The 47,895-nt window shown below is 60.6% G+C and carries 45 protein-coding genes (1 of these 45 cut by a window edge); 12 read left to right on the plus strand and 33 right to left on the minus strand.

Going from position 1 to position 47,895, the window contains the following annotated elements; all coding sequences use genetic code 11:
- The 4 genes from PV407_RS29070 to PV407_RS29085 form a co-directional block, all read left to right on the plus strand.
- A protein-coding gene (locus PV407_RS29070; RefSeq protein ID WP_332093516.1) for a glycosyltransferase family 61 protein crosses the window boundary here: on the plus strand, nucleotides 1–887 show its 3' portion. It extends 238 nt beyond the left edge of the window; 887 of the gene's 1,125 nt are visible here — the last part of the coding sequence; its start codon lies beyond the left edge, outside the window; the stop codon is at nucleotides 885–887.
- A 63-nt stretch (nucleotides 888–950) separates the two neighbouring features.
- The gene (locus PV407_RS29075; RefSeq protein WP_332093517.1) at nucleotides 951–1,658 is read left to right on the plus strand and encodes a hypothetical protein; all 708 of its coding nucleotides are present in this window, start codon (nucleotides 951–953) and stop codon (nucleotides 1,656–1,658) included.
- A gap of 35 nt (nucleotides 1,659–1,693) precedes the next feature.
- Nucleotides 1,694–2,395, plus strand: a complete 702-nt coding sequence (locus tag PV407_RS29080; RefSeq protein WP_332093518.1) for a hypothetical protein — start codon at nucleotides 1,694–1,696, stop codon at nucleotides 2,393–2,395.
- Nucleotides 2,396–2,458: 63 nt separating this feature from the next.
- Complete coding sequence (locus PV407_RS29085) at nucleotides 2,459–3,580, plus strand: glycosyltransferase family 61 protein (protein WP_332093519.1); 1,122 nt, start codon at nucleotides 2,459–2,461, stop codon at nucleotides 3,578–3,580.
- A gap of 781 nt (nucleotides 3,581–4,361) precedes the next feature.
- Here the strand turns inward: PV407_RS29085 and PV407_RS29090 are convergent.
- The 7 genes from PV407_RS29090 to PV407_RS29120 form a co-directional block, all read right to left on the minus strand.
- Complete coding sequence (locus tag PV407_RS29090) at nucleotides 4,362–5,750, minus strand: UDP-glucose dehydrogenase family protein (protein ID WP_332093520.1); 1,389 nt, start codon at nucleotides 5,748–5,750, stop codon at nucleotides 4,362–4,364.
- A complete protein-coding gene (locus PV407_RS29095) occupies nucleotides 5,747–6,715 on the minus strand; it encodes an NAD-dependent epimerase/dehydratase family protein (RefSeq protein WP_332093521.1) in 969 nt (322 codons plus the stop codon). Before PV407_RS29095 ends, PV407_RS29090 begins: the two co-directional genes overlap by 4 nt.
- The gene (galU, locus tag PV407_RS29100) at nucleotides 6,712–7,593 is read right to left on the minus strand and encodes a UTP--glucose-1-phosphate uridylyltransferase GalU (protein WP_332093522.1); all 882 of its coding nucleotides are present in this window, start codon (nucleotides 7,591–7,593) and stop codon (nucleotides 6,712–6,714) included. Before galU ends, PV407_RS29095 begins: the two co-directional genes overlap by 4 nt.
- A complete protein-coding gene (locus PV407_RS29105) occupies nucleotides 7,590–10,235 on the minus strand; it encodes a glycosyltransferase (RefSeq protein ID WP_332093523.1) in 2,646 nt (881 codons plus the stop codon). The genes galU and PV407_RS29105 overlap by 4 nt, the downstream gene beginning before the upstream one ends.
- Before the next feature lie 195 nt (nucleotides 10,236–10,430).
- Nucleotides 10,431–11,045, minus strand: a complete 615-nt coding sequence (gene cysC / locus PV407_RS29110) for an adenylyl-sulfate kinase (protein ID WP_332093524.1) — start codon at nucleotides 11,043–11,045, stop codon at nucleotides 10,431–10,433.
- 3 nt (nucleotides 11,046–11,048) lie between these two features.
- Nucleotides 11,049–12,218: a sulfate adenylyltransferase gene (gene sat, locus PV407_RS29115; protein WP_332093525.1), complete on the minus strand. Its 1,170-nt coding sequence runs from the start codon at nucleotides 12,216–12,218 to the stop codon at nucleotides 11,049–11,051.
- A gap of 137 nt (nucleotides 12,219–12,355) precedes the next feature.
- Nucleotides 12,356–12,568, minus strand: a complete 213-nt coding sequence (locus PV407_RS29120) for a hypothetical protein (RefSeq protein WP_332093526.1) — start codon at nucleotides 12,566–12,568, stop codon at nucleotides 12,356–12,358.
- A gap of 283 nt (nucleotides 12,569–12,851) precedes the next feature.
- Here PV407_RS29120 and PV407_RS29125 point away from each other — a divergent pair, with 283 nt between their 5' ends.
- Nucleotides 12,852–13,658, plus strand: a complete 807-nt coding sequence (locus PV407_RS29125) for a hypothetical protein (RefSeq protein ID WP_332093527.1) — start codon at nucleotides 12,852–12,854, stop codon at nucleotides 13,656–13,658.
- A 69-nt stretch (nucleotides 13,659–13,727) separates the two neighbouring features.
- On the opposite strand, the gene PV407_RS29130 is transcribed toward PV407_RS29125, so the two are convergent.
- Nucleotides 13,728–14,627 (minus strand): hypothetical protein, encoded by a 900-nt coding sequence (locus PV407_RS29130; protein WP_332093528.1) that lies wholly within the window; start codon nucleotides 14,625–14,627, stop codon nucleotides 13,728–13,730.
- 244 nt (nucleotides 14,628–14,871) lie between these two features.
- Between PV407_RS29130 and PV407_RS29135 the strand changes: the two genes are divergently transcribed.
- From PV407_RS29135 to PV407_RS29150, 4 genes are read left to right on the plus strand one after another with little or no spacing between them, the layout of a single operon-like run.
- Nucleotides 14,872–15,396, plus strand: coding sequence for a tetratricopeptide repeat protein (locus PV407_RS29135; RefSeq protein ID WP_332093529.1), 525 nt, complete (start codon nucleotides 14,872–14,874; stop codon nucleotides 15,394–15,396).
- Between the two features lie 27 nt (nucleotides 15,397–15,423).
- Entirely contained in the window at nucleotides 15,424–15,684 is a 261-nt protein-coding gene (locus PV407_RS29140) for a hypothetical protein (RefSeq protein ID WP_332093530.1), read from the plus strand.
- Between the two features lie 24 nt (nucleotides 15,685–15,708).
- Nucleotides 15,709–16,491 carry a tetratricopeptide repeat protein gene (locus PV407_RS29145; RefSeq protein ID WP_332093531.1) on the plus strand — a complete coding sequence of 261 codons (783 nt, stop codon included), beginning with the start codon at nucleotides 15,709–15,711 and terminating at the stop codon, nucleotides 16,489–16,491.
- A 32-nt stretch (nucleotides 16,492–16,523) separates the two neighbouring features.
- On the plus strand, nucleotides 16,524–16,838 hold the full coding sequence (locus tag PV407_RS29150) for a hypothetical protein (RefSeq protein WP_332093532.1): 315 nt from the start codon (nucleotides 16,524–16,526) through the stop codon (nucleotides 16,836–16,838).
- A gap of 171 nt (nucleotides 16,839–17,009) precedes the next feature.
- Here PV407_RS29150 and PV407_RS29155 read toward each other — a convergent pair whose 3' ends face one another.
- From PV407_RS29155 to PV407_RS29175, 5 genes are read right to left on the minus strand one after another with little or no spacing between them, the layout of a single operon-like run.
- Nucleotides 17,010–17,612 carry a 4-hydroxybenzoate synthetase gene (locus tag PV407_RS29155; RefSeq protein WP_332093533.1) on the minus strand — a complete coding sequence of 201 codons (603 nt, stop codon included), beginning with the start codon at nucleotides 17,610–17,612 and terminating at the stop codon, nucleotides 17,010–17,012.
- 39 nt (nucleotides 17,613–17,651) lie between these two features.
- A complete protein-coding gene (locus PV407_RS29160) occupies nucleotides 17,652–19,145 on the minus strand; it encodes a class I adenylate-forming enzyme family protein (RefSeq protein ID WP_332093534.1) in 1,494 nt (497 codons plus the stop codon).
- On the minus strand, nucleotides 19,145–20,230 hold the full coding sequence (locus PV407_RS29165) for a bifunctional 3-deoxy-7-phosphoheptulonate synthase/chorismate mutase (protein ID WP_332093535.1): 1,086 nt from the start codon (nucleotides 20,228–20,230) through the stop codon (nucleotides 19,145–19,147). Before PV407_RS29165 ends, PV407_RS29160 begins: the two co-directional genes overlap by 1 nt.
- A 16-nt stretch (nucleotides 20,231–20,246) precedes the next feature.
- On the minus strand, nucleotides 20,247–22,016 hold the full coding sequence (locus PV407_RS29170; protein ID WP_332093536.1) for a tetratricopeptide repeat protein: 1,770 nt from the start codon (nucleotides 22,014–22,016) through the stop codon (nucleotides 20,247–20,249).
- Nucleotides 22,017–22,048: 32 nt separating this feature from the next.
- Nucleotides 22,049–23,395 carry a phenylacetate--CoA ligase family protein gene (locus PV407_RS29175; RefSeq protein ID WP_332093537.1) on the minus strand — a complete coding sequence of 449 codons (1,347 nt, stop codon included), beginning with the start codon at nucleotides 23,393–23,395 and terminating at the stop codon, nucleotides 22,049–22,051.
- Nucleotides 23,396–23,726: 331 nt separating this feature from the next.
- Between PV407_RS29175 and PV407_RS29180 the strand changes: the two genes are divergently transcribed.
- Both PV407_RS29180 and PV407_RS29185 read left to right on the plus strand, forming a co-directional pair.
- Nucleotides 23,727–24,224 carry a DUF4214 domain-containing protein gene (locus PV407_RS29180; protein WP_332093538.1) on the plus strand — a complete coding sequence of 166 codons (498 nt, stop codon included), beginning with the start codon at nucleotides 23,727–23,729 and terminating at the stop codon, nucleotides 24,222–24,224.
- Nucleotides 24,225–24,263: 39 nt separating this feature from the next.
- Nucleotides 24,264–25,175, plus strand: a complete 912-nt coding sequence (locus PV407_RS29185; protein ID WP_332093539.1) for a phosphotransferase family protein — start codon at nucleotides 24,264–24,266, stop codon at nucleotides 25,173–25,175.
- A gap of 51 nt (nucleotides 25,176–25,226) precedes the next feature.
- Here PV407_RS29185 and PV407_RS29190 read toward each other — a convergent pair whose 3' ends face one another.
- The 6 genes from PV407_RS29190 to PV407_RS29215 form a co-directional block, all read right to left on the minus strand.
- A complete protein-coding gene (locus PV407_RS29190) occupies nucleotides 25,227–25,877 on the minus strand; it encodes a serine/threonine protein kinase (protein ID WP_332093540.1) in 651 nt (216 codons plus the stop codon).
- 59 nt (nucleotides 25,878–25,936) lie between these two features.
- The gene (locus tag PV407_RS29195; protein WP_332093541.1) at nucleotides 25,937–27,343 is read right to left on the minus strand and encodes a glycosyltransferase family 4 protein; all 1,407 of its coding nucleotides are present in this window, start codon (nucleotides 27,341–27,343) and stop codon (nucleotides 25,937–25,939) included.
- Nucleotides 27,344–27,430: 87 nt separating this feature from the next.
- Nucleotides 27,431–28,378, minus strand: a complete 948-nt coding sequence (locus tag PV407_RS29200; protein WP_332093543.1) for a GDP-mannose 4,6-dehydratase — start codon at nucleotides 28,376–28,378, stop codon at nucleotides 27,431–27,433.
- Between the two features lie 3 nt (nucleotides 28,379–28,381).
- The gene (locus tag PV407_RS29205) at nucleotides 28,382–29,416 is read right to left on the minus strand and encodes a mannose-1-phosphate guanylyltransferase (protein WP_332093544.1); all 1,035 of its coding nucleotides are present in this window, start codon (nucleotides 29,414–29,416) and stop codon (nucleotides 28,382–28,384) included.
- 244 nt (nucleotides 29,417–29,660) lie between these two features.
- Nucleotides 29,661–30,932, minus strand: a complete 1,272-nt coding sequence (locus PV407_RS29210; protein ID WP_332093545.1) for a glycosyltransferase family 2 protein — start codon at nucleotides 30,930–30,932, stop codon at nucleotides 29,661–29,663.
- Nucleotides 30,929–31,864 (minus strand): GDP-L-fucose synthase family protein, encoded by a 936-nt coding sequence (locus tag PV407_RS29215; protein ID WP_332093546.1) that lies wholly within the window; start codon nucleotides 31,862–31,864, stop codon nucleotides 30,929–30,931. Before PV407_RS29215 ends, PV407_RS29210 begins: the two co-directional genes overlap by 4 nt.
- A 207-nt stretch (nucleotides 31,865–32,071) precedes the next feature.
- Here PV407_RS29215 and PV407_RS29220 point away from each other — a divergent pair, with 207 nt between their 5' ends.
- On the plus strand, nucleotides 32,072–32,581 hold the full coding sequence (locus PV407_RS29220) for a DUF4214 domain-containing protein (protein WP_332093560.1): 510 nt from the start codon (nucleotides 32,072–32,074) through the stop codon (nucleotides 32,579–32,581).
- 72 nt (nucleotides 32,582–32,653) lie between these two features.
- Here the strand turns inward: PV407_RS29220 and PV407_RS29225 are convergent, their stop codons facing one another.
- From PV407_RS29225 to PV407_RS29290, 14 genes are all read right to left on the minus strand, one after another.
- Nucleotides 32,654–32,923, minus strand: coding sequence for a hypothetical protein (locus PV407_RS29225; protein ID WP_332093547.1), 270 nt, complete (start codon nucleotides 32,921–32,923; stop codon nucleotides 32,654–32,656).
- Nucleotides 32,924–32,937: 14 nt separating this feature from the next.
- Nucleotides 32,938–34,299, minus strand: coding sequence for a glycosyltransferase family 2 protein (locus PV407_RS29230; RefSeq protein WP_332093548.1), 1,362 nt, complete (start codon nucleotides 34,297–34,299; stop codon nucleotides 32,938–32,940).
- 25 nt (nucleotides 34,300–34,324) lie between these two features.
- The gene (locus tag PV407_RS29235) at nucleotides 34,325–35,236 is read right to left on the minus strand and encodes a GT-D fold domain-containing protein (RefSeq protein ID WP_332093549.1); all 912 of its coding nucleotides are present in this window, start codon (nucleotides 35,234–35,236) and stop codon (nucleotides 34,325–34,327) included.
- A gap of 197 nt (nucleotides 35,237–35,433) precedes the next feature.
- Nucleotides 35,434–36,531, minus strand: coding sequence for a CgeB family protein (locus PV407_RS29240; RefSeq protein ID WP_332093550.1), 1,098 nt, complete (start codon nucleotides 36,529–36,531; stop codon nucleotides 35,434–35,436).
- A 14-nt stretch (nucleotides 36,532–36,545) separates the two neighbouring features.
- Nucleotides 36,546–37,670 (minus strand): CgeB family protein, encoded by a 1,125-nt coding sequence (locus PV407_RS29245; RefSeq protein ID WP_332093551.1) that lies wholly within the window; start codon nucleotides 37,668–37,670, stop codon nucleotides 36,546–36,548.
- A 19-nt stretch (nucleotides 37,671–37,689) separates the two neighbouring features.
- Nucleotides 37,690–38,562, minus strand: coding sequence for a dTDP-4-dehydrorhamnose reductase (gene rfbD, locus PV407_RS29250; protein ID WP_332093552.1), 873 nt, complete (start codon nucleotides 38,560–38,562; stop codon nucleotides 37,690–37,692).
- Nucleotides 38,559–39,602, minus strand: coding sequence for an NAD-dependent epimerase/dehydratase family protein (locus PV407_RS29255; RefSeq protein ID WP_332093553.1), 1,044 nt, complete (start codon nucleotides 39,600–39,602; stop codon nucleotides 38,559–38,561). The genes rfbD and PV407_RS29255 overlap by 4 nt, the downstream gene beginning before the upstream one ends.
- Nucleotides 39,599–40,165 carry a dTDP-4-dehydrorhamnose 3,5-epimerase gene (gene rfbC / locus PV407_RS29260; protein WP_332093554.1) on the minus strand — a complete coding sequence of 189 codons (567 nt, stop codon included), beginning with the start codon at nucleotides 40,163–40,165 and terminating at the stop codon, nucleotides 39,599–39,601. Before rfbC ends, PV407_RS29255 begins: the two co-directional genes overlap by 4 nt.
- A 6-nt stretch (nucleotides 40,166–40,171) precedes the next feature.
- Complete coding sequence (gene lhgO, locus PV407_RS29265; RefSeq protein ID WP_332093555.1) at nucleotides 40,172–41,401, minus strand: L-2-hydroxyglutarate oxidase; 1,230 nt, start codon at nucleotides 41,399–41,401, stop codon at nucleotides 40,172–40,174.
- Nucleotides 41,398–42,126: a sugar phosphate nucleotidyltransferase gene (locus tag PV407_RS29270; protein ID WP_332093561.1), complete on the minus strand. Its 729-nt coding sequence runs from the start codon at nucleotides 42,124–42,126 to the stop codon at nucleotides 41,398–41,400. The genes lhgO and PV407_RS29270 overlap by 4 nt, the downstream gene beginning before the upstream one ends.
- A gap of 147 nt (nucleotides 42,127–42,273) precedes the next feature.
- Nucleotides 42,274–43,011 (minus strand): glycosyltransferase family 2 protein, encoded by a 738-nt coding sequence (locus PV407_RS29275; protein WP_332093556.1) that lies wholly within the window; start codon nucleotides 43,009–43,011, stop codon nucleotides 42,274–42,276.
- Nucleotides 43,008–44,132: a glycosyltransferase family 2 protein gene (locus tag PV407_RS29280; protein WP_332093557.1), complete on the minus strand. Its 1,125-nt coding sequence runs from the start codon at nucleotides 44,130–44,132 to the stop codon at nucleotides 43,008–43,010. The genes PV407_RS29275 and PV407_RS29280 overlap by 4 nt, the downstream gene beginning before the upstream one ends.
- Before the next feature lie 40 nt (nucleotides 44,133–44,172).
- Nucleotides 44,173–44,997, minus strand: a complete 825-nt coding sequence (locus PV407_RS29285) for a glycosyltransferase family 2 protein (protein ID WP_332093558.1) — start codon at nucleotides 44,995–44,997, stop codon at nucleotides 44,173–44,175.
- 1,732 nt (nucleotides 44,998–46,729) lie between these two features.
- Nucleotides 46,730–47,895: WIAG-tail domain (locus PV407_RS29290; protein WP_332093559.1), on the minus strand; the 1,166-nt coding region annotated here is incomplete at its 5' end.

Raw genomic sequence — 47,895 nt, forward strand, 5'->3', positions numbered from 1 at the left:
GGCGAATATGCCGCTCCAGATGCACGATCCTGACGCCGGATCATAAGGAAATGTGGGATTTGTCGTGGCTCGTCAACCGCGCCGCGAACGACCCCGACCTCCGCAAGCTTTCCCGGCTCCCGCCGCTCCGTTCGACCGATCAGACGGTGGCGCTTCTGGGCATGCGGGAAAGCGGAATTTACTATCACTGGATGGTCGACGTGCTGCCGCGGTTTCATCTGCTCCGGAAGCTGGGCATTCCGGCGGACAAGTACGTGCTCAACGGAGGCTGGCTGGCGCCGTTTCAGTTCGAGACGCTGGATACGCTCGGCATCCCCCGCGATCGTCTCCTGTTCAGCGACGACCAGATGCACCTGAAGGCGAAGCTGCTGCTGGTGCCCGGATGCGAATTCGGCATCGTTCCGAAATGGGCGCTCGATTATGTGCGCCGCGAGCTGATGGAGAAGCCGGGAATCCGGCCGTCTGGCGAGCGCAAGCGAATATACATTAGCCGGGCGAAGGCGAGCAAGCGTAAATTGCTCAACGAAGCCGAGCTGACGGCCATCTTGAGCCGGTACGGCTTTCGCAGCGTCGAATTGGAGTCGATGAAGGTGGCCGATCAGATCCGTTTGTTCGCATCGGCGGACATCGTCGTCGGCCCGCATGGCGCGGGGCTGACGAATCTGATGTTTTGCAGGCCGGGCACGAAAGTGATCGAATTGTTTTCCCCGAACCATATGCATACGTGCTATCCGGTCATCAGCAACCATATGGGGCTCGACCATTATTACTTGGTCGGGGTCGGCAAACGGCCGCCGGAATTCGTCAATCCGCGCCTTCATTCCGACGATATCCGCATCGACCCGGGCGAGTTCAAGAACATCCTGAAACTTGCCGGGGTGAAGTGAGAAGATGACCGAAAAGCCGGCGATTTGGGGAACGACCCTTACTACGCCGTTAGGAGGTGCCGCATGTCCGTCCAGTCGACCATACCGGCTCTGAGGGTCGCCCTGACTCCCCGAAGTCGGACGATCGTCTGCAGCTTGGCTATCGGCGAGCCGCATATCGCTTTCATGCGGCGGATGGCGCCCACGGTCCGTTATTACGCGCAGCGTTACCGGATGGATCATCTGCTGCTTCCGCTCTACGGCGCCGCGCTTGACCCGACCCGTCCCGCCGCTTGGAGCAAAGTCGTCCTGATCCACCATTTGCTGAAAACGTACGATACGGTCGTTTGGCTCGACGCCGATACGATCGTCGTCGACCCCGGCACCGATATCCGCACCGAGCTCGATCCGCGAGCTCCGATGCATGTGGTTGCCCATCGTCTCGGCCGCAAAACGATTCCGAATACCGGCGTATGGATTTGCCGCAGAGATCCGCGCACGTTCGAGCTGCTGGCCGCGATTTGGAACCATACCGAGTTCGTGAACGACGGCTGGTGGGAGCAGGCGGCGCTCATGGACTTGATCGGCTTCGAGCCGAGGGAACGCGTTTGCCGTTTCCGCGGGCCGACTCTGTATACGTCCAGCGTCCGTTTTCTGAACGAAAAGTGGAACAGCCGATATGCCGCTCCCGCACCCAAGACGCATATTTTGCATTTTTCCGGTCCGAACAAGCCGCTTGACGAGATGGAACGATCGTATGCGCTGTTCCTGCAACATATCGCCGATCTTTGAGCGATCGCCATATTACAAGGTTAGGTGGGACTCACGTGGGAAAGTCGACCAACATCCCCGTCCTTCCGCTTAAGTGGAAACGGCACGAACGGACGCTTCTGTGCAGCTTGGCCACCGGCGGGGAACATATCGAGATGCTCGAATTGCTGGCGCCTACGGCCTCTCACTATGCCCGGCTGCACGGCATGGACTGCCTGATGCTGCCGCTTCCGGGCAAACGATTGGAGCCGTCCCGGCCGCCGGCCTGGGACAAAATCGTCCTGATCCATCACATGCTGAAGCTGTACGATACCGTGATTTGGATCGACGCCGACGCGATCATATGCGACCCGCATAAAGATATTCGCGCCGTGCTGGACCGCCGAATCCCCATGCACCTGGTCGTGCACAAAATCGGGAGAAGAATGATTCCGAATACCGGCGTATGGGTGTTGCGAAGCTTGTCCAAGACGTTCGAGATGCTGTATTACGTCTGGAACGACAGCAGGTACATCAACCATAGATGGTGGGAACAGGCCGCGCTGATGGATTTGATCGGCTTCGATCCGGAATCGGCTTCGTTTCGCGGCCAAACGCCGTATACGGCTCATGTCCGGTTCATCGACCGCGAGTGGAACAGCCGGCAAGCCGATTGCGCCGCGAATCCGGTCATTTACCATTACTGCAGCAGCCCGAAGCCGATCGACGACATGTATCGACGATACGACGCTTTCGTGCGTAACGTGCTGCAGCTTTAGACCGCCCGGCCGGCTGCAGGCCGGGCACCGGCTCCGCATCTCCTTGAAAGGAAGGTGAACCTCATGATCGAACGGGAAAAGCTTGCTCCTTTTTCCGGGTACTATCGGTCGTTTGACGAATGGGCCGACAAGTCGGCATCGGCCGGAACCCCCTCCTATCTCGAAACGATGAACCTGGGACGCCCCATCGCGTTCCGGACGCCGATCGGGCTGGAGCGACCGCCGCATTGGGCGTTCCGCAAGCTGTCGTCGTCGAGAATCCGCGAGCGTCACGGGACGGTCGCCATTATTCCGGGCGGCAAAGTTTGCGGTATCGAATGCGACATCGTGACTCCCGACAACAAGCTGATCGGCGATTATTCGCTGGAATGGAAGGTGCACCCTACGAAGCGAACGGTATGGAAGCTGGACCGGCTGCCTCCGCTTTACCGGTCGGAGAGTCCGGTCGCCGTGCTCGCTCTCAAAGACAGCAACATTTACTACCACTGGATGATGGACGTTTTGCCGACCCTCCATCTGCTCAAGCGGCTGGGCATCAAGCCGCACTTGTTCGTCATTAACGGCAAGGCGGCCGCTCCTTACCAGATCGAGACGATGGAAATGCTCGGCGTTTCCCGGAAGCGGATCGTACAAAGCCATCCCGGGCTCCATATCGAAAGTCCGCTGCTCGTGGTCCCGCGGTGCGTCGGGAAGTTCCGGTCCAGATGGTCGATCGACTTTTTGCGGCGGGAGCTGATGACGGCTTGCGGGATCGTGCCGGCGGCGGGGAAAGACCGGATTTACATCAGTCGGGAGAAAGCGCCGAAGCGGAAGCTGCTCAACGAGGACGACGTCATGCGGGTGCTCGCCCGCCGCGGCTTTCGCAAAGTGCATTTGGAAGGGATGCCCGTCTCCGATCAGATCCGGTTGTTCGCATCGGCCGAGGCGGTCGCCGGCCCGCACGGAGCCGGGCTCACGAATACGGTGTTTTGCAATCCCGGCACGCGGGTGATCGAGATGTTTTCCCCCCGGCTCGTGCATACGTGCTATCCGATGATCAGCGGGCTGCTCGGCCTGCAGCATTATTATTTGGTCGGAACGGGTCCCCGGCCTCCCGAGTTTTGCGACGTTCACGACCGGCATGCCGATATCCGGGTCGATGTGAGGCAGCTGGTCCGCCTTCTCGACTTGGCGGGCATCCGGTGATCGAGGCGGCGTTCGGAGGGGAAAAACCGCTGGAGCAAGACGCTCCGGCGGTCGTTTTTCTTGCGTGCAAACCGATTCGTTAGTGCGCGGAGAAGGGCCGGGGATCGGCTTCAGCCTCCGGCGAATCGTTCCGCGCTAAATCCATTCCCTCCAAGCTTCAGTGAGCCCGGACGTACGGCTAACGAATCGAGTGATCGTTATCGGAGCCGAATGCAGGGGGTTGAATTTGTTTACGAATCCCAGTATCGCTATTGCCGACAAATCGGCTCGATTGCTTCCTTTTTGGGCTGTATAGCGATGTCACGATTCGTTAGCCTGGAAAAACGACCGTTTTTCCGCCGATAAGCATGCTGCGATTCGTTAGCGTCGGCTACGAATCCGTCCGGCTGCCGGGCGTTCCCCGAAAAAAGCGGCGCAGGCCGTCTTGCGAACGTCCGACCGGTGCGGAAAACGCGCGAAACGGGACTGCATAACGGCCGCCGTGTCCGTAACGGCTTCGCCCCGGCCCGGCCTCCGTCCGGCTCGCTTCGCCCGTTGACGTATCTCAGCCCCTCTCCATCGAGCTTCACGTTTATTTGCTCGGTCTCCCGCCCGCTAAATAATCCTCTCCCCCCTTCCGCTGGTCCTAGCCGACCGCCCGCGCCTTATCAAAGCTTCGGATCGAAGCTTTTCGATGAGGCGCATTCGTGTTTAGCGGCGGCCTGTTCGTGGCAAACCAACAAAAAGAACCGGAGTCGATGCCCCCGGTTCCTTGCGCTTTCGCATGCATCGCCTGCCCGTCTCAACGCCGGCGGCGGACCGTCCCGATCCCGATCCCTTCATACTCGTATCCCCACTCGGACCAAGGCTTCTTTCGCAAAAAATTGCGCGTATCCAGCACGTACGGCGTCCGCATGCGCTTGCGCATCGCCTGCCAATCCAGCAGCGCGTAGTCGTCCCAATGCGTCAGCAGCACGACGGCATCCGCGCCGTCCGCCGTCTCCTCGCCCGTCGCGCAGTAACGGACCTCGAGCTTCGGATTGAGCGTCCGGAACATCGCCATCCCTTGCGGGTCGTGGACGGATACCGACGCCCCCAGCTCGAGTAGGCCGCCGATAATGACGGACGCTTGCGTCTGCCGGGCATCGTCGGTATTCGGCTTGAACGTGAGCCCCAATACCCCGACCCGTCTTCCGATCAGCGACTTCAGCCGGCGCCGTATTTTTTCCACGCAAAATTCGTGCATGCCGCGATTGGAATCGACGGCCGCGCGGACTACCGTCAGCTCGCTGCCGTACTTGCGGCTGGCGGACAGCAGCTCCGCCGTATCTTTGGGAAAGCAGCTGCCGCTCCAGCCGCTCGACACCTGCAAAAATTTGCCGCCAATCCGCGAGTCGAGCCCGACTCCCGCCGCCACGTCCGTCACGTCGGCGCCGATCGCCTCGCACAGCCTCGCCACTTCGTTGATATAGCTGATTTTCACCGCGAGAAAGGCGTTCGATACGTATTTGATCAGCTCGGCGCTCTTCGCGTCGGTTTCGAAGTAAATCGTTTCCGCCTTCGCCTCCGTCGGCTGCGGAATGACGTCGGCCGGCACGCCGTACGCCTTGCGCTCGAGCAGCGGACCGTAAAGCTTCCTGAGCGCCCGCCGCGCTTTCGGATGTCCGGTTCCGACGACGATCCGGTCCGGATAGAAGACGTCCTCGAGCGCGTACCCCTCCCGCAAAAACTCCGGGTTGCTCGCGACCGCGAACGCCTTCCCGTGCGCAAGCCCCGACCGTTCTTCGATTCGCGCGGCGACCAGCTCGGCCGTTCCGACCGGAACGGTCGATTTGTCGACGACGACGGTGAACCGGTCCGGGTTTATCGCGGCGCCGATGCCGTCCGCGGCCGACTTCACGTAGGTCAGGTCCGCCGTTCCGTCGGGCCGGGACGGGGTGCCGACCGCGATGAACACGATATCCGCTTCCCGGATCGAGTCGTACCGATCCGACGCCGACAGCAGCCGCCGGCGGACCGCGGCGTCGATCAACGCGTCCAGCCCCGGCTCGTAAATCGGGCTCTTGCCCGCGTTGATCCGATCGACCTTGCGCGGGTCCGAATCGATGACCGTAACTTGCCGTCCCGATGCCGCGAAAGCGGCTCCCGTTACGCTGCCGACGTATCCCGCGCCTATGACCGCCACCTTCATGGGCGCATTCCTCCCTGCATCCGTTCCCGGTAAGCCGATATCGTCCGCCGAAGCCCTTCCTCCAGCGATATTTCCGGCTTCCAGCCGAGCAGCGCTTCGGCTTTCGCGATGACGGGACGGCGCACCTTCGGATCGTCCTCCGGCAGCGGCAAAAACCGAATGCCGCTTGGCGACCCGGACAATCGGATGACCGTCTCCGCGACATGCAGTATCGTATGCTCGACCGGGTTGCCGATATTGACGATTTCCCCGTCGGCCGCATCCTTTTCCATCAGCAGCCGAAGTCCCCGGATCGTATCGTCCACGTAGCAGAACGAACGGGTTTGGCTGCCGTCCCCGTATACGGTCAAATCGTCGCCGGCGATCGCCTGGGTGACGAAGTTGGAAATCACTCTCCCGTCGTCGTTGCGCAGCCCGGCCGAATACGTGTTGAAAATGCGCGCCACCTTCACCCGAACCCGGTAACGGTGAAAATATTCGTAGCAAAACACTTCGCCGAGCCTCTTCGCCTCGTCGTAGCAGGCGCGAGGCCCCCAAGTGTTGACGTTGCCCCGGTATCGCTCGTCTTGGGGATGAACGAGCGGATCTCCGTACGCTTCGCTCGTGCTCGAATAGACGATTTTCGCGCCGCTCAGCCGCGCCAATTCCAGCATGCGCTTCGTCCCGGTCGTGTTGACCTCGATCGTCTCGAACGGACGCGACTGATAAAACTTCGGCGACGCCGGCGACGCAAGATGGTAAATTTCCGTCACGCCTTCCAGCTCGGGCAGCCGGAGCACCTCCGGATCGGCGACGTCGCAGCCGATGAAGACGAATGCGCCGCCGTCCGAAAACGTCCGCAAATTGTCGGCCTTCCCCGTACTCAAGTTGTCGATCCCGACGACCTGCCGCCCCTCCGCGAGAAGCTTCGCAACCATATGGGAGCCGAGAAAGCCGGCCGCTCCCGTAACGAGCGTCTTGTTCATCGCGCCTCTTCTCCTTCCGCGGCCGTTTGACGCAAAAACGAACGGAACGGCACCCGCAGCGCATCGTCCTTGCAAGCGAGCTCGACCGTCGCTTTCAAAAAGCCCATTTTGTCGCCGATGTCGTAAAGCTTGCCTTGGATAAGGTGGGCAAAAGTCGGGTGCCGCTGCGTTCGTTCCTGCAGCGCGTCCGTCAGTTGAATTTCTCCGCCGATACCGGCCGGCAGCTTCTCCAAAATCCGGAAAATATCCGGTTCCAGGACGTACCGCCCGATAATCGCCATATTGGAGGGCGGGTCGGATACCGGCTTTTCCACGAGCCTTTTCACCCGAAACAGCCGCTCCCCCAACGGCTCGCCGTCGATGACGCCGTATTTGCCCACTTCCGCCCATTCGACCGTATCGACGGCGATCACCGGGGCCTGTTTCTCCTCGTATACGTCCACCAGCTGCTTCAGACACGGTACCCGGCTGTCGACGATCATATCGCCGAGCAGGACGGCGAACGGATCTTGGCCGATGAACTTGCGGGCGCACCAGATGGCGTGGCCGAGGCCGAGCGCCTGCTTCTGCCTGACGTAATGGATGTCGGCCAAATTCGCGATATCCTCGACCATTTTCAGCAGGCCGTCCTTCCGCTGCTCCCTCAAGTTCGCCTCGAGCTCGTGATTGATGTCGAAATGGTCCTCGATGGATCGTTTGTTTCTTCCGGTCACGATAATGATATCCTCGATCCCGGAAGCGACCGCTTCCTCGACGATATATTGGATGGTCGGTTTGTCGACGACCGGCAGCATTTCTTTCGGCATCGCCTTCGTCGCGGGCAGGAAACGCGTTCCGAGTCCGGCTGCCGGAATAATCGCTTTTTTCACCCTTTTCATGACATATCTCCTTCTTGCCCGTACTCGACGAACAGCCACGGCCGGCTTGCGGCGGAAACGGCGGGCGCGTAGACGCCGTAATTGGTTACGACCCCCTCCCGCCACATGCGGGCCAGCCGGGTGCAATCCCACTTGAAGACGGCCGTCCCCTTCGCCTGCTTGCGGACGCCCCGGAAGATGGGCTTCGGCCGAATGCGCGGCAGTCGTCTGGAAACGGTCCGCTCGTTCCAATCCGCGCTGATGCGGTGGACGCGAACCGCTTTTCCCCTTGCGGGAATATGCATGACCGCCGATTTGATCGCGGCCCCGGGCGGAAGCGACGCCAGGTCGAACGAAAAGTAGCAGCGGACCGACTTGCCCTTGCGGATGCGCCGGATCCGGTTCGGACCGAGCGTGAGGGCTCCGGAAACCGGTTGAATCGGAGCGGCGGCCTCCGCGGGTTCCGGCGCCGGGCCGGGCGGTACGCTTTCCGGTTCGGAGGGCGGCGCGGCATGCGGGACGTCCGGGGCGAATCCGGCCATTTCTTCCGCCAGCTCCGCTTCGATGCGCTCTTCGCGACCTTCGATCAGGGAGAGGACGCGGCTCGCGTACCGGGAAGGCGAATGGCGCGCGGCGACGTAGGCTCTCGCCTGCTTGCGCATCTTTTTGCGCAGCTCCGCGTCCTCGTACAGCTGGACCATGGAAACGTAAAGCGGCTCCCGCTCGCCCGGATCGAGATCGGTCTTGCGCACGACATCGTCCGGCATATTCAGATGGGGTCCCGCGCCGAGCACGACGGTCGGCTTTCCGTGGGACATCATCTCGAGCAGCTCGTCGGAAGGCTCATCGCCATTCGGATCGCGCAAATACAGGCAAACGTCGGATCGGCTCATCCGGATCCCGTACTCGTTCTCTTCCAGAGGATCGAGAAACTCGATGCGGTCCTCCAAGCCGAGCGACCGCGCATGCGCCAGCAGCCGTTCGCGGTAATCCGGATCGCATTCTCCCGCCGCCCACAGGCGCACGTCGTCGCGCCCGCCGTCGACCAGCTGCCGGATGCATTCCAACGCCGTCATCAGCCCGTCGCCCGGCTCCATCCGCCCGCAGCTGGCGAAGGTGAAGTCCCGGTCCATGATCGCGGATACCATGACGGGCAGCTTGATCGGCTTGCGAAGCCGCGTTACGGACGAGCATCCGCTTTGCCTCAGCAGCCGCGCCGTCTCCGCGCGGTGAACGATAAACGTTCCCTGTTCCGCGGGCAGCGGCAAGGCGAGGGGGCCCGGCTTTTCGTCGTCCACCAGCACGATCCCGGGATATTGCCTCATGTATTCCGTCACGACGGCTTCGGGCTCCTCCAGGTCGACCAAATAAAGGATCGCGTCGTAATCGGGGGCGCGGTCCGGGAATTGCTCGAAACGAAACGAGCGGACCCGCCGGCTCGGCGTCGCGGGCGGAAACGATCCGAAGCCGTCCCCGGCGTATATGTCGCAATCGTACTGCTCGGTCAAAAAGGGCAGCAGCATGGAAGGTATGCCGCTCGCCGGCTCCGGCCGGGCGAAAGGCCGGGCGGCGAATACGGCGACCCGTTTCCGGCAAGCTTCGCGAAAAGCCCGAAGCGCCTTTTCCGCGGACGTCCTCCAGTCGAATTTGCGCGCCTGCATTTTTCTTTTGACGACCAGCGCGTGTTCGGTCCCTCCGTTCAGCAGCTGCCGCAGACCGGCGCCGACCCGCTCGGCGTCGTACGGATCGACCCGGTACGCCGCGTCTCGCCCCGCTTCGTTCCATTCGGCGCCGTTCGGAGCCATAACGGGCGTACCGGACGCCATCGCTTCGAGCAGCGGGAGCCCGATCGCTCCTTCCGCGGGGATAAACGCAAACAGCTCGGCGCCCGCGTACCAATGCGCCAGCTCTTCGCCGTCGACGAGGCCGGTCCAGACGATTCGTTCTTTGATGCCGGCCGCTTCCGCCAGCGCCAGCAGCTTGTCGCGTTCGCCGTCCGCCGGTTCGTCCGCGATCGCAAGAAAGCACGGTTCGTCCCGGGTCGCGGCGGCGAAAGCGGCGATCAGAGCTTCCCCCTGACGCCCCGAAAGCTCGGCCCCCGCGCAAAGCGCATACTTCCCCGTCAGACCGAAGCGGGAGCCCGGCGAGTCCGGCCGCTCGACCGAGCCGAACGGCGGGGCGATTCCTCCCGGGACGACCTCGATGTTGTCCGCGGGAATGCCGGCCAGACGGACGACTTCCCGTTTCAGCGACTCGGAAACGGTCAAGACGAGGTCGCAGCCGCGAAGAAACTCCGCCCGCTGCCGAACCGTTTCGGGGCTCCGCCCGCCCTGCGGATCGCCGGCTTCCGTCCGGGGCGCGACCCGTTCCAAAAGCAGCGCCGCCAGCTTCGCCTTGCCGAACCATGGTTTGCTCCAGCCGTATTCCCGGCTTCCGAACGGCTCGACCGAAACGAACAAGTCGATCGCGTGCTCCGCCAAAAAACGGCCGAGCGTCTCTTGACGCCGCTCCGGCGCAGCCTCTTCCGCATCCGGCTCGTAGCGAATCCATCCGTGCTCGGGACCGACCTGGCCGAGCGCATCGAGCAAATGGCCGATATATCGCCTCTTCGCAAGTCCGTCGAAACGTTCCGGAAGCCGCGGCAGGCAATAAGCGACATTCATAAATTCACCACCTTGATCGACTGGAAAAGGCGACTTGTTCCCGCCGCTTTTCCGACATATATGCATCTTATGTGCCGGGGGGACGGTCAACTTGGACCGGTAACCCTGCGGCGCATAAATTGGCGTTTGTCTAGAAGATCGTTCGGCGGTCGGCCGAAGGCGGCGAACGATGAAGATCGGCCGGCGGCGCGGCAATCATTCGGAAACCGGTTGGAACAAATGGCGGCGGTGCAACAAATAGTGCAAAATTTGCCCGACGGATTCGTTTACCGTTTGCCTGTCCGATTCGATGACGAGTTCCGGCCGGACCGGAGGCTCGTAAGGAGCGGAAATGCCGGTAAACTCCAAAATTTCCCCTGCTTTCGCTTTTTTGTACAGCCCTTTCGGATCGCGCCTCTCGCATTCGCTAAGCGCGCATTTGACATATATCTCGATGAAGTCTTCTTCGCGAAAGATGGACCTCGCCATGTCGCGATCCGCGCGGTAAGGCGAAATGAACGCCGTTACGGCTACGAGGCCCGCATCGACGAACAGCTTGGCCGTCTCCGCGATTCGGCGGATATTTTCTTTCCGGTCCTCCGGACTGAAGCCTAGATTTCGATTCAAGCCGTGCCGGACGTTATCCCCGTCCAGTACGTACGAACGGCAGCCCAGGCCGAAAAGCTCCTTGTCGATCGCATAAGCGAGCGTCGATTTCCCGGACCCGGACAGTCCGGTCAACCACAATACGCAGCTGTTGTGCCGATTCAGCCGGCAGCGGTCTTCTCTCGATATATGGGACGGATGCCACGTAATATTGTTTTCCCGCAACGGTCAGCCCTCCCCCGAATTTCTCATGCCTTCCATCAAAATTTCCGCGACTTCCCGTCTCGTGAATTCCGCGGGAGGACAAAGGCCTTCCTTGAGCATGGCGCGAACTTTCGTGCCCGACAAATGCAGATGATGCGATTTCTCGTGCGGGCACGTTTTGCTCGTGGCCATATTGCCGCATTTGTTGCAAAAAAAGCTGTGTTCGAAAAATAACGGGGTGATCCCCAATTCGTCGCCGGAAAATGTTTTGAGAAGCTCCTGCGCCTCATAAGTGCCGTAGTAATCGCCTACGCCCGCATGATCTCTGCCGACGATGAAATGGGTGCAGCCGTAATTTTTCCGCACCAAAGCGTGAAACACGGCTTCCCGGGGACCGGCGTAGCGCATCGCGGCGGGGAATACGCCGAGCAGCACCCGGTCTTTCGGATAATAGTTGTCGAGCAGCGCCAAATAGCTCCGCATGCGGACGTCCGCCGGAACGTCGTCGGCTTTCGTTTCGCCCACGAGCGGGTTCAAAAAAAGCGCGTCGACGGTTTCCAGCGCGCATTTTTGAATGTATTCGTGCGCGCGATGAACCGGGTTTCTCGTTTGGAAGCCGACGATCGTTTTCCAGCCTCGGCTCGCGAAATATTGGCGGGTGTCGGCCGGGTCCAGGTAATGCTTGTGAAACTGTTTCGGCGCGGGACGATTCAGCACTTGGATCGGTCCGCCGACATAGACGGAAGGGCCGGAAAGCAATCGGCTTACGCCCGGATGGGCGGCGTCGCCGGTTTTGAACACTTTCAACGCCTCGTAACGAAGGTCCGCCTCGTATATGCTCTTGACGTCGAGAACGGCGTAAACGACACCGTCCTCGTCTCCGACCAGCGCGACCTGCTCTCCGACCGTTAATTGCCGCGCCGTCTTGTCGGGAACCGGCAGCGTGATCGGCAAGCTCCATACCGTACCGTCCGTAAGCCTCATCGAATCGACAACGGAGCTGTAGTCGTGTTCTTCCAAAAAACCGGTTAGCGGGGAAAAGGCTCCGACGCCTATCAAATCTATATCGGAAATCGTCCGCGCGCTCACCTGGATCGGCTTCAACCGCTCCGCCAGCTGCAGCAGCGCATTCCTTCGGCGCTCCGTCGCGATCCGGTTCACCAATTTGCCGCCGTGCGGCTTTATCATTTCCATCGGCGTCGATCACCCTTTCCGCGGGGAAATATCGCTCCTTCATAGGCGTATGCGCGACTCTTGCAGCGCGTAATCGGCATGAACCTGAAAAACGAGGCGGAGACCTTCTCCGCCCCGACATTCCCGAGCCGATTCCGCTAGCTTCCCGCTACTTTGCCGACCTTCTTGTCCGCCTTTTTGCCCGATTTTTCGTCGTTTTTCTTGCCCGATTTCGGTTCGCCGGAAGCTTTCTTTTCCGCTCTTTTGGCTTTTTTCTCTTCCTTTCCCGGCTTTTGTTTCTTTTCGGCTTTGCTTTCTTCCTCCGCCTTCTGTTCGACGGCTTTCCTATCAACCGCTTTCTCTTCGGCCATCACTCGATCCCTCCTTCTTGCTTGCACTATAGAAAATGCGAACTTGAACGGACTTGACTCGGACAAATGCTATAGGGCAAGCCGTCCATTTTCCGTACAAGTAATCATTTCATCCAACCGGCATTGATAGAACGCACATATGATGGCTAGTGCGAAGCGGTGGACTTTGGAAAAGAGGTGTGTGGCTGTGCTGCTATTCGGGTTGGAGAACGATCCAGATTTCGGGAATCTCGATGCGAGGCTTCTCATAAGCTGTCCGGCCAGCGGCCCGGATGAGGGAGGCTTGTTTGAACTCGATTTCAAATCGAATTCGTTGGAAAAACGGTATACCGGCGGCTGCGTCGGAATGACGCGGGCGAACGGCCGTTTGATCGTCGCGACGAGCGATAACCAGATCATCGCTTTGGACGAACGGTTCCGAATCGTTGCGAAATCGGAGCATCGGAAGCTCGACTTTCACGGAGTCGCGACATTCAGCGACAACGTCGTGCTCGTTGCGGAAACGGCGGTCAATGCGATCGGCTGCTACGAGGTCGATACGTTCGCGCGAATCGGAGAAATCCGGCTTAATGCGGAGAACAAAGACATTCATCACATCAACGATATTTGGCTGGAAGGGAGCCGCTTGTACGTTTCGATGTTTTCTCCCTACGACAAATGGTATATCAACCCGGTACAGCGAACGGGCGCCATCGTCGCGATCGACTTGACCGGCTATCATCCCGCAAGCCGCCTCGACGTGAATCCGGCAAATCATGTCGTCGTCAAGGGACTGTATATGCCTCACACGGTTATGGTGCATCAAGGCGAGCTGGCTTATTGCGATTCGATGTCGTTCAGCGCCGTAGTCGGGAAGCGGATCCAGTTGGCCGGTTTTACGCGCGGTCTTGCCATGACGGACGATACGATCTATATCGGGCAAAGCCGAATGAGGCACGTGCTGCGAATCCCACACGAATTTTCGAACTGCTCGCTCGACGGCGGAATCTACGTATACAATCCCGAATTTCGAATCTCCCGTTTCGTGCCGCTGCCCGCGCAGCAAGTGTACCAAATTCTCGTCGTGGATCCCGGCAAAAACGGCGAATAACGCGGCGCTCTTCCAGAGCGTCCTTCTTTTATTTCGCAAAAAAAATGCGCTCTCGGAGAGAGCGCATCGTTATTTCTGACGAAGCGAGCGCGGGATCGCCCGGGACAGGCGAACCCGACGCCGCGACCGGGCCGATCCCGACGCAAGCTTGCCGCGCCGGACGGCGCGCGTCCCGGATATTCGGCGCCGGCGCTTCCGGATCCGTTCCGCCCTTTTTCGTCTGGCGGCAACCGGAAGCCGCTTGCCGCGCGATTCGTTTCCCGCTTTGCCCGAACGCCGGCGCAGCCGGGCCGGCCTTCTTCGTTTGGCCGCACTTTCGGATGCCCGCTTCGCGCTCGTTTTGGGCCGTGCGCGAACCGCTTTGGTTCGTCTGGCGGCCGGCTTCTTCTTCCCCGTCCTTCGCGCTCGCTTAGCTTTCCCGACGATTCGCTTCGCGTCGGGAGCCGGGGGCGAAGCGTTCGGACCTTGAAGCTGCGGCGGCGGCGGCGCCCACGGCTCGTCGCCGGCGGGCGGCGGCGCGATCGCCGCTTCCCGCTCCGGCGCCGGGGGGGATGCCTGCGCGACCCCAAGCTCCGACGCCGATGCCGGCGGCGCCGCGTACCGACCGGCCTCCTTTGACTTTCGCTTCCGGCTGCTCCGGTCGTCTTCGTCCGGGTCGCCGAACGAAACTTCCGGCGCGGACGGCCCCGGGTTCGCCGCGGCCGCCCCCTCCCCGGCGCCGGCTGCGACGTCCCGGTTCGCCTCCGCCGGTTCCGGGGCTTGAACCGGCTCCGCCCCGCTTCCGCGCTTCGGCGGCGGCTGCGGCGCTTCCTCCGTCCCCGTCCGTCCGTCGTCCGCGCCGCCCCCCTTGATCTGGTTCAGCTGCTCCTGTATAAATTGCCTCCATTCCCAATCGTCTTCGTCAGCCGGCGAGTTGGCGGAATCCGCGTGCAGGCGGCTATTGTGCGGCTCGATATCGCGATCGCTCACATCCATCCCTCCCTTTGGATTGAACGGGCTCCCGCTTCCGCAGGCCGTTCTCCATATGCTTATGTCGAAGCGCGCCCCGGCGGCATGTACAAGTGCGGAAATTCCGTGACGAACGGACATCGGCATTTCACCCTTTTTGCGCCGGAAACCTACACTTGTCTACTCTTTGATACATGCACCCAACACCCGTCATAGAGGGACAGCATAAATTGTTACATGCATTCGTGTCAGGAGGTTGATAGAAGTGGCCAAAGAGAGCGCCAGCCAGAAACTGTTCGAAGAGGCCAAGAGACTCCATCATAAAGGAGTAGACGGAGATAAAAAAGCGGTAAAGGAAGCATTCGAGAAGCTCGCCAAGCTTCGTTCGGCCGAACCTAAAAACGCGCTAATCGAAGCCTATTACGGCAGCTCTCTGGCTCTGATGGGCCGGGACGCCGCTCAACCTCTGGAGAGGGCGGAAAAAGCGCAGCACGGATTGGATGCGCTGGATCGGGCCGTCTCCATGGACCCGAACCGGAAAGAAATTCGGATGCTGCGCGCGAACGTTTGCGTGCGGCTGCCGGAGCTGTATTTTCAAAGCTCGAAAATCGCGATCGAAGATTTCAACTATTTGCTCGAGCGCTATAAAGCGAACCCCGAGTACTTGACCAAAAAACAAGTCGGCGACATTCTGAAAAATTTGAGCACCGCTTACCAAAACGCCGGGAAGCCGGATCAAGCGAAAGCGACGCTGCAGCGTCTCGCCAAGCTGGACGGCAAGAAAAAGTAACGCAAAATGACGGAGAGGAGAACGAATGTGGAAAAAAGGACGAAACTCGATATCGTGCTGCTCCGAATGGGCTATGTCGCGGCCTTCTTCATCCTGATCATCACTTTGGGCGCCATCGTCGTGGCGATCATCAATATGTACAGGACCGGCCGCCTGCCGATGGAGCTGCCCAAAGCGGAACCGGACCGGCTGCCGGACGCCAATCATTCCGAGCTTCGCCTGGCCGAAGCCGCCTCCAAGGGCGAACGGCGCCTGCATGCGATTCCGGGAGGAACAAGCAAAAAATGATCACACCGAGGGAGGTAGACAGCAGTGGCAACTGTGACGCAAAAGCATGTGCATAACAGGCCGGATACGCCCAAGGCGGTCGCCGTGTCGGCACAGGCGCCCGCCAGAGCGGCCTCGTTCAGCGGCAGGCTCGATCAGATCGTTCGGCTGTACAAGGAAGGCGTAGCGGGCAGCGCGAAAGCCGTTCTGGAAGCGGACCGGCTGCTCACGCAGCTGCGCGCCGACTATCCGAACAATCCGCTTGCCGATGCGTACCACGGCGGCATTATGATTTTGATCGCGCGGGACAAAGAGAAGCCGCTCGAAAAGCTGAGATGGTCGAAGCGCGGGTTGAAGCTTCTCGACGGAGCGGTGGCGGCCGCCCCGGAGGATACGATGGTCCGCCTGCTTCGCGGGAAAGCCGCGTACAAGCTGCCGGAGAAGCATTTCCGCAGAACGTCGACGGCGATTGAAGACTATGTGTTCCTTATCGATCAGCATATGCGCCAAAAAGGCGTTCTCAAGAAAGAGGAGTACACGCAGCTGATCTACGAGCTCGGCGAGGCGTATTACCGGGTCGGCCGGAACCGGGATGCGGCCAATTGCTGGAGAAGGCTGGAGAAGGATCCGAAATACCGCAACATTGCAAAGAAAAAGCTGGAATCCGTAAAAGGCAAGCCGGCGAAAGAAGACAAACCGGTCGGCGGCGGCGGCGGACTGTCGACTTTGATCGGATTCGTCGCCCGCGCCACCGGCAGCTCGATCCTGAAATGGGTGGAAGGCGAAGAAAAGAAAGCCCGCAAAAAGCGCAAGAAGAGAAAGCACTAACGTTCGGAGTCCACCCGAAAGGAGGTGACAAAATGGGAAGCAGCAATAATTTCCTGAAAGTGATGTTCAATACGGTCTTGAAAGAGACCGACGGGTTCTCCGAAAAATTCGCGAACGCCGCCAGAGGCGGAGCCAACGTGGCCGGCAAGCAAATCATAGAAGCGGTCAGCGATCTGAACCAGCCGTCCGACGTTCTGATCGGCAAAGTCGTCACCGCCTTGAAGGGCGGCCTCTTCGCGGCCGGCCAAGAAATATTGAATGCGGGAGTCGACATGGTCAAAGGCGTCAGCTCGCCGGAAGACGAATCGAAATCGTCCAAGTCTTCCAAAAAGAAAAAGAAGAAGTAACCGACGCGACATCGCAAGATAAAGCCCGATCGACGCGGGCTCGCGCGACGAAGCCCCAAGCCTTGGGTGGCTTGGGGCTTTGCCGTGCCGGCAGCCGACGACGCGGGCGGATCCCGCGAACGGCAAATAGCCTGCGCCGCGGTTCGCGGCGCAGGCACTCGTCGTTTTCGGTCAGCCCGGCTTGCCGACAACTTCGTTCAACCGATGACGGATCATGTTCGGATTGAAATATTCCAGCATGTAAATGCCCGGCTCCGCTTCGAAATGAATGCGATATTGTTTAAACGGCGTCCTGTCGTCTTTCTGCGCGAAATAAAGCTTGATCGGCTCCTGAAACAAATCGACGGCCTCGTCCGGCTTCCTCCAGCCGCAATCGTCCATCCGGCGCGACGTCGGCAGGCCGAGCGCGCCGATCGATTTGCCGATCCCTTCCCGACCCGCCGTCAAAGCCTCGAACATCGGCGCCGGCACGTATTTCGAGCAGACGAGCGCGATATTGTGCGAGACGACGAAGCCGCTCCGCTCGCCGAGCAAGATCGATTCCCTTCTATAATAAGGCGCCCCGGAAATGGCGCCGGAACGACCGGCCCGCTCCCCCTCCAGCCGCTCCTGCGCGATGACGCGGACCGACATTTTCTCGTTCATCAGCGTTTCGAGCATATCCGTCGTACGTCCTTCGCTCTTTAGCAGCATGTCGAACAACAAATCGTGCAAAAAATCGAATACCGTTTTCCCACGGTGCTCATCCATGTCCGTAACCTTTGCATCCGTCATGAACACCCCTCCGTTGCCCGAAGAACCCCCGGAATTGAACTATTCTGCTTCCCGCCGGGCGAGCCGGCGCGCCAATTGCCGCCGGTCGGCCTTTCCCGCGGAATTCAGAGGAATCTCCTTCACGAACCAAACCGCCGCAGGAACTTTGTAGCGGGCGAGCCGGCTTTCGCAATGCGAAATCAGGCTTCGCTTCTTATCCGTATCCGTTTCCTTGCGCCCCCGTTCGCGCAATCGAACGAAAGCGACCGGTTCCTGCCCCCGATCCGGGTGCTCCACCCCGACGACAACGACGCTCTCGACGCCGGGAACTTCCTGCAGCACGCGCTCGACCTCCTCCGGAACGATATGGAATCCGCTCCGGTTGATCACGCCGTGCTTTCTGCCGGTCAAATACAAATAGCCTTGCTCGTCCATATAGCCCAAATCTCCGGTTTTGACATAGTCGCCCGCGACGGTCCGGCCGGTCAATCGCGGATCTCCGAAATATTCCTTCATGCGGGAAGGCGATTTGACCCACACCTCCCCGATCACGAACGGCTTCAACGGCTTGCCGTCGTCGCCCGCGATTTTGACCGTGTTGAAAAAGGAAGGCCGTCCGCACGATCCGTCCTTGCCGGCCCATTCGTCGCTGTCGATCGTCGCGATCGCTCCAAGCTCGCTCGTTCCGTACAAATCGGTTACCCGCACCCCGGGAATGAGCTCCTTGATTCTCGCTTTCAACGAACGCCCGATCGGCGCTCCGGTCGACAAAATCCGCTTGACGGATCGCGGGACCTTGCCGCCTACCCGCTCCAGGCAATCGAACCATTTCGACATATCGCCCGGCCCCATGCTGACGAGACGAACGCGATGGCGCTCGATCAGCTTCGTCCAGACGACGGGATCGGCTTTCCGGGCCAGTACGATCGTGTCGCCGTCCTGGAGAATGCCGCACATCGCCGTCATATGAGCGCGAAAAAACAGCGGCCTGCAAAGCAAACACGCCTTCGGCTTTTTATTGGACTCGGGTATCGTCGGCTTTAAATCGAACACGGATTTCGGGACGGTTATCCCTTTCGGTTTGCCGGTCGTGCCCGACGAGAAAAACACGATATCGGTTCCGAGCTCCGTCGGCGGTCGTTCGCGCTTCGAATACTCGGATACGTCGATATCTTCCACGCATGCCACCCGAAACGGCGACTTCCGCCCGAACCCCAATTCCCGCGCTATCGTACGGGTCGTAACGAGCAGTCCCGCTCCCGAGAAAGCCGCCAGGCCGATAACGTCTTCCGCCGTATACTCGGAATTCAGCACGAACGGAACGACGTCGGCCCGAACGGTCGCAAGCAGCACTTCGACGAATTCGACGCGGTTGGAGAGCAGCAGCATGATTCCGCTCCCCGGGGCGGCGCCGGCTTCCCGCAAAGCGCCAACCCATCGGTTGGCGCGCTCGTGAAGCTTTCGGTACGATACCGACGCGTATTCATCGACGACCGCGGGACGCTCCGGACTTTTGGCGGCCCAATAGGCTACCGATTTCGACACTTCCTTCATCAGGTGCACCTCTTGAACAAGCCCGATCCGCTGAGCCCGCTCCAGAACGCGCGGAACTGGCCGATATCGATTTGCTGGCCGCTGTCCGAAAGCGCCGCTTGCGGCTCGGGATGCACCTCGACCATGATGCCGTCCGCGCCGGCGGCGAGAGCGGCTTTCGCGCATGGCAGCAAAATGTCTTTGCGTCCCGTCGAATGACTGACGTCGACGAGCACGGGCAGGTGCGTTTCCTGCTTCAGCAGCGGGACGGCGGAAATGTCGAGCGTATTGCGGGTCCATTTCTCGTAGGTGCGTATGCCGCGCTCGATCAGCATGACGCGTTCGTTGCCGCCGGCCATGACATATTCCGCCGCATAGACGAACTCATCCAATGTGGCCGCGATGCCGCGCTTGAGCAGGACGGGCATGTTCATCTGTCCCGCCGCCTTCAGCAGGTCGAAGTTTTGCATGTTGCGGGCGCCGATCTGGATGACATCGATATATTCGGCCGCGTACTCGAGCTGCGACGGACTCATGATTTCGCTGATCGTAACCATTTCGAACTCGTCGGCGACTTCCTTCAATAGCTTCAACCCTTCGCGGCCGAGCCCCTGGAAGTCGTACGGCGACGTTCTCGGCTTGAACGCGCCTCCGCGCAGGACGTTCAAGCCGACGCTTTTCATCGCGGCCGCCACGGCTCTCATCTGTTCCCTGGACTCCACGGAGCAAGGTCCCGCGACAAGGACGTGCGCGCTTCCGCCGATGACGGCATCCTTCACGCGGACGACCGTGTCCTCGCTTTTCGTCTTGCGGCTGACAAGCAGCTGGCGCTTGCCTTCGGTCCGCTGCTTCTCGTGCGGCACTTCGGCGATTTCCTCGAACAGCCGTTCCAGCCTGGCGTTATCGACAGGCCCCGGATTTTGCTTCGTCAGCTCGGCGAGCTTCCGCTTCTCCCGGGCCGGATCGTATGTCGGCAGGCCGAGCGATTCCCTCCTTTGCCCGATTGCCGCGGCGATGCGCGCCCGTTCGTTCAGGAGTACGAGCAGCTGCTGGTCGATTCCGTCCAATTGGTTGCCGAGCTTCTCCAAATGTTCATCCACGCGCATTCTCCCCTTTATTTTCTTACGTATCCCCTTTGGCCGCCGCCTGCTGCATCAAGTTGTTCGCTTCTTCGTTTTGCGGCTCGCGGGAAAGCGCCTCGTTCAGCGCCTCGATTGCCTTCGTCGGCTCATCCGTTTTCATATAGCACTCGGCGAGAGCGATCCACACCTCGGCCTCGTCCATCCCTTGGCCGATGCAGTACAGAAATTCGTCGATCGCCGCGGCGGGATCCCCCCCCAGCATATCCGGCGTGTTGAGCAGTCTGGCGCCGTTCATTCTTCTGGCGAGCGGAAGCGCGGGATCGATTTCGAGCGCGGCCTCGATCTCGCTTTCCAGCATCGGAAGCAGCTGGATTTTGTCCATCATGCTCCAAACGGCTTGGATTTGGCGCCCGTAAGACGCGGCCAGCCAGGCGTGGGCTTCCGCGCTGCGGGGATCGAGCCGCGCCGCCTCCTCGAACAGCTCCTTCGCCCGATCGTACTTGCCGTTCTTGAACAAGCGGTATCCTTGACCGAGCAAATCCTGCAGCAGAACGGCGCTGCCCGGTTCGGGTCCTTCGGTTTCGCGTTTCTGGATATAAACCGGCTTCCTGGAAGGCGCGTTTCGCGCAAGCTCATCCCGGTCGAGAAGCGCGCCCTCGGCGATCTCCACGGTAACCGGCACCTTCAGCAATCCGGATAATTCGGTCTGAATTCCCTCCTCCGACCATTCGGCGCCGCGATGCGAATCGAGAATGATATGAAAGCCGCTCTCCTGCTGGATCGCTTTCCAAGCGTCGGGTACGGGGGCAAGCGAATATACGGCGTCCTGAACGTCCTTGCCGTCCAGCACGATTTCCCCGAAGCGGGTCCGGTCCTTTAACCGGCCGTAATGGATCAGCTTGCTTCCGGTTCGTCCGCACGCGCACGACACCGGCTCGACGGATATGACGTCTTCGTTGAAATAGCGCAGCAGCGGCGAAGCCTGGTGGGAGAGCGTCGTAATCGCGGCGAAGCCTCTCTCTCCGGGCGAAGCGTGGCCGGAGCCGTCCTCCTTCAGCACTTCGACCACGAAGTCCGGCTCCGCGATATGCAGGACGCCATGCTCGCACATGGCGGCGATATTGGCGGTTTCGGTCGAGCCGTACATATTGAATACCGGAACGCCCCACAGCCGTTCGATATGCTTCCTGCGAACGTCGCCGAGCAGTTCCCCGGCTACGCAAATCGCCCGCAGCGCGGGGAAATCGGCGCTCGCGTCCGAGCCGAGAAGGCGCGCCGTCTCGGCGAGCAGCTCCATCTCCCGCGGCAGTCCGGCGATGACCGTGACGCCGAGTCGCTTCATCAGGTCGAGCACTCTCGGATAAGGCGTAACCGTATTGCGTCCGCTGGCGGGGACGACGCCCGCCCCGGCTTGGCGGCAGGCGTGCTGCATCAGAAACGCGGGAACCGACATCGCGTACGGAAACCGGATCAGCACGAGATCGTCCGGCGTCAGCCGGGCGCCGCACGCCCCCATCTGCCTGCCGCCGGTTTCCAAATCGTCCGTCGTAAACCAGGAGGCGGAAGGTTCGCCGGTCGTTCCGAACGATTCGTGATACTGGGCGACTTGTTTCATTTCAACGGCGAGATGGCCGAAGGCGCCGGCCTTCCGCAAATCCGCTTTCGTGGTGAGCGGCAATTGCGCGATCCGGTCCAACGCGGCGCCGGTCAAGTCGTATTCCGACAGCTTTTGTTTATACAAGGGCGATTTCGTTAAACGGGCCGACAGCTCGTGAAATTTTCGCTCCCGCTCGCTCGTGTCGTTGAACATTACAAACGCTCCCCTTCAAATTGATCCGTGCTTCATTTGATAAAAACCCGGGTCGCTTTGCCGAACGTCCGCGGCAAGTCGCGCTTGACCGCCACGTCGCAATCGATCCCGACGCGCTCCAGCATATGGGAGCGTACTTTTGCCGCCAATCGATCGTCGTCCAGATCGGTCCGGAACGGTTCGACCTCGATCGTCAGACGGCCTTGGTCGAGAATGAAGTGATACCACATGCCGACCTCCGGCACTTCGAGCAAAAAGTTTTCCAGCAGGAACGGAGGATAATCGGCGCCGTTCAGACGGAGCATCGTCTCCATACGGCCTCTGAGGTGCAGCACATCCATCGTAATGCCGCAAGCGCATTTCGATTTTTGCAAATAGCCGATATCCCCGCTGCGGTAGCGCACCATCGGCATTCCTTCGCGCAGCAGCGTCGTCACGACGATTTCGCCGGTCTTGTTGTAGCCGAGCGGGGCGCCCGTAGCCGGATCGACGATTTCCGCCCTGACGTGGCCTTCCACGATGTGATAGCCTTTATGCTCCTTGCATTCGACCGCCACGACGCCGCATTCGGTCGACCCGTAGAAGAACGACACCTCGCAGTTCCACCACTTCTCCAGCCGCTCGCGGAACGTGTAGGAGCATCCTTCGCCGGTTAAAATGATCCGGCGCAAACGAATGTGTTCGCCGATCCGGATTCCGTAACGCTCGCTTTCTTCGGCCAGCAGCGCCGCGTAGGAAGGCGTCGTGACGAGCACGGTCGCCCCGAACTCCCTCATCAGATCCAGCGACTTGTCGACGGGGGCCATGTAGCCGCCTTTGCCGAGAGAAAGCACGGCCGTTCCGAACGCAAACTGGAACAACCGCTGAAAGCCGAGACCGGGAAGCGCGAATTCGTACGGAAGCGCAATGGCCGCGATATCGGTGTCCGACTCCGTAAACAGCTCCAAATATTTGGGAAGCAGATCGTACACATATTGATCGGCGAGCGTATAGGACGTATAGATCGGTTTGCCGGACGTTCCGCTCGTCAGGTGCACTTGGCCGATCTCCTTCGGATCGACGCACAGCAGCTTCATTTTGTCTCCGCGGATGACGTCTTTGCGGAGCATCGGAACGGAAGACAGCTGCTCCAGGCTGTCGATCTTCGGCTCCTTGAACCCGGCCTGCTCCAGGGCGGAACGATAATATTCGTTATGGTCCCATACGTGCCGCAGCGTCAAATTGATAGCTTTCAGCTGGTATTGCTCTCTTCTTTCAAGCGGCAGCTTCTCTATCGTGACGCCTTCCTCGTCCAATTGCTCGTAAAAAGATTTCAACTGCTCCAAATGCGACGTATGCTCGTCGACCGAAACCGTCATTTTATGCGACTGGGTTTTCATACGCGTCCTCCTCTTCGTTCTTCGAAACTCCGTGTGCCTGGTAGCCCGGCAATAGGACCTACCGCCTATCGAAATGGTCATGCGCAGTGATAGGGTAGATTGTTCATAGCAATCGTAAAGGAAGAACATAGCCGGAACAATCAACAGCGGCCTACGAAGGACAAAATTGGTACAAACATTGGCGCCCGAAAATGAGAGAGCTCATATATTCGCCCCGGAAACGGGAAGCGCTCCCGTCGTTCCGCTATTGACGGTTTCGCGCGCGCGCTCCGCGGCATACGATGGGTAGAAGCGAACAAGTCGGACCGCTGTCCAAAACGGAGGGATTATATTGAACGTAGCCGCGAAACTGCACAAAATCGTTCAATTGGAAGACCGGGCTTTCGTAACCGAGCTGTACCGCAGCATCCTGGACCGGGAAGCGAACGAAGACGAACGGGCGCATTACTTGCGGGAGCTCGGCAAAGGAACGCCCAAGCACCGGATCGCGATCGGATTTCTGCAAACCGACGAAGCGATCGGTTTGTTCACGCATACCGACCTCGCGGGGAAGTCTTCGAAAAGCGGCAAAATCTCGGACGCGCTTCGGCGCATTTTCGCCATGAAGCATGAGCCTTTCGTGCACAGCCTGTACCGGGAGCTGCTCTGCCGGGAGCCCGATCAGCCCGCCTATGCGGGCTACGTCGATTCGCTGAGCAGAGGGAGGCCGAAATCCGCCGTTTTCGCCCGGTTCGTCTCGTCCGACGAATTCCGGTCGCTGCTCGCCCTCGACAAATACGGCTTTGCGAGACGGGCGCTGGACCAATTGATTCTCAGCTTCTACAAGTAAGCGGCGGGACTTCGCGCCATAACGAACGGGGGCGACAAGATGGGTACGAACAATGCGGAATCGTTATACGCGCATTTGTGCAAACGGCATCCCGAGCTATCCGGCCAGCGGTATCGCGTCCTTTCTTCCACCCTGCAAAACTTGGCCATCGTGGTGGGAGAGCGTCTCGTGTTCCGGTTTCCGCTTACGCCCGACACTGCGTCGATCCGGCTGGAGCAGCGCGTGCTTCCGAAGCTCGAGAAGCATGTGCCGCTGCCGATCCCGCATTTCAAGTACGCTTCCGGCCGGAAGGACAAAATCGTCTACGTCGGCTATCCGATGATTCCCGGCGTACCGCTCGAATCGGAGCTGCTGGCCAAGCTGGACGATCGGACGCGGCAAACGGCCGCGAAGCGGATCGCCGACTTTTTGACCGCCATGCATGCGTTCAAAGGCGATTCGATGACGCGCGTCGATCCGAACCGGCTCCGCGCCGATTGGCGAAAAAATTGGTCGGCCTATTACCGCGCCGTGGAGCTGAACGTCTTTCCGAAAATCGACCGATATTTGCGACTGTGGATCATGCAAGTATTTTTCGAGTATTTGTACCCGTCCGACCATTTCCGGTTCAAGCCTTGTCTTCTTCACGGCGATTTCAAAAACGATCATATTTTCCATGATCCGAAAACGGGCAAGCTGACCGGAATCATCGATTTCGGTTCGCTCCGGATGGGAGATCCCGCATACGATTTTCACGACCTGTGCCTCTCTTACGGGGAACCGTTCACCCGTCTGGTGCTGGATTATTACGAAGGACCCGCGGACCGCACCTTTATGCGCCGGGTCACCCGGTTTTACGCGCACATTATCCGGTTCAGCTCAATGATTCGCGCCGTTCAGAGGAAAGACTGGAACAAATTCGCGCTTCGGCTCGAATGGCTGAAGGAAAAAGCGCGGGAGTCGGATTACTGAATCCGGTCCCGCGCTTTTTGGGCTCGCTGCGGACGACAAAAGAGGCGACGGTCAAGTCGCCTCCTCCAACAGCTTTTCCGGGCGCGGCAAGGAAGGAACCCCTTCCAGGTCGACGCCCTTTTTTCGCGTTCGGCGCCATTTGGCGTACAGCTTCGGATCGTGCATGGCCACGTAGAGCAGGAAGGGACGCAGGCAGCCGTCCCGCTTCAAGCTTTTGAGCAGCATGAACGGAGCCCTACGCGTCGTCCGGTACGCGCCGCTGTGGTCGATCACCTTCAGCCGTCCGCCTTCGGTCACGATAATATGTCCGGTCCGCGTATCGATGCGGGAAAACTTCAGCCTCCTCATCTCCTTGACGATGCCGAGCAGCTGCTCGGCAAACGATTCCTGGAGGCCGGGGTGCTCCGCCAAGTAATCCTTCAGCGTCGGACCGGACAAATACTCCATCACCACATAGTTGGGGCCGGTTTGATACAGCTTCGGGAAGTAAGGTCCCCCGTTCGCCGCTTGAAGCGCTTTGCTCTCCCAGAAGGCGTTGCGGGGATCTCCGTATATTTTCACGCACCGGTCGGACGATAGCCGGAAGACGGCGCCCTGCGCTCCGATTCCGATCATTTTGTAGCGGGTCGGATTGCGGACCTTCAGCTGTTTGTGGCCATCGACGATTTCGGACGTGACGGAAATGGCTCTGAAATCTTCCATGACGGCATTCCTCCTCCACAGGCATTGCGGGGCGATCGGCGAACGTTCCCTTCCGCGCGCTACAGCAAGCCGAGCTCCGACAGTCTTCCTTTCATCATTTCGCCGACGACTTCGGGCGAGAAATACGTGCGGATATGCTGCATGCCGTTAAAGGCGATCGAGTTGCGGAAGTCCGTATTGTACCGGATTTCCCGCATATGGTGCGCCGCGTGCCCCAGATCGGGCTCCGCCCAGCTTTGATACCCTTTGTACGGTCCCCAGTCGGAGCCGACCGATACGATGCTGTAGTCGACGATGCACGAGTTGGTCGCGTTCATGAAGTCGGTATTGCCGGACCAATACGTCCCGATGACCGGCTTGCCCAAGTACATCGCTTCGGCGAGCCCGAGCCCGAAGCCTTCGGAGCGATGGAGGGAAACGAAGCAATCGGTGCAGTTCAGCAGCCCGTCGACTTCTTTGCGGCTCATGACCCGGTCGATGACATAAATGTTCTCGTAGCCTTTGACCAGCTTGCGGATTTCGTCCAGGTCCGACGGGTTCGCATGGGAATGGTTCAGCTTGACGACAAGTCCGACGGACGTATCCTGAGGATCGAACGCCTGCTTGAACGCCAGAATCGCCCCCTGCGGGTTTTTCCTCCTCTGATAGCTGTGCGTGTCGTACATGGAGAAAAACAGAAACCGGTCCTCCGGCAAACCGAACGTGCCCCGGCCGACGTCGTCCGGGGGATTCACTTCGACGCCGTGCGGAATGCGGATGACGGGAACGGGCGATTTTTTGGCGATCGCTTCGGCCACGAAGTTGGAGGGCGCCCAAACTTCGCTTACGAAATGGAAGCCGTCGCAAAATTCTTCCGGGAAGTCGGGCAGCTCCCAGTGCCAGTACCCGATATTGAACCGCCGGTCGAATAGCGACGCGCCGAAATGATGGTGCACCGACCGGAGCGTATCCGCGTTCGTATGAATGATATTCACTTTATACTGCGGATCCTGCACTTCTTTATGCCGCCACGTAAAGTCGTCCATCCGGATGGAGGTGACCGGAAAGTTGAGGATGTCGAACGGAATGTCCGTCCTCGATACGGCCCGGGCCGCAAGCCGGCTCGATTCGCCGATGCCCATCTCCGCCCGGATGAAGCCGATAATATTGATCCCCTTCGCGTAACCCGGCTCCTCCGTCTTCGTATCGACCGGCTCGATGTCGACCTCCTCGGTCTTCTCGATGGGCGCGGTCGCTTTGCGGCGTCTTCTGCGCGCCTTCAGGCGGCTTTTGCGAAATCGCTTCTTGCCTCTCGCCAGACGCCATCTGCGCTTTCTGAGCCGTCCGGAAAGCTTTCGGGCGGCGGCGCGCCTTTTTCTCAGCCGCACCTTTCTGCCGCGCAGCGGCGGCTTGCGTTTTCTCCGTTTCGCCGCTTTCGCGGCCGACGCCGTTCGTTTGCTTCGCCGGCGCTCGCCAGTACTACGCATAAATTCCACCCTTTCCTGTTCAAATGGTCCCCCAAAAGCGAAGCGGGCTGCCAAACCCGCCGCTTCCAAACTTTCGGGGGTCGGCGATTACAGCTGGTCTCTCCAATATTGAAGCAGGTCCCTCATCGTCGTCTCGAACGGAATTTCCGGCTTCCAGCCGGTCACGCTATGGAATTTGGAGTAGTCGCCGAGCAAAATTTCCACGTCGGACGGTCTCAGGCGCGCCGGATCCTCCTCGATCGTAATCCGGACGTCGCTGAACGAGAGCAGCAGATCGAGCATTTCGCGAATCGTGCAGCAGGTTCCCGATGCGATGTTGTACGTCTCTCCCGGCGTTCCTTTCTCGAGCGCCAGCCAGTAAGCGCGGACGACGTCGCGAACGTCGGTGAAGTCCCTTTTCGCCGACAAGTTCCCGACGTGCAGCACGGGCGGCTTTTTCCCTTTCTCGATCATGGCGATTTGCTTCGCGAAGTTGGACGTCACGAAATTTTCCCCGCGCCGCGGCCCGGTATGGTTGAACGTACGCGTAACGACGATCGGCAGGCCGTAGCTTTTGTAATATTGGTAGCCCAAAAAGTCTTGCGCGACTTTGCTGACGGCGTACGGGCTTAACGGCCGCAGCGGATTCGTCTCGCGAATGGGCGTCTCCTCGGGCTCGACGTGACCGTATTCCTCGCTGGAGCAGGCGATCTGCATTTTGCACGACATGTCGAAGCGGCGGAGCGCCTCCATAATGTTGACTTGGCCTGCCACGTTGTTATGAATCGTATCGATCGGCGAGTTCCACGAAGTCGGGACGAAGCTTTGCGCCGCCAAGTGAAAAATAAGATCCGGCTTGATTTCCTCGATCAGGTGCTCGACGGAAAACGGGTCCCTCAGCTCGCATTCCACAAGCCGGATATCTTTCAAATGTTTGATATGGTCCATGCGGCTGCGATGACGGATCGTTCCGGTGACTTCCACGTTTTGCTTCAGCAAAAATTCCGCCATATGGCTTCCGACGAAACCGGAAATCCCCGTTACAAGAGCTTTCATCCGTTACATTCCTCCTTCTTGTCTTTCGAGAGCCTGCAGCGCGGTTTTGATTCGCTGCTCCTCCGATTTGTGGCACACCAGCAGTCCGTCTGCGGTCGAGACGACGATCAGATCGTTCACGCCGATCACCATCGTCTTCGAATGGTCCGAGTAAACGATGCTGTCCTTGGTCGAATCCAACAGCACGCTCCCGCTGCCGTTCACGATATTCCCGGCATCGTCCGGCTTCTGGATTCGTTCGAGCGACGTCCATATGCCGACGTCGTCCCATTTGAACCTGACCGGAAGCGTTACGATTTGATCGGCCTTCTCCAGGACGGCGTAATCGATCGAAATTTTCGGAAGCATCGGATAGACGCGTTCGGCGTCGCCGCCGCTTTCGGCAAGCAGGCTCCACATCAGCGGCTGGTGCAGCTTCATATAGTGGGCGATCGTGGACGGCTTCCAGACGAAGATGCCGCTGTTCCAAAATACGCCCGGTTCGCGGATGAGACGTTCGGCGACCTCCAGGGCGGGCTTCTCGATAAACGAGCTCGCCTCGAGCAGCCCGTCTTCCAGGCGGACGTCCGACGTGCGGATATAGCCGTACCCGGTCTCCGGCCTTGTGGGCACGACGCCGAGCGTTACGATCGTATGCCGGCGGTCGGCCGCTTTTTCGGCTTTGCGCAGCGCTCCGACAAGCTCCTCCGGCTCATCCGTGTAATGATCCGACGGCAGCGTCACGAGCACCTCGTCGTCTCCCCGCATGAGAAAGAAATGGGCCGCCAACGCGATGCACGGCCCGGTATCGCGCTGCTCGGGCTCCAGGATCAGCCGGTCTTCGGACAATTCCGGCAGCTGCTCGATCACGAGCGATCGGTACGATTTTGCCGTGACGACGAATAGTTGGGATTCCGGAAGCAAGCGTGCGCAGCGCCTGTAAGTTTGCTGGAGCATCGTTTCTTGGGAAGTGAGGGAAAGGAACTGCTTGGGCCGCTCTTTGACGCTTCTCGGCCAAAACCGCGTTCCCGATCCCCCGGCCAAAATGACGATTTTCAAACGATTTCCCTCCCGTCTGCAGCGCTTGGAATACGCTAATATACTATGCACAGCTCTCACGGCAGACGTAGACGTATTGCCGATAGAGGGGGAAATTGGCGCTTGCCCAACGCGAGCCCCGCCTGGCGATGCGGGCTTTCGAAGCCTGCTCCGCCCCCCGGTCGTGCCGGAAATCGATAGACGGCAATGAAAGAATCCCCCCTGCGTTTTGCCCAGGGGGGAGCTTCGGCGAACTCGGACCGGACTACCATTTGAATTTGCGCCGCTTGACCAGCCATTCGCCGACGGCGGCGGGCTCTTCCTCCAATATTTTGTACATGCGGGCTTCGATCGGGCTGAGCGGCACCGCCCCCGACACTTTGAAGCTCAGCAGACGGTCGTCGCCGTTCAGCTTCATTCGGGACGGCGTGAAGGAAACGTTCGAACGGATGTCCACGACGTAGGAGGACGCATTGCCGCGGAGCGGAATTTTCAGGGAGAACGGCCCTTCGCCGAATTTATACGTTTTGTACGGAACGCCGTTGACGAGAACCGTCAAGATCAACCGGCCCGCGTGCTTCCTGCTCAGCTTGGGCAAATGATGGTTTCCTTCGATGTACAGCGCTTCGACTTCCGATTCGCTGTCGTTCCGGATTTCCATTTTCCAGACGGGAGGCACCCATCCGTCCTCGTACCGGTTCGACGCCTTCATCTGCGGCCCGCGGCCGAACACCCGAAACTGCTTCATGCGCTCCATGAGCCAGGCGGGCCCTTCCGGCAAATGCCGCGCGATATATTGAATGAGCCAGTGGCTCGACACCCAGCCGTAATTTTTCAGGCTCGTGCGTATGATTTCCGGAAGCCCGACGGTAAAATATTGCGTCATGCTTTTGCTGCTTTCGTGCAGACGCGAATGGGCCAGCAGCTCGTTGATGAAACCGAGCCGGTACCTTGCCGCGATGCGCATCCACAAATCGTAATCCATGCAAAAATGCAAGCTTTCGTCAATCGGCCCGACTTGATCGAGCACGCTTTTGCGCATAAAGACGGCAGGCTGGCAAATGGTGCATACGTCGAACAACCGCCCCCGGTCGATGCGGCTGTCGACGGGATACGGGCGCAGATGCTTGTTGTTCTTATCCGTATAATCGGCCCTCCCGTACACCGCGCCGTATTCCGGATGCTTGGTCAGCGCCGCGACCGCGCGGCTGATCGCTTTCGGCTCGTACGTATCGTCCGAGTTGAGCCAGCCGATCACTTGGCCCCTCGCCATCGCAAACCCCTTGTTGAGCGCGTTCGACTGCCCCTTGTCTTTTTCCGACACGTACCGGAACCGATTGCCGTACTTCTCCGCCGTTTTTTGCAAAATCGAAACCGTATTGTCTTTCGAGCCCCCGTCCACCACGATCATCTCCACGAAGGGATAGTCCTGGGACAGCACGCTTTCGATCGTTTCGCGGATGAAGGCGCCCTGCTGATACGACGGGGTGACGACGGAGACCAGCGGCCGATCGGACGTTCCCTCGACGAGAATCATGAATCATTCCCCCTATACCATTCGATCGTCCGCTTCAAGCCGGTCTCGATATCGGTGCCGGCCTCGAATCCGAATGCTTCTTTGGCCAGGCTGACATCGAGCCGTCTCCGCGGCTGGCCGTTCGGCCGCTCGGCGTCCCATACGATCGTCCCCCGATACCCCGTCAGCTCCCGGATCGCGTCGGCCAGCTCCCGGATCGACAGTTCGTGTCCCGAGCCGATGTTTACGGGAGCTTCGCCGTCATACGACTCCGCCGCCCGAACGATCCCTTCCGCCGCATCTTCGACATACAAAAATTCGCGGGTCGGCGTTCCGTCCCCCCATAACCGGATCGAGGCGTCCCCCCGCTTGCGCGCCTCCTCGCATTTGCGGATGATGGCCGGGATGACATGGGACGTTTCCAGATCGAAGTTGTCGCCGGGGCCGTACAAATTGACCGGCAGCAAATAAATGGAGTTGAAGCCGTACTGCTTGCGGTATGCCTGTGACTGGACGAGCATCATTTTTTTGGCCAGGCCGTAAGGCGCGTTCGTCTCCTCGGGGTAGCCGTTCCACAAATCGGCTTCGCGGAACGGAACCGGCGCGAATTTGGGATACGAGCAAATGGTGCCGATCGCCACGAATTTGTGCACGCCTTTCAGCCGCGAATGTTCGATCAGGTGCGCCCCCATCACCAAATTGTCGTAAAAAAACGAACCCGGATTTTTCTCGTTCGCTCCGATTCCCCCGACGACCGCTGCCAAATGGATCACGACGTCGGGCCGGAAGTCGTCCAGCATGCGGACGATATGCGCCTCCTTGCGCAGGTCGTAATCTTTGCTGCGAGGCACGCCGATTCGTTCGCACCCTCGCCGCCGCAGCGCATTCACCACATGCTTGCCCAGGAATCCGGCTCCCCCGGTTACCACGATCGACTTGTCGGCAAGTTCCATCCATGTCTCTCTCCTTCGTTGTAAACTCGCATTTCCCGGCTTATATGTACGATATGTAAAGATCCGTCCGGCGGTATAGACAACTACATCGGATCGGCCAAAAAAACGCGCATTCGCCGCCGGATACATGTCCATGCCGGATCGGCCTTTTTTCCATAAAGTAGCTGTAGACGGACAATGCTCGCCGAGGGGTGAATTCGAGTGAGAATGATGGAAATATTGCGGAAAGTATACCGGAAGGAGCGGGAATCGTTCGTGGCGGCCTGCTATCGCGAGCTGCTCGAGCGCGAGCCCGATCCGGCGGGCATGCACCATCATCTGGGGCTGCTTGCCGGCGGCAAGTCGAAGCTGGCCATCATGACGGCGCTTATGCAAAGCCCCGAAGCGGAACGGCTGTACCGGTCGGGCCCCGCCCCGCATGCCGGCAAAAAACGGCCTTCGGCCTCCGACATCTTCCGGAGCTTGTACGCCCGGTCCGACGACGCCTACTTGCGGGGCTTGTACGAGGAGCTGCTGTGCCGCAAGCCGGACCGGCACGGCTACGGCTCCAATATGCGCTTCCTGGGAAGCGGGGGATCGCGGGCGGCGCTCGCCGTCCAGCTCCTGCAGTCCAAGGAGGCGCTCGAGCTGCTCAAAGCCAAAACGGACCTGCAAATCGCCCAAAAAATATTGTTCGATTTCGCGTACCGCACCTATTTCCCGAACTACGATTATTAGCATCGGGAGGCGCCCGGCACGCCCCCCAAAAGGTTCAGGCATTCTTCGCTTTTGGGGGGACGTTCCCGGGGCTCAGGAAGCGTACGCGTGCTGGTAGCCTTCTTCGAACGCCTGGGCGAACCCGGCGTCGAAGCCTTCGTTGTACCCCAGGTTGTATCCTTCGTCATAAGTCATTTTGAGGCCGGGCGGCTGAGCGGCCCTCCGCGGCAGCTTGCGGCGCCTGCCGAGACGTTTGCCCCGCCTCGGAAGCCGCCGCTTTTTGCCCGCGCGTTTGAGCGCGCGCCTGGCGCGCCTTTTCCCCGTAGAGCCGGCGGACGCCTTCTTTTTCGCGATGACGCTCATAAGAACCCTCCTGATTAAATATTGTCCGCTTTGACGACGGGAGGCGCGATAATCGGCAAGCCCGGCGCGTAACCGGCCGCCTCGCTTTCCGTCAGCGTACGGACCCGGTACCGGTTCAAGCTCCACGCTTCCGACGCCCAGGCGGAAACGATCCGGTGCAGCCTGCCGCCGCGATGCTGGTGCAGCTTGCCGTCCGGCGTCAGCGCCAGCTCCCCTTCGGCAAGCGGCTCTTCCGGGCTTGCGGCGACCATAAGCGCCGCTTGTTTCGCGTTCCATTCCGCCGACGGGATCGGATCGCCGACCGGCCAGTTTTTCAGCTCGATCTGCGAAATCCGGGTCGCCCGAACGCCCTCGGACTGATCGAGCGGGCGGCGGACTCCGTTCTCGACCCAATATACCGTCGGGCCGGTGCCCTTCACCGTCACATGGGACGGGTAAAAATCGTTGACGGCGAGTGCTCCCCCGTCCCAATGAGCGGAAACTTCCTGCAGCAGCGCGCGCGTGTCGCCCCATTTGTCGGAGTAGAAGGCGAGGTTGCGCGCATACATCTCCTCGAACTGGGCCGGGGTCAACGTTTTGATCGTCGTGCTGCCGACGTGATGGACGAACGTATCTTTGGCGATCACGAGATCGAGTCCGAGCAGACGGCCGCGGAGTCCGAAATCGTCGTCCTCGCAGTTGCCGATCTCAAACCCTTCGTCCAAGTAGCCGATCCGGCGAAACACGTCCCTTCGCATCAGGACGCAAAAGCCGGTCAACCGTTCGACCGTCGTCCATTTGCCCGGATCCCGCCGGTTGAACGACCTGGCGAAACGGTGCATTTCCTCGGTCGTACGGTACGACGTCCCGATCAGCTGCTCCCCGCTGATATAATTGGTCATCGGCCCGACAAGACCGGCCCGTTCCTTGCCGTGCAGGCAAGCGAGCTGATTGCTCAGCCAGTTTTCCGTCACGATCGTATCGTTGTTCAAAAACAGAAGCGTCGTCCCCCGCGCCATCATCAGCCCCTGATTGACGCCGCCGGCGAAGCCCAAATTGCGCTCGCATATTTTGTAGCGAACCGTCCGTTTTTTGAGCGAGCGCAAATAATCGGCCGTACCGTCCGTAGAGCCGTTGTCGACGACAATGATTTCGTGAGGTTCCGGCGTATGCTTGCCGATGCTTTCGATGCAGTCGGCCAAGTACGTCCGCTGATTGTAGGACGGGATGACGATGCTCGTGCCTTCGAAGCCGGCCGCGTACGAGTCGATTCCTTTCTGGTAGCCGAGGCCGTACCCTTGCGAGTGACCGGCGTTGTAGCCCGTATTGTAGCCGTTGTCGTAAGCCGCGTTCAAGGAAACCCGGCTTCGGGTTCCCTTGCGCTTCCGCGTTCTCATCATGTCTCCTCCTTCACCGTCGGCGTCATTGGAAAGGCGCCTCGCCGTTCACCATGGAATTCGCCAGATGGCCGAAGTCGATGGCGACCTTGCCGAGCTCGGACGCGATCCTTTGCGAAATCAGCACCGCCGCGATGCCCGCCGCGACCAGCGCGAGGTCGAAATCGCGCGAAGCGATTTCCGCCATGACGCGCGGCACGTCCTTTACCCCTTCGACCGGCGAAATCGCGCCGACGACGTTGACCCCGTTCCGCCTCATGAAGTCGGCCAGCGGTTCCGCCAGCGTCCCGACGATCAGCACGCGCCGGCCGGACACGATTTTCGACATGCGGCCGGCTTGGTGCAAATAATAGTTGATCAGCGAATCGGTGAGCGTCAAGGAGCCGAGGTCGATGCCGTGCGCTTTGAACGCGGCGACGGCGAGGGGCTGGTAATTGCGCACCCGCAGCTTCGGAATGCCGACGACCGTCGCCTGCCGGATCGCGTCGCGCAATTGGTCCCTCGCTTCGAAATCGGGTACTTCGATGCCGGCGTAGCCGAGAAAATACCCTTGCTCCTTCACCTGTTCCACGCTGAGAACGACCCCCTGCGCGAGCGTCAGCAGCTCTCCGTCCCCGACCCGGACGAGGGAAAACGGGGAACGCGTATCGAGTGCGCGAACGATACGGTCTCCGAGCTCCTCCGGCGTAAGCAAATGCCGCATATGGGAGCGCAAATGCTCGACCCCGGCCGCTACGATCTGCTCCGCCGTAAAATCGGGCAATATTTCGTACGGCGGAATGAACGAGTCGATCAGTCCTTCGACGCCGTCCTTCCACTCGTTGCGGCCTTCGCCGTCGTACCTGCCCTGTCTGTACCCCTCCTCGTGACCGCCGTTGAAGCCTTGGTTATATCCCGCATTGAAGCCTTCGTTATAGGAGGCGCCGATGCTGGTCAAGCTTGGCGTCTTGCCCCGCGATCTGCGCGGCGTTTTTCGACGAACCCGCATTTTTCGTTTCAGGAGCGGTCTCTTCTTCCGCAAAACGAGACGAGGCAATCTACGTCACCACCTTGTCGCTCATATGTGCTTGTTTTCTCCCATCGTATTCGTCCCCGGGCGTTCCGTGACGGGACGAACGACCAAAATCGCCCCGCTCAGCCGAAGACGGCGTCCAGCAGCTGCGCGACGCGGCGCGGATACGTATGCTCCCGCATCGTCCGGCCGTAGCCGCGGAGCGCGATGTCCCGCCGCTCCTCCTCGCGGTTCAAATAATAGTCGGCTTTCTCGATCAGCTCCTCCGGCAAATCGTACGTCGCGATTTCCGCTCCAGGCTCGAACGCGGAGGCCAGGCCGTGCCGCCGGTCGGTCAGCTGGAACGCCGCGCAGGCGCCGATCTCGAAGCTTCGCGGATTGACGGAAAGGGCGGGGACGAGGCCGACGTTTTGGTTCGTATCGTCGTCGATCGCCCGGTGCATGTTGATGACGATTTTCGCCCTGTTGTAATAGGAGGCCGTTTCGTGCGGAGACAGCCAATGGCCGTTCCGAATTTTGTCCTCCAGCATCCCGAAGTTCGCCATCCGCTCCCACCAGTACCCGGCGATGAGCACCGATTTGCCTTTCAAATACGCCGCGATTCGATCGAAAAAGGCGGCGCGGTTGCGAAAGGCGCTGCCGATGAAGCATATGTCCGGTCCGGCCGCGCCGGCTTCGACCCGCTTCGGGGCGTAGATGGCCGTGTTCGCCCCGAGCGGGATATGGAACACGCGCGGACACCCGCGTTCGCGATACACCGGCACGCACGCTTCGTCGAGCGTAAAGACGTAGTCGTAGTGCGGCGCGATGTTTTTCGTCACGTCGATAAAATACGGGTCGTCGGCAAACCAGGCCGCCGTCCGTATGCCCATTTCGCGCAAGGCGTCCACCTGGCCGAGACCGAAGCATTCGACCGAATTGAGCGAGAGCACGAGATCGGGACGAATGCCGGCCGCCAGCGAAACGGCGTCGTCCGTCGGAACGAGCACGTGCACCTCGCGGACGAGACCGCGCAGCGCGTCGATAATGCCTTCGTCGAGCGGCGCGTACGACCACAGCCCGGTCCGGATATACAGGATGCGCAGCTCCCTTACCGGCGCGTCGAAGCGCGTCCGGAGGGCGATCGCCTCGCAGGCGCCGAGCCGGCGGCCTTCCAGCCAGCCGGCCCGGTATCCGTCCTCCCATCCGGCATGCCTGGAGGCGGCTTTACGTGTGCGCACGCCCACCACCTCCTTCAAGAAAATACGATATCGAGCAGCCTGTTGATCCGTTTCCGGTACGTATGCTCGTTTACGGTGCGGTACAGCCCTCTTCTCGCGATTTCCCGCCTTTCTTCCTCGTGGCTCAAATAATAGTCGATTTTGTCGACCAGCTCGCCGGGCGACGAGAACGTTTCGATATCGAAGCCCGGCGTGTACAGCTCATGCAGCCCCGCCCGGTTGTCGACGAGCTGAAACGCGGCGCACGACGAAATTTCGAACAAACGCGGATTGACCGAAACCGCCGGGATGTTCCGGCTGTTGCTGTTATGGGTCGGATCGTCGGCCGAGCGGTGCAGGTTGATGACGATTTTCGCCCCGCTGTAATGTTTGGCCGTCTCCTCCGGCGTCAGCCAGACGCCTTCGATTTTGTCGGCCAGCTTCTCGTAATGGCGCATCCGGTCCCACCACCAGCCGATGATTTTGACCCGTTTGCCGGCCAAATAATCGGCGATTTCGTCGAAAAAGGCGGCCCGGTTCCAAAACGCGCTGCCGACGAAGCAGATGTCGTGCCGGTACGTTCCGTCGACCCGCACGTGCCGGGTAAAGCCCGGATTGGCGCCGAACGGCAAATGGTGCACCTCGGGGCAGCCGAGCTCGCGGTACAGCGGCACGCAGCTCGATTCGAGCGTAAATACGTAATCGTAATGGGGAGCGATGCCGACCATCATGTCCGAATGATACGGGTCGTCGGGAAGCCAGACGGCGGTTCGGCAGCCGCCGGCCCGCATCCGGTCGACCTGCTCGGTCGGGAACGAGCGTCCGGCCGCGTCGAGCACGAGCACGAGGTCCGGCTTCTCCGCTTCGGCCAGCTGCGCCACGTCCCCCTCCGGCGACGCCACGACGACGTCGCGCACGGAAGCGCGAAGCGCCTCCTCGATGCCTTGATCGAGGGCGACGTAAGGCGCGCCGTCGGCTTTGACGTACAGCACCTTCGCGTCGCGCGGCGCGGCTTGCTCCGGCGCCGCGCGGACGTAGATCGATTCGCACAGGCCGAAATGGTATCCGTCGCTCCTTCCTTCCAAGTATCCGTTCTCCCAGCCGGCCGCCCCTTCGTCCCGAAGCGGCGCCGGAGAAACGAAGCGTCTTCGCCGACGCATGCGCCCGCCTCCTTTGCGTTTAACGTTCATCGTCTTTGAGCCGGAAATAGCTTCGCAGCGCGTCCGTCCAATGCGGCATCGGACGAATGCGGCGCAGCTTCCCGTTGTCGAGTACGCTGTACGCCGGCCTGCGCGCCTTCGTCTTGTATTCCGTGCTCGCGACTTCGCGCAAGTCGGCCGACACGCCCCGCTGGCGGAATATTTCCGCCGCGAAATCGTGCCAGCTGCATTCGCCCTCCCCGGAGCAGTGATAAATGCCGTAGTCGTCGACGCCTTCGGTCAAAAACGTTTTGACCGTTTCGGCGATGTCGAGCGTATGGGTCGGCGACATGATCTGATCGCCGACGACGCGCAGCGGGGCGCCCCCGGCGGCGACGCGCAGCATCGTTTCCACGAAATTGCCGCCTTTCCCGCTCGCGCCCGCCGTACCGAACAGCGACGACACCCGGAATATGAAATATTTGTCGTGATGCGCCGCGACGAAATGCTCCCCGGCCGCCTTGGAGACGCCGTACGCGTTAAGCGGCGAAGTCGCGTCCGGCTCCCGGTACGGCGTCCGCTTCCGTCCGTCGAAGACGTAGTCGGTCGTAAAATGGATCAGCACCGCCCCCGCGTCCGCGCATGCTTTGGCCATCTCCCTCGGGGCGAGCGCATTGACCGCGAACGATTTTTCCGCGAAATCCTCGCATTCGTCCGTCTTGTGATACGACGTACAATTGATCAGGGCGTCGAACGGGCCGAGCTCCCGCAAAAACGCGCCGATGTCCGCGGTCCGCTCCACGTCGATCTGGTTGCGGTACAGCGGGACGAGTTCGGCCGGCGAATCGCCGAACGCGCGCCGGATGTCGGTGCCGAGCTGCCCGTTCGCGCCCAGCAGCACGATTCGTTTCATCGGCTATCGTCTCCCCCGATGTCGAGAATGCCGCCGTACATTTCCGCGCGCCGGATAATGCCGTGCCATTTGACCAGCTCCCGGTACCAGCCGAGCGTGATCGTCCGGTCGAAATCGGTGACGAGCCCCGCCTCCAGGGCGTTGTAAATGTCCAGAGCGCCTTCCGCCGGAGTCCATTTCGCCTTCCAGCCGAGCGTTCGCTCGATTTTGTCGAAGCTGACCCGGTACGAGCGGTGATCCGGCTCGCCGTACCAGACGATATCGACCCGCTTCGGCAGCGTGCGGGCGATCGTCTCGCCGAGCTCGCCGAGCCGGCAATTGCCTTCGTCCGAGCCCACGTTGAAAATGTGCCCGTTCACGAGCGACGGCTCGACTTCGAGCAGCAGACACATGACGTCGGTCGTATCCTGCACGTGGACGAACGGCCGCCATTGCGTGCCGTCCTTCATGAGCGGGATGACGCCGTTTTTCCAGCCGCCGTACGTCATGCCGTTAATGGCCAGATCGAACCGCATCCGCGGCGAGAAGCCGTACACGGTCGCCTGGCGCATGACGACGACGGCGAACCGTTCGTCGGCGAGCGGCAATACGCTGTTCTCCGCCAATTCGTTCGCCCTCGCGTACGTCGACAGCGGGTTGGACGGCGACCGTTCGTCGACGACGACGCCCGCCTCCTGAAACCCGTAGATGCTGCACGAAGACGGCAAAATATACCGTTTCACGCCGAGCTGTTTGGCCATGTTGGCCGTCCTCGCCCGCGAAATGTGATTGATCTGGTACGTCGCTTCGGCGAACTGCTCGCCGCTCGGATCGTTCGAAATCGCGACAAGGTCGATGACCGCATCCACCCCGGCGAAATGCTCCTCGCGAATGCGCCGGCTGTCTTCCGTGATCAGAACGAGATTCGGATGCGGCTCCAGCTTGTCGGTTCCGAAGAAAAACCGGTCGAGCGCCTTCACCCTGTATCCTTTGTCCAGCAGCTTCGGCACGAGAACCGATCCGATGTACCCGCCCGCTCCCGTTACCAGTACCGTGCTCATGACGATCCCTCCCCGTACACAAAATCGATTTCCGCATCCCGGAGCAGCGGCTGCTGCGCGTCTTTGGCGGATAACATCGGCTCCGTCGCCGGCCAGTCGATGCCGAGCGCCGGGTCGTTCCACAAAATGCCCCGATCGTGCGCGGGAGAGTAATATTCGTCGACCTTGTACAGCAGCTGCGTATTCGGCACGAGCGTGCATATGCCGTGGGCGAACCCTTTCGGCACGACGATTTGCCGTTTGTTCGACTCGCTGAGCACGACGCCGATCCATTCGCCGAACGTCGGCGACCCTTTGCGGATATCGACGACGACGTCGTACACCGCTCCGGTCAGTACGCGGACGAGCTTCGTTTGCGCCTTTTCCGCGAGCTGATAATGGAGTCCCCGCACGACGCCGGCTTGTGCGGACAACGACTGGTTATCCTGCACGAAATCGTACTCGAGTCCGAGCGCCGCCAGCTTTGCGCGGGTATAGCTTTCCATAAAAAAGCCGCGATGGTCACCGTGCACGACCGGCTCGAGCAGGACGACCCCGGACAGCTTCGTTTCGATCAGCTTCATGATGCGTCAACCCTTTCTACGGGCCGAGCCGCGCGCGCCGTTTCGGGCCGCCTCGATCGTATCGACGACGTGTCTCGCGAACGGAATGGAGCATGTGAACGCCGGGGATACGGCGTTCAGCACATGCATCGACCGATCGTCGCCCTCGACGATAAAATCCTGCACGAGCTCGAGCGTTTTTTTGTCCAGCAGCTGGGCGCGAATGCCGGGCCGCAGAAACGGTCCGAACCCGCCCGGATCGACGTTGCGGGCGAGCTTCATCGACAGCCGGACGAAATGCGGCTTCGCGTATTTTCGCAGCTCCGAGAGGGCGAGCCGGCGAAAGCCGAACGCGTTCGTCACGAACAGCTTCGCTTCGTAATACAAAATGCTCAAGCATTCGCCGAGCTTGAAGCGGGAAAAGCCGCGGTACTGCTCGCGCCAAAAGGCGGGAATCGCCGTCGGCCCGATTTTGATGCTCCCGTCGACCGTTTTCGTGAAATGGACGCCGAGAAACGGGTTGGCGAGATTCGGCACCGGATAAATGTTCGTGCGAATATCGGTTTTGTTTTTCGCGTATTTCACGTACACGCCCTTGAACGGAATGATCGTGTAGCGGCCGCCGAAGCCGAAATCGCGGGCGATCCGGTCGGCGTACAGCCCGGCCGCGTTGACGACGTAATCGGCGCGGATCGCGCCGGCGCCGGTGCGAATGCCGTCCTCCAGCCTTCCCGCGTACGCCGCGCCGAAGTGAAAGTCGACGCCGAGCGCCGCCGCGTCGCGCTTCATCGACTGGCACACCTGCACGGGATCGACCGTAGCGGTCGACGGCGAATAGAGCGCTTTGCGGAACGTGCGCGCGTTCGGATCGATTTCGCGCGCCTCCTCCTCGGTCACCCATTGCAGAACGACCCCGTTCGCGTCGCCCCGCCGCTTCAGCTCTTCGAGTCCCGCCAGCTCGGTCTCGTCGCTCGCGACGACGAGCTTCCCGCACGGATTGACGGCCAGCCCCCGGCTGCGGCAGTAGTCCTGCATCTCCTTGTTGCCGTCCTTCGCGAACTTCGCCTTCAGGCTGTTCGCCGTGTAATAGAAGCCCGCATGCAGCACGCCGCTGTTCCGGCCGCTCGCGTGGTAGGCGACGTCGGCCTCCTTCTCGACGACGGCGACGGCCGCGTCCGGATACCTGCGCTTCAGCTCGAGCGCGATCGTCAGCCCGACGATGCCCGCGCCGATGACGACGTACTCGTATCGTTTCATCGCTCGCCACCCTTGCCCGCGGACAGCTTCTCGCCCGCTTCCCGGAGCGAGTCGAACGTGCCCGCGTCCGTCCACCAGCCGTTCAGCACGCCGTAACGAAGCCGGCCTTCCATCGCGTAGACGTTGTTCACGTCGGTAATTTCCATTTCCCCGCGCGGCGACGGCCGGATTTTGCGGATCGTGTCGAAGACGCCGGAGTCGTACATATAGATGCCGGTGACGCAGTAGCCGGACTTCGGGGTCGACGGCTTTTCCTCGATAAAAATGATGCTGTCCCGCAAAAACACCGGAACGCCGTAACGATTCAAGTCGTCGACTTCCTTCAGCACGACCATGGCCCCCTGCTCCTGCGCGCCGAATTTTTCGACGAGCGGCTTCAGGTCGTCCTCGAACAAATTGTCGCCGAGCAGCACGACCATTTTTTCCCCGGGAGCGACGAACCCTTCCGCCAGCGCCAGTCCTTGCGCGATGCCTCCCGCTTCCTCCTGGATCCGGTACGTCAGCCGGACGCCCCACGGCTTGCCGCCGCCCAAATAATCGATGAACAAGCCGGCCGACTGCTTGCCGATGACGAGCAAAATGTCCTCGATGCCGGCATCCGCCAGCTTGGCGACCGCGTAATGGATCATCGGGTATTTTCCCGCCGGCAGCAAATGCTTGTTGACGAGTTTCGTGAGCGGGGCCAGACGCGTTCCGGTTCCCCCCGCCAAAATAACGCCCTTCACAATGCTCCCCATCCTTTCCGCGCCTGTGCGAAGTTTTCAGACGCCCGGCGCTTTCGCGGGGCGCCTGTCGTCCGCCCGCCGGCACCCCGCGAACCGGCCGGACGGCCGGGCGGCCGCCCGGCCGCTTGCGCCTTCCCGCTGTACGGGCTATATAAACGCCTTCGGATCGATCCCCCATTTGTCGACGAATTTATGGTAGTTCCGGTCCACGAGCTGATCCATCCGGTCCTGCCCCTGCTTCCGGAAGCTTATGCTGCCGTGATGATGAACGACCGCGTCGCCGGCGACGAGCAGCCGGTACCCGGAAAGCCGGGCTCGGTAGCAGTAGTCGTCGTCCTCGTAATGGCCCGGCGAAAACCGTTCGTCCAGCAGCCCGATCCGCTCCATCAGCTCCCGTTTGAACAAGAAGCACAGGCCGACGATGCGGTTCACCTCGAACCGTTTGCTCGGGTCGGGAACGTTGAGCGATTCCGCCAGCTGCTGAAATTCGGCCAGCCCGTTGTAGGAAAGCTCCATCTGCTGCCGTCCGCTCGCATAATTCGTCCGCGGCCCGACGATGCCGACGTCGTCCGCGCTGTACAGGCAGTCCAGCATGTTCGCGAGCCATCCGCGGGAGACGACGACATCGTTGTTGAGCAGCAGCAGCTCGCTGCCGCAGGCCGCCTGCAGCCCGTAGTTGCACGCCTCCGGGAAGCCGCGGTTTTCCGGCAAGGAGACCAGCGTAATCGGCTTCTTTAAACAATATTCGATCGTGCCGTCGGTCGAACCGTTGTCGACGACGACGATTTCGTAAGGCGAGTCCGTGTACGTTTCGATCGCCTGGATGCATTCGCGCAGCAGCGCCAGTTCGTTATAGGTCGGAATTACGATGCTCGTCAGGCTCATGAGGACATCCTCCCGAGCGCGCTCCGGTTGCGGATGCCGTCCGCCGCGTGCAGCCGGGCCCCGTCTTTGCGGATAAGCAGCCCGAGCGCCTCCAGATGGTCGCCGATAATGAGCTCGGCGACCGGGTTGGCGATGCCGGTGTTTTTGTCGCGGACCCGGTTTTTCGAAATGACGTCCACGCTCATCGCCGCGCTGACTTTCAGTCCGTCCCGCACGGCGATCGCCTGCGCCTTCGGCGGCACCATCAGGTTCGTGCAGCCGATCGTCTCGATCGCCTTCCGCGACAGCGCGTGCGGCACCGCCGTCATCGAGTTGGCGGCGAGGTCCGCCCGCCCCATCGCCCGGTTCAGCATCTCCTTGACGATCGTGACCGGATCGCGGCCGGAGAAGGCGGAGATGTACGGCGTAATGTCGTTCAGCGCCACGTCCGTTCCTTTGTCGACCGCGTCGATAAACGGCACGAGGTGCTCGGCGTAAACCGGGAAGTCCCCGTCCAAAAACAGCGCGATATCGGAGCGGAGCAGCTTCGCCCCGACGGAACGTCCCACGTCGTGGCCGAGCGGGCGCACGTGGTGGACGATGACCGCTTTGCCGCCGGCGATCCCTCTCCTTGCGTTCCAAAACGTATGGTCCGTCGAGCCGTTGACGACGACGACCAGCTCGTTCAGCGGGAGCCGGGCCAGCTGCTCCAAAACGCCCGGAATCGCTTTTTCCTCGTTCATGGCGGTCACGACCGCGCCGATCGTCTTCTTCGTCGGCGCCAGAACGGGATTGCGAAGCGACACGCCTTTGCCGCTCTCGAAGCCGGCGACGAACTTGGCGGCGACTTGATGGTAGACGTTCCACTTCCACGCCGCTCCGCCGTTCGCCAAGCGCCAGTCGTTCCAGCACCGGTTCGCCTGGCGGAGCGGATCGGCGTCCGCCGCTTCGCCCGGCTGCAGCGCCGCCTGGCGGCCGGCCTCGAACGCTCTCAGCAGCAGCGAAGCCGAAACCGATGCCGGGGCCGAGGCCGTTTGGCGGCCGAACGCGGCGCCTCCCGTCCGGCGGCGGCCCGCCCTCCGCCTTCCTTTCCAGTTGCCGGAGCGGCGGAATCGGCGCAGCCGTCCGGCCCGCGGATGCAACAAGCTCCGCCTGCGTCGTTTTCGTATCCGAATCATGAATTCACCTCACGATTTCCCTCGCTCTCGTCAAGTCCGGCTTGTTTCCCCGCTCGTTCGTCGCCCGGATGTACCATTCGATCGCCTCGAGATGATCGCCGACGATCAGCCCCTCGAGCGGGTCGCCCCCTCGTTTTCTTCTCCGGATCGGATTCGTCCGGCCTACGTCGATATGATGAACGGCCCTGACGTCGAGTCCCCGGCATATGCCGATCGCCTGGGCTTTCGGCGGGACCGCCAAATGCTCCCAGCCGATCGCGTCGAGCGCCTTCCGGCTGATGGCATGCGGGACGGTCGTCATCGACGCGCCCTTCAGCTCCGGGCGGGAGAGGGCAATATTGAGCGCGTGCTTGGCGAGCACGACGCTGTGGACGTTCATTTTGTCGACCGGCCCCAAATAGCTGTTCAGCGCGATATCGATCCCGTTTTCGACCGCTTTGACGAGCGGCACCAGGTTTCGGGCGGAGATGACGATATCGCCGTCGGTAAACAAAATGATGCTCCCTTTCGCTTCTTTCGCACCGATGCTGCGGCCGACGTCGTGTCCGAGCGGCTCGGGATAACGGAACACACGCGCGCCGAGCGCTTCGGCGATTTGGTCGGAGCCGTCCGTCGTGCCGTTGGCGACGACGATCACTTCCGTGTCCCGGTGGACGGCGAACGCCTCCCGGACGATGCGCGCGATCGTTCTCCGCTCGTTGACGACCGGAATGACGACCGATACGAAGGGCGTGGAGGACGGGACCGCGTTCGCCGGCTTATTCCGCACCGCGCCGGCAGACGGAGACTTGCTCCGCAACGTTCGTTTACCCGCGCGCGACTTCAACATCATTCACCTCCCCGCGGCTTTCGAGTGGGCTGCCGTTTATCTGCACGCTTCAGCTTGGTAAAGCGTCTTGCGAGAAGCTTCCGCCATCGCCGAATGGCTTCGGTCGGAAGCTTTTCTTTAGAGCCGGAATGGCGCGGCGCAGACGCGTCACATCCGGTTCGCAAGAAAAGCAACCTTTGAGGCACGGATGCGCATCGACGAATGGCTTCGGTCGGAAGCTTTTCTTACGAGTCAGTTTATGAAAATCCGCATTCGACGGAAGGGCATCTGCCGATTGTCCGGCAAAAAGGGCTAAGCGGGTCCCCACCGATCGCGACCGGCATGCCAAGCCGCTCTGCCGCGTTTCGCGTGAATTGGAAGCGCGCACAAAAGTTGGCGCGCGATCTATGCCGCGCTCCGCCCCGCTCTTGCCGGGCGCCTTCATCCGTTTGCGCCGGCACGGTCCTCGCCCGGCTTCGTTTCATCCGTTTAACTGCCGCCGTCGGCAAGGTTAAGACCTTTTAGGGACCGCTATTTCGGCGATTTCGGAGCAAAAACGTCAAATAGAAGACGTTTGGGGCCGCTACTTCAGTCATCCGAGCAACAAGTGGCCCGACAGCCGAAAATAAGAGTCCCAAACGTACGCTAATTCAAGCGCCGAGCTGCCCCGCTTCAAATAGCGGACCCGAACGTCCGCTATTTGAAGGGCAGTCACAACCGGCGCGATCTTTTCAACGCCGGCACGCAGGCGCAGGCGACCTTTTCAAGCCGACACACGGCTAGGCGATCGTCCCTCGCGAACCGGCGGCTTGGCTTCCCTCCGATCAAGTCGGCGAACCGTTTTCCGCAGTTCGCATTTGCGGCGACGTCTGCTCCCCTAAACTAAGAAAAGCGTACATCGACGCATTTCGAGGATAAGCAAAACAGTCGGATTCCGAAACGTAACGGACGCCACGGCGCTTTTTTCGCGAAAATCGGCCGTTTTCCAAACGTAACGGACACCACCTGCGCTTATTTGCTCCGAATCGCCGTCCAAAAGGGGGTTTTTCGCCAAATAGGTGCGCCTGTGAGGCTCATTAGCGGCCGCCATGTCCGTTAGACACTTGGAACTGGGGCCCGTCCCGCCGCCGCCCCATGCTCGCCCCCCGCCCCAACTCCCGACGACGCCGGGCAGGTCAAACGGGCCGCTATTGGTGTGTCCCGCCGCCGGCAGCAGAAAACCCGCTCCGGTTTTGGCGCCTAAGCGAAGGTCGGGACAGACGGTCTTTTCTGCGCAAACCGAACCTTTTTGCATGCCGAAACGGCAGCGGAGCGGGAAGTGAGACGGAAAAGTTCCCGCTAATTTCGGAACTTTCCCGTTTGCGGGCAAAGTAACGGGAAAACCTCCCGTTATATTCGTCAAATCCGCGCTATTCATCGATAAAGCGTCATTATAACTGGAGCTTTTCCCGGTATTCCGAAACGACGCCACTAGAATAGCGAGTTAACTGGAGGTTTTCCCGTTCGTTCGATATTCGATTCCAACCGCCCGGCAAGATCAGGATACGCCCGACGTGGAAACGAAAGGCGCTGGTCGCCCCATGCTTTAGCGTAATACACACCTGTAAGGACGTAACGCTCGTTTTGCGCAACCTCGTCCCCTTCGCCGGCCGCCCCGCATCGGTAACGTATACAACGAGATCATCGGAAAGAAACCCAAGGAAAAGCGGGACAGCCTCTTCGCTGTCCCGCTCCGCTTTTGCCTAAAAGCGTCTCATTTCGCGCCGATTGCAATCCAGTTGACGATGCCGGACGGTTCGGGCGTAAACTTCGTGCGCACGACTTCGATGACGGCGCTTCGTTCGGTTTGCGCCTTCAGCGTCGCGTAGCACGCCGTATGATTCGTCATCGCCACCAGGACGAAGCCGGGCGTCGCAAACGGCTCGTCGAATACGACCTCCAGCTGCACCGTTTCGGCGTGCACGGGGAACTGGAACGGGACGACCCCGAATTGCTGCAGCGCTCCGCCGGAACGGGACGTCGTTTGCACCGGGGCGAAGTCCAGCTTGTCGGCGCCGATCGATCGGTCGGCCACATGCTCGCCCCGAACCGCGCCGTAAGCCGGTTCGCCCGAGCCGAACTCTTCGTTCGAAGGGCGGGGCGACGCATCCCGGTGCGGGACGGCCATGCCTCCGTCCGCCGTCAGGACGAAGCCCTTCAAATGATGCGGCTCGATCGAGCCCGGTTCGATATGGCGGCCGTGAATCGATCCGTCGCGAATATGAATCGCTTCGACGCTGTCCGACGCCAAAATCGCTCCCGTCACCGACCGCGATGCCAGCTTCTCCGACGTGATCGCCCGATTCGCGATTTTCTCCGTCGTAACGGTTTCGTACGCCAAATGTTCCGTAGCGACGCTTTCCGGCGCGAGCTGGCGCGACCCGACGGTGCCGTCCTGCAGCTTGCCGCCGGCGACGCTGCCGTCGGACAGACGTTCCGCAATCCAATCGACGCTGTCCAAATGATCGCTCTGGATCGCGCCTTTGCCGATATGCCGGCCCTGGATCGTTTCCGGCCGAATATGGCTGCCGTCGACGCTTTCCGCAGCAAGCGCCGATCCCGTGACGGACCCTTCCGCCAATTTCTCGGGCGTAACCGACCCGTTCGCCAGCTTCTCCGTCGTGACGCTTCCGGCTGCCAGCCGTTCGGCGTCGACGCTTTCCGGCGCGAGCTGGCGCGACCCGACGGTGCCGTCCTGCAGCTTGCCGCCGGCGATGCTGCCGTCGGACAGATGTTCCGCAATCCAATCGACGCTCTCCAAATGATCGCTCTGGATCGCGCCTTTGCCGATATGCCGGCCCTGGATCGTTTCCGGCCGAATATGGCTGCCGTCGACGCTTTCCGCAGCAAGCGCCGATCCCGTGACGGACCCTTCCGCCA

The sequence above is a fragment of the Paenibacillus sp. GYB003 genome (genome assembly GCF_036577625.1).
Classification (GTDB): Bacteria; Bacillota; Bacilli; order Paenibacillales; family NBRC-103111; genus Paenibacillus_AB.

Bases quoted from the DNA above. Each gene is read 5' to 3' on its own strand.
- PV407_RS29075 (WP_332093517.1), top strand. From the start codon at position 951: ATGTCCGTCCAGTCGACCATACCGGCTCTGAGGGTCGCCCTGACTCCC.
- PV407_RS29085 (WP_332093519.1), top strand. From the start codon at position 2,459: ATGATCGAACGGGAAAAGCTTGCTCCTTTTTCCGGGTACTATCGGTCG.
- PV407_RS29090 (WP_332093520.1), bottom strand. From the start codon at position 5,750: ATGAAGGTGGCGGTCATAGGCGCGGGATACGTCGGCAGCGTAACGGGA.
- PV407_RS29095 (WP_332093521.1), bottom strand. From the start codon at position 6,715: ATGAACAAGACGCTCGTTACGGGAGCGGCCGGCTTTCTCGGCTCCCAT.
- galU (WP_332093522.1), bottom strand. From the start codon at position 7,593: ATGAAAAGGGTGAAAAAAGCGATTATTCCGGCAGCCGGACTCGGAACG.
- PV407_RS29105 (WP_332093523.1), bottom strand. From the start codon at position 10,235: ATGAATGTCGCTTATTGCCTGCCGCGGCTTCCGGAACGTTTCGACGGA.
- sat (WP_332093525.1), bottom strand. From the start codon at position 12,218: ATGGAAATGATAAAGCCGCACGGCGGCAAATTGGTGAACCGGATCGCG.
- PV407_RS29120 (WP_332093526.1), bottom strand. From the start codon at position 12,568: ATGGCCGAAGAGAAAGCGGTTGATAGGAAAGCCGTCGAACAGAAGGCG.
- PV407_RS29150 (WP_332093532.1), top strand. From the start codon at position 16,524: ATGGGAAGCAGCAATAATTTCCTGAAAGTGATGTTCAATACGGTCTTG.
- PV407_RS29155 (WP_332093533.1), bottom strand. From the start codon at position 17,612: ATGACGGATGCAAAGGTTACGGACATGGATGAGCACCGTGGGAAAACG.
- PV407_RS29160 (WP_332093534.1), bottom strand. From the start codon at position 19,145: ATGAAGGAAGTGTCGAAATCGGTAGCCTATTGGGCCGCCAAAAGTCCG.
- PV407_RS29165 (WP_332093535.1), bottom strand. From the start codon at position 20,230: ATGCGCGTGGATGAACATTTGGAGAAGCTCGGCAACCAATTGGACGGA.
- PV407_RS29170 (WP_332093536.1), bottom strand. From the start codon at position 22,016: ATGTTCAACGACACGAGCGAGCGGGAGCGAAAATTTCACGAGCTGTCG.
- PV407_RS29175 (WP_332093537.1), bottom strand. From the start codon at position 23,395: ATGAAAACCCAGTCGCATAAAATGACGGTTTCGGTCGACGAGCATACG.
- PV407_RS29185 (WP_332093539.1), top strand. From the start codon at position 24,264: ATGGGTACGAACAATGCGGAATCGTTATACGCGCATTTGTGCAAACGG.
- PV407_RS29190 (WP_332093540.1), bottom strand. From the start codon at position 25,877: ATGGAAGATTTCAGAGCCATTTCCGTCACGTCCGAAATCGTCGATGGC.
- PV407_RS29195 (WP_332093541.1), bottom strand. From the start codon at position 27,343: ATGCGTAGTACTGGCGAGCGCCGGCGAAGCAAACGAACGGCGTCGGCC.
- PV407_RS29200 (WP_332093543.1), bottom strand. From the start codon at position 28,378: ATGAAAGCTCTTGTAACGGGGATTTCCGGTTTCGTCGGAAGCCATATG.
- PV407_RS29210 (WP_332093545.1), bottom strand. From the start codon at position 30,932: ATGATTCTCGTCGAGGGAACGTCCGATCGGCCGCTGGTCTCCGTCGTC.
- PV407_RS29215 (WP_332093546.1), bottom strand. From the start codon at position 31,864: ATGGAACTTGCCGACAAGTCGATCGTGGTAACCGGGGGAGCCGGATTC.
- PV407_RS29220 (WP_332093560.1), top strand. From the start codon at position 32,072: ATGATGGAAATATTGCGGAAAGTATACCGGAAGGAGCGGGAATCGTTC.
- PV407_RS29225 (WP_332093547.1), bottom strand. From the start codon at position 32,923: ATGAGCGTCATCGCGAAAAAGAAGGCGTCCGCCGGCTCTACGGGGAAA.
- PV407_RS29230 (WP_332093548.1), bottom strand. From the start codon at position 34,299: ATGAGAACGCGGAAGCGCAAGGGAACCCGAAGCCGGGTTTCCTTGAAC.
- PV407_RS29245 (WP_332093551.1), bottom strand. From the start codon at position 37,670: ATGCGTCGGCGAAGACGCTTCGTTTCTCCGGCGCCGCTTCGGGACGAA.
- rfbD (WP_332093552.1), bottom strand. From the start codon at position 38,562: ATGAAACGAATCGTGCTGCTGGGCGCGAACGGGCAGCTCGGCACCGAC.
- PV407_RS29255 (WP_332093553.1), bottom strand. From the start codon at position 39,602: ATGAGCACGGTACTGGTAACGGGAGCGGGCGGGTACATCGGATCGGTT.
- rfbC (WP_332093554.1), bottom strand. From the start codon at position 40,165: ATGAAGCTGATCGAAACGAAGCTGTCCGGGGTCGTCCTGCTCGAGCCG.
- lhgO (WP_332093555.1), bottom strand. From the start codon at position 41,401: ATGAAACGATACGAGTACGTCGTCATCGGCGCGGGCATCGTCGGGCTG.
- PV407_RS29275 (WP_332093556.1), bottom strand. From the start codon at position 43,011: ATGAGCCTGACGAGCATCGTAATTCCGACCTATAACGAACTGGCGCTG.
- PV407_RS29285 (WP_332093558.1), bottom strand. From the start codon at position 44,997: ATGTTGAAGTCGCGCGCGGGTAAACGAACGTTGCGGAGCAAGTCTCCG.